This is a genomic window from Pantoea sp. CTOTU50773, from assembly GCF_032082325.1.
GTDB classification, from domain to species: domain Bacteria; phylum Pseudomonadota; class Gammaproteobacteria; order Enterobacterales; family Enterobacteriaceae; genus Pantoea; species Pantoea communis.
On the sequence record NZ_DAMDQC010000015.1, the window covers coordinates 1 to 50,091 of the forward strand.

49 protein-coding genes, 1 tRNA gene and 2 pseudogenes are annotated in these 50,091 nt (G+C 53.7%); 28 read left to right on the plus strand and 24 right to left on the minus strand.

Annotation, left to right across the window (positions count from 1 at the left end):
- Positions 1-18: 18 nt before the first annotated feature.
- Positions 19-348, plus strand: a pseudogene (locus RT340_RS04015) (PhnE/PtxC family ABC transporter permease); the annotation flags it as partial.
- Positions 345-1,229: a phosphonate ABC transporter, permease protein PhnE gene (gene phnE / locus RT340_RS04020; protein WP_097116720.1), complete on the plus strand. Its 885-nt coding sequence runs from the start codon at positions 345-347 to the stop codon at positions 1,227-1,229. The pseudogene RT340_RS04015 and the gene phnE, both read left to right, overlap by 4 nt.
- Here phnE and RT340_RS04025 read toward each other — a convergent pair.
- Complete coding sequence (locus tag RT340_RS04025; RefSeq protein WP_313374284.1) at positions 1,183-3,768, minus strand: ATP-binding protein; 2,586 nt, start codon at positions 3,766-3,768, stop codon at positions 1,183-1,185. The genes phnE and RT340_RS04025 overlap by 47 nt on opposite strands.
- A 145-nt stretch (positions 3,769-3,913) precedes the next feature.
- Here RT340_RS04025 and RT340_RS04030 point away from each other — a divergent pair, with 145 nt between their 5' ends.
- The 6 genes from RT340_RS04030 to RT340_RS04055 all read left to right on the plus strand — a co-directional run bounded on the left by RT340_RS04030 (position 3,914) and on the right by RT340_RS04055 (position 10,093).
- Positions 3,914-5,419 carry a sugar ABC transporter ATP-binding protein gene (locus RT340_RS04030; RefSeq protein WP_097116722.1) on the plus strand — a complete coding sequence of 502 codons (1,506 nt, stop codon included), beginning with the start codon at positions 3,914-3,916 and terminating at the stop codon, positions 5,417-5,419.
- Between the two features lie 10 nt (positions 5,420-5,429).
- Positions 5,430-6,413, plus strand: a complete 984-nt coding sequence (locus RT340_RS04035; protein WP_097116723.1) for an ABC transporter permease subunit — start codon at positions 5,430-5,432, stop codon at positions 6,411-6,413.
- Between the two features lie 81 nt (positions 6,414-6,494).
- Positions 6,495-7,433 carry an ABC transporter substrate-binding protein gene (locus RT340_RS04040; protein ID WP_058962098.1) on the plus strand — a complete coding sequence of 313 codons (939 nt, stop codon included), beginning with the start codon at positions 6,495-6,497 and terminating at the stop codon, positions 7,431-7,433.
- Positions 7,434-7,483: 50 nt separating this feature from the next.
- Positions 7,484-8,167 (plus strand): D-lyxose/D-mannose family sugar isomerase, encoded by a 684-nt coding sequence (locus RT340_RS04045; RefSeq protein WP_160832768.1) that lies wholly within the window; start codon positions 7,484-7,486, stop codon positions 8,165-8,167.
- 11 nt (positions 8,168-8,178) lie between these two features.
- Positions 8,179-9,039: a ketose 1,6-bisphosphate aldolase gene (locus RT340_RS04050; protein WP_160832769.1), complete on the plus strand. Its 861-nt coding sequence runs from the start codon at positions 8,179-8,181 to the stop codon at positions 9,037-9,039.
- Between the two features lies 1 nt (position 9,040).
- Positions 9,041-10,093, plus strand: a complete 1,053-nt coding sequence (locus RT340_RS04055) for a carbohydrate kinase family protein (RefSeq protein WP_160832770.1) — start codon at positions 9,041-9,043, stop codon at positions 10,091-10,093.
- On the opposite strand, the gene RT340_RS04060 is transcribed toward RT340_RS04055, so the two are convergent.
- Positions 10,030-10,776, minus strand: coding sequence for a response regulator (locus tag RT340_RS04060; protein WP_058959928.1), 747 nt, complete (start codon positions 10,774-10,776; stop codon positions 10,030-10,032). The two genes, RT340_RS04055 and RT340_RS04060, sit on opposite strands and share 64 nt — an antisense overlap.
- A gap of 416 nt (positions 10,777-11,192) precedes the next feature.
- Here RT340_RS04060 and RT340_RS04065 point away from each other — a divergent pair, with 416 nt between their 5' ends.
- Positions 11,193-12,491 carry an NCS2 family permease gene (locus RT340_RS04065; protein WP_211728366.1) on the plus strand — a complete coding sequence of 433 codons (1,299 nt, stop codon included), beginning with the start codon at positions 11,193-11,195 and terminating at the stop codon, positions 12,489-12,491.
- Between the two features lie 257 nt (positions 12,492-12,748).
- The gene (locus tag RT340_RS04070; protein ID WP_313374291.1) at positions 12,749-13,537 is read left to right on the plus strand and encodes a hypothetical protein; all 789 of its coding nucleotides are present in this window, start codon (positions 12,749-12,751) and stop codon (positions 13,535-13,537) included.
- Positions 13,538-13,585: 48 nt separating this feature from the next.
- Here RT340_RS04070 and RT340_RS04075 read toward each other — a convergent pair whose 3' ends face one another.
- Positions 13,586-15,034, minus strand: coding sequence for an AMP nucleosidase (locus RT340_RS04075; RefSeq protein ID WP_097116728.1), 1,449 nt, complete (start codon positions 15,032-15,034; stop codon positions 13,586-13,588).
- Between the two features lie 402 nt (positions 15,035-15,436).
- On the opposite strand from RT340_RS04075, the gene RT340_RS04080 reads away from it, so the two are divergent.
- The 9 genes and pseudogenes from RT340_RS04080 to ybiX all read left to right on the plus strand — a co-directional run bounded on the left by RT340_RS04080 (position 15,437) and on the right by ybiX (position 25,596).
- The gene (locus RT340_RS04080) at positions 15,437-16,495 is read left to right on the plus strand and encodes a branched-chain amino acid ABC transporter substrate-binding protein (RefSeq protein ID WP_160868152.1); all 1,059 of its coding nucleotides are present in this window, start codon (positions 15,437-15,439) and stop codon (positions 16,493-16,495) included.
- Between the two features lie 80 nt (positions 16,496-16,575).
- Positions 16,576-17,490, plus strand: a complete 915-nt coding sequence (locus RT340_RS04085; protein WP_097116730.1) for an ABC transporter permease subunit — start codon at positions 16,576-16,578, stop codon at positions 17,488-17,490.
- 10 nt (positions 17,491-17,500) lie between these two features.
- Complete coding sequence (gene livM, locus RT340_RS04090) at positions 17,501-18,784, plus strand: high-affinity branched-chain amino acid ABC transporter permease LivM (RefSeq protein ID WP_313374294.1); 1,284 nt, start codon at positions 17,501-17,503, stop codon at positions 18,782-18,784.
- Positions 18,777-19,652, plus strand: coding sequence for an ABC transporter ATP-binding protein (locus RT340_RS04095; RefSeq protein WP_097116732.1), 876 nt, complete (start codon positions 18,777-18,779; stop codon positions 19,650-19,652). Before livM ends, RT340_RS04095 begins: the two co-directional genes overlap by 8 nt.
- Positions 19,645-20,394, plus strand: a complete 750-nt coding sequence (locus RT340_RS04100; RefSeq protein ID WP_097116733.1) for an ABC transporter ATP-binding protein — start codon at positions 19,645-19,647, stop codon at positions 20,392-20,394. The genes RT340_RS04095 and RT340_RS04100 overlap by 8 nt, the downstream gene beginning before the upstream one ends.
- Positions 20,395-20,514: 120 nt before the next feature.
- Positions 20,515-21,927: pseudogene (locus RT340_RS04105) on the plus strand (EmmdR/YeeO family multidrug/toxin efflux MATE transporter).
- 135 nt (positions 21,928-22,062) lie between these two features.
- Positions 22,063-22,230, plus strand: coding sequence for a hypothetical protein (locus RT340_RS04110; RefSeq protein WP_166932180.1), 168 nt, complete (start codon positions 22,063-22,065; stop codon positions 22,228-22,230).
- Between the two features lie 361 nt (positions 22,231-22,591).
- The gene (locus RT340_RS04115; protein WP_313374303.1) at positions 22,592-24,871 is read left to right on the plus strand and encodes a catecholate siderophore receptor Fiu; all 2,280 of its coding nucleotides are present in this window, start codon (positions 22,592-22,594) and stop codon (positions 24,869-24,871) included.
- A 47-nt stretch (positions 24,872-24,918) separates the two neighbouring features.
- Complete coding sequence (gene ybiX, locus RT340_RS04120; RefSeq protein WP_097116735.1) at positions 24,919-25,596, plus strand: PKHD-type hydroxylase YbiX; 678 nt, start codon at positions 24,919-24,921, stop codon at positions 25,594-25,596.
- A gap of 253 nt (positions 25,597-25,849) precedes the next feature.
- On the opposite strand, the gene RT340_RS04125 is transcribed toward ybiX, so the two are convergent.
- From RT340_RS04125 to RT340_RS04135, 3 genes are all read right to left on the minus strand, one after another.
- A tRNA-Asn gene (locus RT340_RS04125) sits at positions 25,850-25,925 on the minus strand.
- 103 nt (positions 25,926-26,028) lie between these two features.
- A complete protein-coding gene (gene mtfA / locus RT340_RS04130; RefSeq protein WP_283215413.1) occupies positions 26,029-26,796 on the minus strand; it encodes a DgsA anti-repressor MtfA in 768 nt (255 codons plus the stop codon).
- A 170-nt stretch (positions 26,797-26,966) separates the two neighbouring features.
- Positions 26,967-27,647, minus strand: a complete 681-nt coding sequence (locus tag RT340_RS04135) for a hypothetical protein (RefSeq protein ID WP_034824525.1) — start codon at positions 27,645-27,647, stop codon at positions 26,967-26,969.
- Positions 27,648-28,236: 589 nt separating this feature from the next.
- Between RT340_RS04135 and RT340_RS04140 the strand changes: the two genes are divergently transcribed.
- Both RT340_RS04140 and RT340_RS04145 read left to right on the plus strand, forming a co-directional pair.
- Positions 28,237-28,935, plus strand: coding sequence for a phosphohydrolase (locus tag RT340_RS04140; RefSeq protein WP_211728372.1), 699 nt, complete (start codon positions 28,237-28,239; stop codon positions 28,933-28,935).
- 76 nt (positions 28,936-29,011) lie between these two features.
- Positions 29,012-29,260, plus strand: coding sequence for a hypothetical protein (locus tag RT340_RS04145; protein WP_211728373.1), 249 nt, complete (start codon positions 29,012-29,014; stop codon positions 29,258-29,260).
- 48 nt (positions 29,261-29,308) lie between these two features.
- Here the strand turns inward: RT340_RS04145 and RT340_RS04150 are convergent, their stop codons facing one another.
- Together RT340_RS04150 and dcm are read right to left on the minus strand one after the other, a co-directional pair.
- Positions 29,309-30,910 (minus strand): methyl-accepting chemotaxis protein, encoded by a 1,602-nt coding sequence (locus tag RT340_RS04150; RefSeq protein WP_313374310.1) that lies wholly within the window; start codon positions 30,908-30,910, stop codon positions 29,309-29,311.
- Positions 30,911-31,032: 122 nt separating this feature from the next.
- Complete coding sequence (gene dcm, locus RT340_RS04155; RefSeq protein ID WP_313374312.1) at positions 31,033-32,433, minus strand: DNA (cytosine-5-)-methyltransferase; 1,401 nt, start codon at positions 32,431-32,433, stop codon at positions 31,033-31,035.
- A 127-nt stretch (positions 32,434-32,560) separates the two neighbouring features.
- On the opposite strand from dcm, the gene RT340_RS04160 reads away from it, so the two are divergent.
- The gene (locus tag RT340_RS04160) at positions 32,561-33,037 is read left to right on the plus strand and encodes a very short patch repair endonuclease (RefSeq protein ID WP_097116783.1); all 477 of its coding nucleotides are present in this window, start codon (positions 32,561-32,563) and stop codon (positions 33,035-33,037) included.
- A gap of 153 nt (positions 33,038-33,190) precedes the next feature.
- Here the strand turns inward: RT340_RS04160 and RT340_RS22575 are convergent, their stop codons facing one another.
- On the minus strand, positions 33,191-33,319 hold the full coding sequence (locus RT340_RS22575) for a Vmc-like lipoprotein signal peptide domain-containing protein (protein ID WP_353604531.1): 129 nt from the start codon (positions 33,317-33,319) through the stop codon (positions 33,191-33,193).
- Between the two features lie 75 nt (positions 33,320-33,394).
- On the opposite strand from RT340_RS22575, the gene RT340_RS04170 reads away from it, so the two are divergent.
- From RT340_RS04170 to dgcQ, 4 genes are all read left to right on the plus strand, one after another.
- Positions 33,395-34,306, plus strand: a complete 912-nt coding sequence (locus RT340_RS04170; protein ID WP_034824501.1) for a DUF808 domain-containing protein — start codon at positions 33,395-33,397, stop codon at positions 34,304-34,306.
- A 36-nt stretch (positions 34,307-34,342) separates the two neighbouring features.
- Positions 34,343-34,477 carry a hypothetical protein gene (locus RT340_RS04175; RefSeq protein ID WP_255253243.1) on the plus strand — a complete coding sequence of 45 codons (135 nt, stop codon included), beginning with the start codon at positions 34,343-34,345 and terminating at the stop codon, positions 34,475-34,477.
- 180 nt (positions 34,478-34,657) lie between these two features.
- Entirely contained in the window at positions 34,658-34,837 is a 180-nt protein-coding gene (locus RT340_RS04180) for a YodC family protein (protein ID WP_034824498.1), read from the plus strand.
- A 131-nt stretch (positions 34,838-34,968) separates the two neighbouring features.
- The gene (dgcQ, locus tag RT340_RS04185; RefSeq protein ID WP_097116785.1) at positions 34,969-36,621 is read left to right on the plus strand and encodes a cellulose biosynthesis regulator diguanylate cyclase DgcQ; all 1,653 of its coding nucleotides are present in this window, start codon (positions 34,969-34,971) and stop codon (positions 36,619-36,621) included.
- Here the strand turns inward: dgcQ and RT340_RS04190 are convergent.
- From RT340_RS04190 to yodD, 3 genes are all read right to left on the minus strand, one after another.
- The gene (locus tag RT340_RS04190) at positions 36,618-37,838 is read right to left on the minus strand and encodes a glycosyl transferase (RefSeq protein WP_313374319.1); all 1,221 of its coding nucleotides are present in this window, start codon (positions 37,836-37,838) and stop codon (positions 36,618-36,620) included. The two genes, dgcQ and RT340_RS04190, sit on opposite strands and share 4 nt — an antisense overlap.
- A 23-nt stretch (positions 37,839-37,861) precedes the next feature.
- Positions 37,862-38,659: a mannosyl-3-phosphoglycerate phosphatase-related protein gene (locus RT340_RS04195; RefSeq protein ID WP_097116786.1), complete on the minus strand. Its 798-nt coding sequence runs from the start codon at positions 38,657-38,659 to the stop codon at positions 37,862-37,864.
- Between the two features lie 360 nt (positions 38,660-39,019).
- Entirely contained in the window at positions 39,020-39,253 is a 234-nt protein-coding gene (gene yodD / locus RT340_RS04200) for a YodD family peroxide/acid resistance protein (protein WP_038646324.1), read from the minus strand.
- Between the two features lie 319 nt (positions 39,254-39,572).
- Here yodD and RT340_RS04205 point away from each other — a divergent pair, with 319 nt between their 5' ends.
- Both RT340_RS04205 and dsrB read left to right on the plus strand, forming a co-directional pair.
- Positions 39,573-39,731 carry a YqaE/Pmp3 family membrane protein gene (locus RT340_RS04205; RefSeq protein WP_034824466.1) on the plus strand — a complete coding sequence of 53 codons (159 nt, stop codon included), beginning with the start codon at positions 39,573-39,575 and terminating at the stop codon, positions 39,729-39,731.
- A 67-nt stretch (positions 39,732-39,798) separates the two neighbouring features.
- Positions 39,799-39,993 (plus strand): protein DsrB, encoded by a 195-nt coding sequence (gene dsrB / locus RT340_RS04210; RefSeq protein ID WP_160832784.1) that lies wholly within the window; start codon positions 39,799-39,801, stop codon positions 39,991-39,993.
- A gap of 78 nt (positions 39,994-40,071) precedes the next feature.
- On the opposite strand, the gene RT340_RS04215 is transcribed toward dsrB, so the two are convergent.
- The 12 genes from RT340_RS04215 to RT340_RS04270 form a co-directional block, all read right to left on the minus strand.
- On the minus strand, positions 40,072-41,778 hold the full coding sequence (locus RT340_RS04215; protein ID WP_097116788.1) for a methyl-accepting chemotaxis protein: 1,707 nt from the start codon (positions 41,776-41,778) through the stop codon (positions 40,072-40,074).
- Between the two features lie 176 nt (positions 41,779-41,954).
- Positions 41,955-42,590, minus strand: a complete 636-nt coding sequence (gene rcsA / locus RT340_RS04220) for a transcriptional regulator RcsA (RefSeq protein ID WP_097116789.1) — start codon at positions 42,588-42,590, stop codon at positions 41,955-41,957.
- 629 nt (positions 42,591-43,219) lie between these two features.
- A complete protein-coding gene (fliR, locus tag RT340_RS04225) occupies positions 43,220-44,008 on the minus strand; it encodes a flagellar biosynthetic protein FliR (RefSeq protein ID WP_160832785.1) in 789 nt (262 codons plus the stop codon).
- Positions 44,008-44,277 carry a flagellar biosynthesis protein FliQ gene (fliQ, locus tag RT340_RS04230; RefSeq protein ID WP_034824451.1) on the minus strand — a complete coding sequence of 90 codons (270 nt, stop codon included), beginning with the start codon at positions 44,275-44,277 and terminating at the stop codon, positions 44,008-44,010. The genes fliR and fliQ overlap by 1 nt, the downstream gene beginning before the upstream one ends.
- 77 nt (positions 44,278-44,354) lie before the next feature.
- Entirely contained in the window at positions 44,355-45,086 is a 732-nt protein-coding gene (gene fliP / locus RT340_RS04235; RefSeq protein ID WP_034825234.1) for a flagellar type III secretion system pore protein FliP, read from the minus strand.
- Positions 45,086-45,481 (minus strand): flagellar biosynthetic protein FliO, encoded by a 396-nt coding sequence (gene fliO, locus RT340_RS04240; protein ID WP_034824448.1) that lies wholly within the window; start codon positions 45,479-45,481, stop codon positions 45,086-45,088. The genes fliP and fliO overlap by 1 nt, the downstream gene beginning before the upstream one ends.
- A gap of 2 nt (positions 45,482-45,483) precedes the next feature.
- Complete coding sequence (gene fliN, locus RT340_RS04245) at positions 45,484-45,891, minus strand: flagellar motor switch protein FliN (protein ID WP_034824445.1); 408 nt, start codon at positions 45,889-45,891, stop codon at positions 45,484-45,486.
- Positions 45,884-46,891, minus strand: coding sequence for a flagellar motor switch protein FliM (gene fliM / locus RT340_RS04250; protein ID WP_097116791.1), 1,008 nt, complete (start codon positions 46,889-46,891; stop codon positions 45,884-45,886). Before fliM ends, fliN begins: the two co-directional genes overlap by 8 nt.
- 4 nt (positions 46,892-46,895) lie before the next feature.
- The gene (gene fliL / locus RT340_RS04255; protein ID WP_097116792.1) at positions 46,896-47,381 is read right to left on the minus strand and encodes a flagellar basal body-associated protein FliL; all 486 of its coding nucleotides are present in this window, start codon (positions 47,379-47,381) and stop codon (positions 46,896-46,898) included.
- A 130-nt stretch (positions 47,382-47,511) separates the two neighbouring features.
- Entirely contained in the window at positions 47,512-48,795 is a 1,284-nt protein-coding gene (locus tag RT340_RS04260; protein WP_313374333.1) for a flagellar hook-length control protein FliK, read from the minus strand.
- Positions 48,792-49,235 (minus strand): flagellar export protein FliJ, encoded by a 444-nt coding sequence (fliJ, locus tag RT340_RS04265; RefSeq protein ID WP_038646338.1) that lies wholly within the window; start codon positions 49,233-49,235, stop codon positions 48,792-48,794. The genes RT340_RS04260 and fliJ overlap by 4 nt, the downstream gene beginning before the upstream one ends.
- 23 nt (positions 49,236-49,258) lie before the next feature.
- On the minus strand, positions 49,259-50,091 hold an 833-nt coding region (locus RT340_RS04270), incomplete at its 5' end, for a FliI/YscN family ATPase (protein ID WP_313374336.1).

Here is a 50,091-nt window from a genome sequence, read left to right on the forward strand (position 1 = left end):
ACCAAACTGTTTTAGTAATCGATAGAAAGCGCGTCAGAAAAACCGGTACGCGGCCTCGCGGCATGAGGAGCGACCAAATTACGGCGAATGCGCTTCACCTTCTGGCCGCAGGTGAAACCAACGTTTCTCTCTTATTGCTTTATGCGTCTGGAAGTGAACTTCCGTTCTTCTACCATCCTTGGATTGGTGGGGGCGGGCGGTATCGGTCAGGAGCTGATGACCAACATCAAACTGGATCGTTACGATCAGGTGAGCATCACACTGCTGCTGATCATTGTGGTGGTGTCGCTGCTGGATACGGTATCCGGCTGGTTGCGCCGTCGCGTGGTGGAAGGGGATATCAAATGATCGCATTAGTACCGGATGTGGCAAAACTGAAGCAGGAACATCCTGCACTGTTCGCCGCACAGAACCGTTATCTACGCCGCGTGGCTGGAGTTGCACTTGCCATCGCGCTCTATTACCTGTTCTTCTTTGAATTTTTCGGTATTGAGTGGAGCCGAGTTATTATCGGTTGCGAGCAACTAGGGCGTTACTTCCTGCGCATGTTCGTTTGGCAAGACTTTATGAACTGGCCATTTGGCTATTATTTCTCCCAGATTGGCATCACGTTGGCGATTGTCTTCGCCGGGACGCTGACCGCTTCCATTATTGCGCTGCCGGTTTCCTTCCTTGCCGCCCGCAACGTGATGCACGATCCGATTGCCCGTCCGATTTCCTTAGTGGTGCGCCGTTTGCTTGACATCCTGCGCGGTGTCGATATGGCGATTTGGGGCCTGATCTTTGTGCGTGCAGTTGGCATGGGACCACTGGCGGGTGTGCTGGCGATTGTGGTACAGGATGTGGGCTTACTGGGCAAACTGTATGCGGAAGGGCATGAAGCGGTTGAGCGTTCGCCGAGCCGGGGTTTAGGTGCGGTGGGGGCCAATAGTCTGCAGAAACATCGCTTTGGCATCTTTACCCAATCCTTCCCGACCTTCCTGGCATTGAGCCTGTACCAGATTGAATCCAATACCCGTTCGGCGGCGGTACTCGGCTTCGTTGGCGCAGGGGGTGTCGGTCTGGTTTATGCCGAGAACATGCGCCTGTGGAACTGGGATGTGGTGATGTTCCTGACCATCTTGTTGGTTGGCGTGGTGATGATCATGGATGTGATCTCCAGCAAACTGCGTAAGCGTTACATCACGGGGAAACCGTTGCCGCTGTGGCAGCCTGCCGTGCGCGATTAAGCCGTTCACTGCGTTGCCAGGCGCGCTCCAGCGCCTGCGCTAACTGTGCCTGTTGCCAGGGTTTTGCCAGCCGTTCACACAGTGGCAAAGTGACCTGGCTCTGGCGCAAATCCTGACCGCTGATCAGCAGGGTGGCCAGTTCTGGCCACTGCTGCTGCGCCTGGCGAATCACATCCGCCCCGTTTAACGCGCCGGGTAACATCAAATCACTGATCAACAACTCAATATCTGGCGTCTGCCGCAGCAGCGTGAGTGCGGATTCGCCATCGCCACACTCTAAAGTGAGGTAGCCGAGTTGATGCAGATGCTCACACAATGTCTGCCTGACGGCGGGTTCATCATCCAGCACCAACACCAGCCGGTCACTGCTGGCACCCGGCGTAAACTCGGGAAGAGTCGGCGCGGGCTGGACCGCTTCCGGTGCGCGCGGCAGTAACAGGCGCACGGTGGTGCCCTGGCCGGGGGCGGTTTCCACTTCGATCTGCCCGCCAGATTGACGCACAAATCCATACACCATCGACAACCCCAGTCCGCTGCCGCTGCCGGTCTCTTTGGTGGTGAAAAATGGCTCAAACACCTGTTCACGTACCTCGGCTGACATGCCGCAGCCGTGATCGATGACTTCAATGGTGACGCGATCGCGTTTACCATCCGCTTCCTGCATTCGCTGATTCCAGATGCGCAGGCGAATTTCACCACTCTGCTTCTCCATGGCATCGCGCGCGTTGACCACCAGATTCATTAGCGCATTCTCCAGCTGCCCGGCATCGATCCACGCGGGCCAACCGGGGCGTTGCGCATCAACCACTAATTGCTGACCGGGCAACAGTGCATGCTGTAACAGTGAGTGCAGATTATCGACCAGCTCAATGACTGATACCGCACGCGGATAAAGCGACTGTTTACGTGAGAAGGCCAGCAGCCGCTGGGTAAGCTGTGCCGCGCGGTCGGCCGCCAGCCGGGCTCGCTCAATGCGACTGGCCAGTGAACCGGAGGGGAGTTGGCCCACGGTGAGGGCCAGACTGCCAATAATCACGGCCAGCAGGTTGTTAAAGTCGTGAGCGATACCGCCGGTGAGTTGGCCCACCGCTTTCATTTTTTGGCTGTGCAGCAGCGCTTCTTCCAGCGCCTTACGTGTGGTGCGCTCAAGCACGGTATTGACCATGCCCCGGCGTGGCACCGGGCTAAAGCGCAGTTCCAGCGTGCGGCCGTCGGGCAGGCGAACTTCCTGCGCATCCTGCAGGCTGGTGAGCTGCACATCCATTCGCTCTAGCAGACGTTGATAATGCAGGCCGCGATGCAGGTCGCGTGCCGGAATGCCGAGTAACTCGGCGTACTGCGCGTTCCACACCACCAGTTGCCCACTGTTATCGAACAACGCAAAGCCATCGCGCATGGCGAGGAAAGTGGATTCCAGCTGATTGCTTTTCTCTTTTAACAGGCGGGAAGTGTGGGCCAGTGAAGCCGTATTGCGTGCAAAGACGTTAAAGGCGCGAGCCAGATCGCCGAGCTCATCACGGCGGGCCAATCCCGGAACATTGACGCTTTTCTCGCCCTGGGCCAGACGCGTCATGGCGTGGGCGATAGCGGTCAGGCTGGAACCGAGATTGCGATAAATGTAGTAACCCGCGTAACCGGTGATCAGCAGTGCCAGTAGCATAAACAGGCCAATAAAACCGATGATGGAGTCCAGTTCCTGATGCGTGGAGGTGCTGCGCGCATCGCTCTGCTGCGCCACCAGTTGCACATAATGCGTGATGTCGCCATTCAGCATCGCCACCAGCGCTTTGATGCGATAGGTCGCGTAGGCAATCGCGATATCGCTCTGCTCAAGCTGTTCAGCGACCGGCTGCAGGCTGCGCGCGGTGTCGACCAATCGGTCACGCTGCATTGCCAGCGCATCTTGTAACGGTAAGGCGGACCAGATGGGCAGTACCTGCTGCAATTGTTGTTCAGCGGCTTGTGGCGCAGTGGATTGGATTGCCACCTTTAACAGGGCATCCGTTTGCTGGCGCAGCGGCAAAAAAGCGCCGTCGCTGGCGAGCACATCAATGCGATTCAGCAAGAGTTGTGCCTGCCACAGGCCACTCAGCATCACATTACGTTGTAAGTGGCGTTGATGGCCAACCCTAAGCAGCTGATTGATGCTCTGTTCCAGCATCTGGCTGCGTTCTCGAATGCGCGCCAGCAGTTCAGGTTGCTGTGCGGCCAGAGGCGCGTTCGCCAGCAGGGATAGGGATTGTTGTAACGCTTGCTGCGTCTGCTGCAGACGAGCCGACTCGCTTTGATACTCCAGCGCACCCACCACCTGCGCCAATCGTACGGCGGCGGTGGCCACGTTGGCAGTATCCCGCGCCAGCGCCAGGCTGCCGTTCATATCCGCCAGGGTTTGCGCCTGTGCCTGCTCCTGAATGTGACCGGCGTGGCGAAATCCAAAAATAGCCACCAGGCTCACCGCCAGCGTGACACTCACCACTAACAGGTTAAACAGCAGCAGGCGACCCCGCGCGCCAGCGTGCCAGTGCAGACTCTGACTCATTGCGGTCACTCCTTACCTCTCAGCTCCCGGCGAGTATAGAAGCGTGACCGGGGCGCAATATGACAAATATGAATGGCCGCTGACATTTTCCATTTATCTGGCGTTGCAACACTCGGCGACAACTTCAGAAAGCAGGAGTCAGGCGATGGCGGCGACACCGATATTAGAAATGCGCGAAATCACCCGACGCTTCGGCAGTTTCTACGCGTTAAAGGGCGTGGATCTGACCGTGTGGCCGGGTGAAGTCCATGCGCTGATGGGCGAAAACGGTGCCGGGAAAAGTACGCTGATGAAGATTCTGGCCGGTGCTTATACCGCCAGCAGCGGGGAAATTCTTATCAACGGTAAACCCTACGCCATCAAAGGCCCAAAAGAAGCGCTGGCAGCAGGCATCACGCTGATTTATCAGGAAATCAATCTGGCACCTAATCTCACCGTGGCAGAGAACATCTTTCTCGGCAGCGAGATCACGCGCGGTGGGCTGGTGAAACGGCGGCAGATGGCGGAAGAGGCACAGCAGGTGATTAATCGTCTGGGTGCCCAATTCAGTGCCAACGATCTGGTGAGCAAACTCAGTATCGCTGAGCAGCAGCAGGTGGAGATTGCCCGCGCGCTGCACCGCAACAGCCGCATTCTGGTGATGGATGAACCCACGGCAGCACTCTCCAATCGCGAAACCGAACAGCTGTTTGCGCTGATTAAACGCCTGCGCAGCGAAGGCATGGCGATCATTTACATTAGCCATCGCATGGCCGAAGTGTATGAGCTTTCGGATCGCGTCAGCGTGCTGCGTGATGGGCAGTATGTTGGCAGCCTGACGCGCGATCAGCTTAATGCCAGTGAACTGGTGCGCATGATGGTTGGCCGTCCGCTGAGCGATCTGTTTAATAAAGACCGCAACATTCCCTTCGGCGAGGTCCGTCTCGCTGTCAATCACCTGACCGATAACCGCAAAGTCCATCCCAGTAGTCTCTCGGTGCGTGCCGGGGAGATTGTCGGATTGGCGGGATTGGTCGGTGCCGGACGCAGTGAGCTGGCGCAGCTGATTTTTGGCGTGCATCAACCCAGGGGAGGCGAAATCTGGATCGATGGCGAGAAAGTCAAAATTCATTCGCCGCGAGATGCCATCGCACGTGGTATTGGCTTCCTCACCGAGAACCGTAAAGAGCAGGGGCTGTTCCTGGAACTGGCCGCACAGGAAAACATCGTGATGGCGACGCTGGAACGCGATGCCAGCTACGGCCTGCTTAATCGGCGTAAAGGGCAAAAGATTGCCGGTGATGCCATCGAATCACTCAACATTCGTGTGCCGCACGCCCAGGTACGGGCCGGGGGGCTATCGGGCGGTAATCAACAGAAACTGCTGATCTCACGCTGGGTAGCGATTGCACCACGCATTCTGCTGCTGGATGAGCCCACGCGCGGCGTGGACGTCGGCGCCAAGAGTGAAATCTACCGCATGATGAACCAGATGGCGCAACAGGGCGTGGCGATTTTGATGATCTCCAGCGAACTGCCGGAGGTGGTTGGGATGAGTGACCGCGTGTATGTGATGCGTGAGGGCAGTATTGCCGGAGAGCTGAGCGGCGCAGAGATTAGCCAGGAAAACATTATGACACTGGCCACCGGCGCACAGCCGGTACAGGCCTGAGGAGACCGCAATGACCAGTGAAACTGCACGCGTAAAAAGTCCAACGCTTAAACGCGCCTTGATGAGCGACCTGCTGCAAACGGTAGGGATTCTGCCGATTTTGATCCTGATTGTGGCGGTATTTGGTTTTGTTGCGCCGAACTTCTTTACCGAAGCTAACCTGCTGAATATTACCCGTCAGGCTTCGATCAATATCGTGCTGGCGGCGGGGATGACCTTTGTGATCCTCACCGGCGGGATCGATCTGTCAGTGGGCTCGATGCTGGGCACCACGGCGGTCGTGGCGATGGTGGTGTCGCTGGATCCGGCCTTTGCGGGCCTGACCATCCCGGCGGCGCTCGGCGCAGGGCTGATTATGGGCCTGTTCAACGGACTGCTGGTGGCATGGGCTGGCTTACCGCCCTTTATCGTGACGCTCGGCACCTATACCGCTTTGCGCGGAGCGGCTTATTTGCTGGCGAATGGCACTACCGTCATCAACTCTGACATCAATTTCGAGTGGATAGGCAACGGTTATCTCGGGCCGATCCCCTGGCTGATCATTATTGCCTTTGCCGTCATCGCGCTGTGCTGGTTCATTCTGCGCCGTACCACTCTGGGTGTGCACATCTACGCCGTGGGCGGCAACGTGCAGGCGGCGCGCCTCACCGGGATCAAGGTCGGCATGGTGCTGGTGTTTGTCTATGCCATGAGCGGCATGTTGTCGGGATTAGGCGGATTGATGAGCGCCTCACGCCTCTACAGCGCCAACGGCAACCTGGGTGTGGGGTACGAGTTAGATGCAATCGCCGCGGTGATTCTGGGCGGCACCAGTTTTGTCGGCGGTATCGGCACCATTACCGGCACGCTAATTGGTGCGCTGATAATCGCCACGCTGAACAACGGCATGACGCTGATGGGCGTTTCTTACTTCTGGCAGTTGGTCATTAAGGGCGCTGTGATCATCATTGCCGTACTCATCGATAAGTACCGCACACGTCATCACGTGGGTTAAGGGTGTACTTGCAACAGGCTGTCACACAACGGCGATCTGCTGGATCGCCAACATAATCAAAAAAGCAGGAGAACATCGACTATGCGTTTTAATCCGATTCTGACCGGACTGCTGGCGGCGACGTTGTTGAGTGCGCCACTGGTGCAGGCAAAAGAACTCAAATCCATTGGTGTCACCGTCGGCGATCTCGCCAATCCGTTCTTCGTGCAGATCACTAAAGGTGCTGAGCTGAAGGCGCGTGAACTGGCCGGCGACAAGGTCAATGTGACGCTGGTTTCCAGCGGTTACGATCTTGGTCAGCAGGTGGCGCAGATAGATAACTTTATCGCCGCCAAAGTGGACATGATCATCCTTAACGCCGCCGATTCCAAAGGCATCGCTCCCGCGGTGAAACGTGCGCGTGATGCCGGCATCGTGGTGGTGGCGGTCGACGTGGCGGCTGACGGTGCCAATGCCACCATTACCTCCGATAACACCCAGGCAGGTGCGATGGCCTGTAAATACATCTCTGATCGCCTGAAAGATAAAGGCAACGTGGTGATCATCAACGGACCGCCGGTGTCAGCGGTGCAAAACCGGGTTGAAGGCTGTATGAACGAGCTGAAAACTCATCCCGATATCAAACTGCTCTCCTATAACCAGAACGCCAAGGGCAGTCGCGATGGTGGCCTGGAGGTGATGACCGGACTGCTGTCTGCCAATCCGAAGATCGATGCGGTGTTTGCGATTAACGACCCAACGGCGATTGGTGCCGATTTGGCTGCCAAGCAAGCCCAGCGCAGTGAGTTCTTTATTGTCGGCGTCGATGGTTCGCCAGACGGCGAAGAAGCCCTGAAACGTAAAGGCTCGCTGTTTGTCGCCACCCCAGCGCAAGACCCGCAGGTGATGGCAGCCAAAGCGGTGGAGATTGGCTACGACATCCTGCAGGGCAAACCCGCACCTGACAAACCGGTGCTGATTCCGGTCACGATGATCGATCGCAATACTGTCAGCAGCTACAAAGGCTGGACGGTGAAATAACGTTGATTTCTTGAGGCGGTCTCTGGGCCGCCCACATTGGGAGCGGAGTTATGCATCGATCCGAAGTGAACGCCATTCTGCAACTCACCCGCGAATTCTTTATGCGACAGGATGTGCACCTGCCGCCCTGGGCCGACTATGGCCTCAGCCAATGGCGTGCGCTGGATAAACGCCACGCAGAAGAGCTGCTGGCGCTGCATCTGGGCTGGGATGTCACCAGTTTCGGCGCTGATGATTTCTCGCAGACCGGTTTAACCCTGTTTACCTTGCGCAATGGCTCGCGCGGCGGTCAGCCGTGGGGAAAACCTTACGCTGAAAAAATCATGCACGTGCGGGAAGGGCAGGTGACGCCGATGCACTACCACCCACAAAAGATGGAAGACATCATCAATCGCGGTGGCGGCAATCTGATCGTCACGCTGCATAACCGCGCGGGCGACCGGCTTGATGACTCACCGGTAAACGTCACTTTAGATGGCATTCGCCAAACTCACGCGGCGGGATCGCAACTGCGTCTTTCCCCGGGCGAGAGTGTCACCTTGCTGCCCGGTATCTGGCACAGTTTCTGGGGCGAAGAGGGCTATGGCGATGTGCTGGTTGGCGAAGTCTCGATGCCCAACGATGACGAGCATGACAACGTCTTTCTCACACCGCTGGCGCGCTTTAATCCGATTGATGAGGATGAAGATCCGCGCTGGCTGTTGTGCAACGAATATCACCGCTGGCTGGCATAAAGGAGTTCACGATGGCACTGATTTCACTGGCGCAGGGCCTGGCCCACGCGCAGCAACATCAATACGCGCTCGGCGCATTTAACGTACTGGACACCCATTTTTTGCGTGCGCTGTTCCAGGCGGCTGAGCAACAACGGTCGCCTTTTATCATCAACATCGCGGAAGTGCATTTTAAGTATGTCAGCCTCGAGCATCTGATTGCGGCGATTCGCACAGAAGCGGCGCTGCATGATATCCCAGTGGTGCTTAATCTTGACCATGGTTTGCATTTTGAGGCGGTAATGCAGGCGATTCGCCTCGGATTTACTTCGGTGATGTTTGATGGCTCCACCCTCAGCTATGAGGAGAATATGCGCCAGACCCGTGAAGTGGTGAAGATGTGCCACGCCATTGGCGTATCGGTTGAAGCGGAATTGGGCGCGGTGGGCGGCGATGAAGGTGGGGCACTGTTTGGTGAGGCTGACAGCAACAAATTCACCGATCCTGCTCTGGCGGCGGAGTTTGTCCAGTCAACCGGGATCGATTGTCTGGCCGTAGCGATTGGCAACGCGCACGGCAAATACAAAGGTGAGCCGAAGCTCGACTTTGAGCGTCTGGCGGCAATTCGCTCGGCGGCAGGCATTCCTTTGGTGCTGCATGGCGGTTCAGGGATCAGTGATGCCGATTTCCGCCACGCCATCAGTTTGGGCATTCATAAAATCAATTTCTATACCGGCATGTCACAAGCCGCACTAGGCGCGATAGAAAAGCAAATTACTCAGCGTGATGCGCGCTACGACTCGTTTGCTGAACTGCTGATGGCGGTAGAACACGATATTGCCAATGTGGTGGCGCAGCAGATGCAGGTGTTTGGCAGCGCCGGGAGGGCCTGACATGGTGCAACGCAACGGTATTCTCGGTGCGGGCAGTATGCTGGTGGATCATGTACAACGTATCACGCATTGGCCAGAACAAGGCTGGTTAGCGGAGATCACCCACAGTGAGAAGTGCAGCGGAGGCGCTGCACTGAATGTGCTGTTCACCCTGGCGCGCATGCAGGTCAATTTGCCGCTGGCCGGTGTCGGCATGGTGGGCGGGGACAGTGACGGTGATTACATCGTGCAGTTGCTGGACGATCATCAGATTGATCGTCAGTTTGTACAACGCACGCGCAATGTTAGCACGGCGATGACACAAGTGATGACCACGCCCGATGGTCAACGCACGTTTTTCCATGCCCGCGGCGCCAATGCCGAACTGGATTTGCCCCATTTTGCTGAAGTTGTCACTTCACATCGTATATTTCATCTCGGCTATTTGTTGTTGCTGGATAGTCTCGACCAGTCTGATGAGATTTTTGGTACGCGCAGCGCGCATCTGCTGGCACAAATGCAGCAACGGGGTTACCTCACTTCGCTGGATTTGGTGTCGCGAACCGGGGAGTATCGCCCGTTGGTGGTGCCGGCGTTACGCTGGCTCGATTATCTGGTGATTAATGAACTGGAGGCGCAGTCACTCACTGGCGTGACGCTGCGCAGCGCTTCGGGGCTGGCAGCACCCAGCGCGTTTGCCGAGGCCGCCGCCTGGTTACTGGAACAGGGCGTGCGCCAACGCGTGGTGATCCATGCCCCTGAAGGTGCCTGGGGACAAGAGAGCAGGGGTGAAGCAGGGTGGCAGCCGGCGTGGTGCCTGAAACCAGAAGAGATTGTCGGCAGCGTTGGGGCGGGAGATGCGTTTTGTGCTGGGGTGTTATATGCCAGTCATGAAGGTTGGCCCCTGCTGGAGACATTGAAGCTGGCACATACCTGCGCTTGTTTCAATTTGCATGCAGCGAATGCGCTGGACGGCACGCGGCCATTGGCCGAGATGCAGCGCTGGATGAATCAGGCAATCTGTGTTTCACGCGCGGCTGAAGCCGGACGCAATACATCAGCGGAAAATACGTAACCGAGGCCACGGATGGTGCGGATAAGGCTGGGTTGGTGTGGATTGGCTTCGATTTTCCGCCGCAGTCGCATGATGAGCACGTCTATGGTGCGGTCGAACACCTCAAGACTCTCATTGTGAGTCAGTTCCAGCAGCTGATCGCGCGTCAGCACTTTGCGTGCGTGACCCACCAGGGCGCGCAACAGGGTATATTCGCCTTGAGTGAGGGCGACACTTTCGCGCTGAGGATTAAACAGCTGACAACGCGCATCATCCAGCCGCCAGCCATTGAATTGCCATCCTTCATCCTGCTGTGCATCAGCTTGTGTCAGACGTCCACAGCGGCGCAGTGCTGCACGTGCACGCGCGACAACCACCCGAGGATTAAAGGGTTTGGCGATGTAATCATCCGCACCCATCTCTAATCCCACCACCATATCTGCTTCCGACCCCATCCCGGTCAGCATGATGACCAACAGGTCCGGCCGCTGCCGCTGCATCTGTTGCAGCACCAGTAAGCCGTTGGTGTCCGGTAGCATCATGTCCAGCATCACCAGGGAGATCTCGGGATGCAGGCTGAGCAGCGCAAGGGCATCTTTGCCCTGATGGCAGCTGTAGACGGTAAACACATGTTCACTCAATACATCGTGCAGCAATTCACACACGGCACGATCATCATCAACGACCAAAATCGCGGGCTTCATTGCGCTGTCTCTTATGTTGCGAAAGGGTTAAAAGCAGTGTAACCCGATGTTTTTGAGCTGCTGTCCTGTGCTGCAGAAACGTGAGCGCCATCGCTGAGCAGTGTGCGAAAGCGTGCGTTGCCGCAATCTTTTTCCTCTGGAAGGCAGTAGAAGGGAAAACGATTGCGCAGCCATGGTGCAATGCACCATAATCGCGCCCTGTTCGGGTTCAGAATTATCCTAACCGCAACCGCATTTTGAAACGTAAACGATTGCGTACGGTGATGGCATAGCTATTGCTATGTGGACAGGGGAAAGCGGAAGGTGTGTCTGCCTTGGGTCCAGCGTGTGTCGCTTTCATCAATACAATAATTAGTTTGTTAACCACATTGGCAAGAGAGAACGTGCACCCGTGCCGTCTCCGCTCATGAGAGATGATGATGTTAGAAAAACTCTTCAAACTTAAAGCGCACAACACCACCGTGCGCACCGAAATCATTGCGGGTATCACTACCTTCCTGGCCATGGCCTACATTCTGTTTGTTAACCCGAGCATTCTCGGTGCGACCGGCATGGATAAAGGTGCGGTCTTTGTGGCGACCTGCTTAGCGGCGGCAATTGGCTGTGTGCTGATGGGGCTGATCGCCAACTATCCCATCGCGCTGGCACCGGGCATGGGGCTCAATGCTTTCTTCACTTATACCGTTGTGCTGCACATGGGCTACACCTGGCAGATCGCACTCGGCGCGGTGTTCCTGTCAGCGGTGATCTTCTTTGCGCTGTCAATTTTCAAAATTCGTGAGTGGATTATTGCCAGTATTCCGCTGCCTCTGCGCGCGGGTATCGCTGCCGGTATCGGCTTGTTCCTGGCACTGATTGCGCTGGAAGGCGCGGGCATCGTGGTGGATAACCCGGCAACACTGGTTGGCCTGGGCGATCTGACCAAACCGGGTCCGCTGCTGGCACTGTTAGGCTTCTTCATCATTGTGGCACTGGAAGCGCGTCGCGTGACCGGCGCAGTGTTGATCGGCATCCTGGTCGTGACCTTTATCTCGATGGGCATTGGTCTGACGCCATTTGGTGGCGTGTTCTCAGCACCCCCTTCTATTGCACCCACCTTTATGCAACTGGATATCGCCGGTGCGTTTAACGTGGGTCTGGTGAGCGTTATCTTTGCCTTCCTGTTTGTGGATGTGTTCGATAACACCGGTACGCTGCTGGGCGTGACCAAGCGTGCGGGACTGGCGGATGAGCAGGGCAATGTGCCGAAAATGGGCCGTGCGTTAATCGCTGACAGTGCGGCTGCGCTGTTTGGTTCACTGCTGGGTACCTCAACGACCACCAGCTATGTTGAATCGGCTGCGGGTGTCAGTGCTGGTGGTCGTACTGGTTTGACAGCGATTGTCGTCGCTGTGCTTTTCCTGCTGAGCCTGTTCTTCTCGCCGCTGGCGGGTAGCGTCCCGGTTTACGCTACCGCACCAGCATTACTGTTTGTGGCGGTGTTGATGGCCTCTGGTTTGGCCGAAATTGACTGGAAAGACATCACCACGGCTGCGCCAGTGACCGTCACCGCGCTGACCATGCCTTTGACTTACTCCATCGCCAACGGTATCGCCTTCGGTTTCATTACCTGGACCGTGGTAAAACTGCTGAGTGGCCGTACGAAAGAGATCAATGCTGCACTGGTGATTCTCTCGATTCTGTTCGTCATCAAACTGGGCTGGCTGAGCGCTTAAGTTTTGGTTTCCGGAAGCCCGATCGGGCTTCCGTGTTTTCTGTTTCATCCCCACCAATATTTTATGTGCCATCTCTCGCAATCCCTCACTGTGACTGCTTTTGTTATTTCTCTGCCAGTTTTAACCTGCGCGACGTATTGATGCCTGCCTGAACTTTTTTGCCGCGAATGGCGGGTTCGTGGAATGTTTAAGCGGCTCGAATCTGTTTCACTACGCTGCAAGGTGAAGAGATAGCCGGGACTCTCTGGAGGTTTGTAATGGAATACGCCATGCGTACTGCCCCGTTTCTTCCACCACTTATCTATGTCGTCAGGAATATCGGAGATTCAAAAATGGAAGAGTTAACTCAACGAGTCGGGTTACTGGAAAAAACTACGCATCAAATTCAACAGGATGTTGCCGTCCTGACCGCGCGATCCGAGAATTTCGCGACCAAGGCCGATATCGGCACGCTGCGTACCGAACTGCTGGGAGAAATGGGACAGTCGGAAAAGCGTATCGATGGCAAGTTCGAAAAAATGGCGCTGCACTTTGACGATAAGCTGGGGGGAATGGCGCGGCACTTTGACGATAAACTAGGGACAATGGCGCTGAATTTCGACGATAAGTTGGGAGGGATGGCGCGGCATTTCGACGATAAACTAGGGACAATGGCGCTGAGTTTCGACGATAAACTGGGAAAAATGGCGCTGCATTTCGATGATAAATTGGGAAAAATGGCGTTTCACTTTGACGATAAACTTGAAAAGTTGGAAGTGCGTATCGACGACAAGTTGGACAAAATGGAACTGCGCATCGACGACAAGCTAGACAAAATGGAACTGCGTATCGACGACAAGCTAGACAAAATGGAACAACGCATCGATGTGAAGTTTGAACGCATGGATGAAAAATTTGAGAAGAAGTTTGTCAGGATCGATGAGAGGTTTGAAAAGCTCAATGTGAAATTTGAAAAGCTGAATGACCGACTCACCTGGTCGATTATGGTGCCCGCTATTCTGGCTGTGCTGGCCTGGTTTGTGAAAGACCTGTTGGTTAAAGTTTGAACTGAAATCCCATGTAATTCCGGCCCCAATGGGACCGGAGTTAAACCTTTACCTGAAAGGGGGTTCATTAAAGGTGCGCAACTTCCTTGAATGCAACTTATCGCCCTCAGCACGCAGCAGTTCTACCGCGCAAATGCCAATCTGCAGGTGCTCAGAAATAGCCCCCTCATAGAAACGATTCGCCTGGCCCGGCAATTTAATCTCGCCGTGCAGTGGCTTATCCGAGACGCACAGTAAGGTGCCGTAAGGTACACGGAAGCGATAGCCTTGCGCGGCAATCGTGGCACTCTCCATATCAACTGCCACCGCGCGACTCAGGTTAAAGCGCAGTGCAGAAGCGGAGTAACGCAACTCCCAGTTACGGTCATCTGTGGTCACTACCGTACCGGTGCGCAGACGCTGTTTCACCTCTTCTCCCGGCATGCCGCTCACGGCTTTGGTGGCGTCATAGAGCGCGCGCTGCACTTCAGCAATGCTTGGAATAGGAATGTCCGGCGGCAGCACACTATCCAGCACATGATCGTCACGCAAATATGCATGCGCCAGCACGTAATCACCGATGGTCTGGCTTTCACGCAGGCCGCCGCAGTGACCAATCATCAGCCAGGCGTGGGGGCGAATCACTGCCAGATGGTCGCAGATGGTTTTGGCATTGGACGGACCCACACCAATGTTCACAAGGGTGATGCCACGGCGATTCGGTGATGTCAGGTGCCAGGCCGGCATCTGGTGCTTCTTCCAGGCCAGATCAGACATCATTGCCGTGGGATCCTGGGTGTCAGCGGTGATCACCACATCGCCAGCACAGGCAAGGCTGTCATAGGGTGTGGAAGGATCCTGAACCTGCTCAATCGCCCAACGCACAAACTCATCGACATAGCGCGTGTAGTTAGTGAAGAGCACAAACGGCTGGAAATGCTCGACGGCTGTACCGGTGTAGTGGCGTAAACGCGCCAGTGAGAAATCAGTGCGCAGTGCATCGAAGTGTGACAGCGGGAAAATGGCATTCGCATGGAACAGGCCATCTGCGGTTTCATCGCCAATCTGCGACAGTTCGGTGGTAGGGAAATGGCGCGCAATGCTGGCGCTCATCGAGCGATCCAGTGTCAGGCCATCAATGACGTACGGGTACGGAATCTCCTGCTGAGAAGGCACCACTTCAACCAGGACGTCGTACTCTTTCTCCAGCATCTGTAATTGCTCACTCAGGTAGTGACGCAACAGTGCCGGGCGGGTAATGGTGGTGCTGTAACTGCCGGTGTGGGTAAAACGTCCCCATGCACGAGTGCGGTTTTGCTGTGGGCCTTCACCCAGCCAGGTGATGCGCAGTTCCGGATAAACAAACAGACCTTTCTGTCGCGCATCTTCATCCGGCAGCGTGCCGGTTGTCGTGAAATCGCGAATCGCGTTGCGCAGTGCTTCCACTGCGCTTTCATACAGGCGCTCCAGTTCATCCAGTGCCTGCTGGCTACTCAATCCGTTCCGTTGCGTATTCATAGATTCTCCTTCAGGAAACGTGGACCGATTTGACCAGAGCATAGCGGATAAACACCCCAGCACGATGAATAATCTGTGATCGACCGCATTCTGCACCATCACGGTGCTGGTATGCGGCTTAACTCTGGCTATGTTTATGATTAGCAGGGATGTCACCTCGCGCCTCGTCTACCCTGGCGCGATGCCACTGCAAAAAGCTGCCACCGACCGTCTTCTTTGGCGAGTTTCTTGCTTGATCCTAAATCGTGGCCCTATCGGCTGCATACAGTGCTGCAAAAGTTTCAGAAATTGATTTCTCCCAGGCCGTGGTATGGCTCCGTTCCTGACCCGTTGAGGATTGAAAGCATGTCTTTGAAATTCATGAAACACCCAGTGAAGGTGGTACTTGCAGGTTGTCTGAGCATGGCATTTTACGCTCAGGCGGATATCAAGATTGGTGTGGCAGGCCCGTTCTCTGGTCCAAATGCGACCTACGGGGCGCAATACTGGAAGGGCGCTAGTCAGGCTGCCGATGATATCAATGCCGCTGGTGGTATTAACGGCGAAAAAATTGTGCTGGTGCAGGGCGATGATGCCTGCGAACCCAAACAAGCAGTATCAGTAGCAAACCGACTCGTCGATCAGGACAAAGTGATGGCGGTGGTGGGTCACTTCTGTTCCTCCTCCACCATGCCCGCGTCAGAGGTGTATGACGAAGCGGGCGTGTTGGCGATCACCCCCGGGTCCACCAACCCGCAAATCACCGAGCGCGGCATGAAAACCATGTTCCGCATGTGTGGCCGTGACGATCAGCAAGGCGCGATTGCGGCGGACTTCATTATCGACAAACTGAAAGCGAAAAAGGTGGCGGTAATCCATGACAAAGACACTTACGGTCAGGGGCTGGCCGATGCCACCAAAGCTGCGCTGGAAAAACGTGGCGTGAAAGAGGTGCTGTATGAAGGGCTTTCACGCGGTGAGAAAGACTTCAATGCGCTGGTCACCAAGATTGGCGCGGTGAAACCCGACGTGGTCTATTTCGGTGGTTGTCATCCAGAAGCCGGTCCGCTGGTGCGTCAAATGCGTGAGCAGGGTGTGAATGCCGCCTTCTTCTCCGGAGACTGCATCGTGACGGAAGAGATGGTGACAGCGGCTGGTGGCCCTCAATACACCAAAGGGGTTTATATGACCTTCGGTAATGACCCGCGCACCATTCCGGATGGCAAAGCGGTGATTGAGAAGTTCCGCGCCAGCGGCTTCGAACCGGAAGGTTACACCCTGTATGCTTACGCCTCTGTGCAGGCTATTGCGGCGGCTTACAAAGCGGCGGGTAAAGACAACGCCAAAGCCAGTGACTGGTTAAAAGCCAACAGCGTCGATACCGTGATGGGTAAAAAAGCCTGGGATGGCAAAGGCGATTTGAAAGTCTCGGATTATGTGGTTTATCAGTGGGATGATAAAGGCAAGTATCACCAACTGTAATTCGATACGCGGCCCCGTATCACGGGGCCTTTCGCCATTGGGCGCGAGGTATGCGCTCCCTTTACGCGCGGGATGGATTTATGGACGCCTTTTTCTTACAGCAGCTGATTAACGGCCTGACGCTGGGCGCAGTGTATGGGTTGATCGCCATCGGTTACACCATGGTTTACGGCATTATCGGCATGATCAACTTCGCCCACGGCGAGGTGTATATGGTCTCCGCCTATTTGTGCGCAATAGGCTTAGCACTCCTGAGCTTCTTCGGTATTCACTCCTTTCCATTACTGATTTTCGGCACCTTGCTGTTCACTATTATTGTCACGGCGGCTTATGGCTGGGTCATCGAGCGTATTGCTTATCGACCCCTGCGTAATTCCACGCGCCTTGCACCGTTGATTTCCGCCATCGGCATGTCGTTGATTCTGCAAAACTACGTGCAGCTTAGCCAGGGGCCCAACCAGCAGGGCATCCCGACGCTGCTGACGGGTGTGCTGCGCATGGAAGTGGATGGCGGCATTGTGCAAATCACCTGGACCAAAGTCTTTATTCTGATTGCCGCTTTCTGTGGCATGGCGCTGCTCACCTGGATCATTCAGTACACCAAACTTGGCCGCATCTGCCGTGCCGTTCAGCAGGATCGGCGCATGGCATCGATTCTCGGCATCAATACTGACCGCGTGATTTCGCTGGTGTTTGTCATCGGTGCAGCCATGGCCGGACTGGCGGGCGTGCTGGTGACCATGAATTACGGCACGTTTGATTTTTATGCCGGATTCATTATCGGTATCAAAGCCTTTACGGCGGCAGTACTGGGCGGTATCGGTTCTCTACCCGGAGCCATGCTCGGTGGACTACTGCTTGGGGTAGCGGAAGCGCAGTTTGCGGGGCTGGTTAACTCTGACTACAAAGATGTGTTCTCGTTTTCGCTGCTGGTGGTGATTTTAATCTTCCGTCCGCAGGGACTGCTGGGTCGTCCGCTGGTCGCAAAAGTGTGAGGAAGCCACGATGAATGCAATGACGCAAAAAGCGGGCGTGCGTGAAGCATTGCTCGACACACTGCTGGCGGGAGTGATTGCGCTGGTGGTGTTTGGCCCGATTGTGGGCGTGGTGCTGGAGGGTTACAGCTTCACACTGTCGCCGCAACGTGTGGCGCTGTTAGTGGGATTAGTGATGGTAGGGCGCTTAATGCTCAGCCTGTTCACCCGTACGTCCTATGGACAACGCTTTACACGCAAGTTTGAAGGCAATGACGATGGCGTATATGTCCGCGAACCGGGTTATCGCTCGCGGATGCGCTGGATATTGCCGCTGTTATTGATTGCCGCATTTGCCTTTCCATTTCTATCGAGTAAATACCTGTTAACCGTGACCATTCTGGGGCTGATTTATGTGCTGCTGGGGCTGGGGCTCAATATTGTGGTGGGGTTGGCGGGATTACTTGATTTGGGTTATGTCGCATGTTATGCCATCGGCGCTTATGGCCTGGCACTGGGCTACGAGTACCTCGGCCTGGGATTCTGGAGTATGTTGCCGATCGCGGCATTAATGGCGGCCTTTGCCGGAGCGCTGCTGGGGTTTCCGGTGTTGCGCATGCATGGTGACTATCTGGCGATTGTGACCCTCGGCTTTGGTGAAATCATCCGTCTGGTCTTAACCAACTGGTTGTCGTTTACCGGTGGACCCAATGGCGTATCGGTGCCTTCCCCGACATTTTTCGGCCTCGAATTTGCTCGCCGGGCGCGGGACGGGGGCGTGCCTTATCACGAGTTTCTGCATCTCGATTACAACCCCAATATGAAATTCATCTTCATCTATGTGGTGCTGGTACTCGTGGTGCTGCTGGTGCTGTTAATCAAGCATCGGTTAACGCGCATGCCCATTGGCCGCGCCTGGGAGGCATTGCGGGAAGATGAAATTGCCTGCCGCGCCATGGGGCTTAATCATGTACTGGTCAAACTCTCCGCCTTTATGTTAGGTGCCTCGACGGCCGGGATTGCCGGGGTGTTTTTCGCCAGCTATCAGGGGTTCGTGAATCCAACTTCCTTTACTTTCTTCGAATCAGCGTTAATCCTGGCGATTGTGGTTCTGGGGGGGATGGGCTCGACACTGGGCGTGGTGCTTGCCGCTTTTGTACTGACAGTCGCGCCTGAACTGCTGCGTAGTTTTGCCGAATATCGTGTGCTGCTGTTTGGCATGCTGATGGTGTTAATGATGATTTGGCGACCACGCGGATTGGTTCGTACTGCACGTGCGGGTGTTCCGCTGCGGAAAGGAGTACGCCATGAGTGATGCCATTCTACAAGTTGATCATTTAATGATGCGCTTCGGCGGCATCAAAGCCCTGAACGATGTCAGCCTTTCTGTGGCGCGCGGTTCGGTTACCTCATTAATCGGCCCTAACGGGGCGGGAAAAACCACGGTGTTCAACTGCCTGACCGGGTTTTATCGCGCCACCGGCGGGCGCATCATACTTAATGCCCAACAGCGCAGTACCGATGTGATCCAGGTGCTGGGGCAAAAAATTCATCCGCAGGACTGGCTTCATCCGGCGCGGCTGGGTTCGCGCGTGTGGTACAAAATGTTTGGCGGCGCACATCTGGTTAACCGGGCCGGCCTGGCGCGTACTTTCCAGAATATCCGCTTGTTCCGCGAGATGTCGGTGGTAGAGAACCTGCTGGTGGCGCAGCACATGCAGGTCAATCGTCAACTGCTGGCCGGCGTATTGAATACCCGTGGTTATCGCGAAGCGGAAAATCGCGCGTTAGACCGCGCTTTTTACTGGCTGGAAAATGTGGATTTGGTCTCCAGCGCCAATCGACTGGCTGGCACGCTCTCGTATGGTCAGCAGCGCCGACTGGAGATTGCGCGTGCCATGTGCACGCGACCGGAACTGATTTGTCTGGATGAGCCGGCCGCGGGATTAAACCCGGTCGAAACCGATGCGCTGAGTCAGATATTGCATCGCTTACGCGCTGATCACCGTATCAGCGTGTTGTTGATTGAGCACGACATGCCGATGGTCATGCGCATCTCCGATCACATTGTGGTACTGGATCATGGCGATGTCATTGCACAGGGGACGCCGCAGCAAATTCGCCACGATCCCAACGTTATCGCCGCCTATCTCGGCGCAGATGAGGAGAGCGACCATGACTGAACCGATGTTGAGTTTTGAACAGGTGGACGTGTTTTATGGTCCGGTTCAGGCGCTCAGGCAGGTTTCCCTGACGGTGAACCAGGGGGAAACGGTGGCGCTGATCGGTGCTAACGGCGCGGGAAAATCTACGCTGCTAATGTCGATTTTTGGCCAGCCGCGCATTGCCAGTGGTGACATTCGCTTACGTGGCGAGTCGATCAGCCATCGCAGCACCCATTTCATCGCCGCCAGCGGCATTGCACAAGCGCCTGAAGGCCGCCGCATCTTTCCCGATATGACGGTGGAAGAGAACCTGCTGATGGGCACGATCGCGGTGGGCGATCGCTTTGTGAAAGAGGATAAAGATCGCATGTACCAACTGTTTCCGCGCCTGCTGGAGCGGCGTAAACAGCGTGCCATGACGCTCTCGGGTGGAGAGCAGCAGATGCTGGCGATTGCGCGTGCGCTGATGAGTCGCCCAAAACTGCTGCTGCTGGACGAACCGAGTCTGGGTCTGGCGCCGATTGTGGTGAAGCAAATTTTCAGCATACTGCGTGAATTGACCCAGCAGGGCATGACGCTGTTCCTGGTAGAACAAAATGCCCGTCATGCGCTGCGACTGGCCGATCGCGGTTATGTGATGGTCAACGGCGAGATCAAACTGAGCGGCAGTGGGGAAGAACTCCTAAATAACGATGAGGTGCGCAGCGCTTATCTCGGTGGTGCAGCGGATCCTGCGGTGGTGGCGACAAAAAGTTTGTAATAATGATTAAATGGTGATGGGAAACACTTTGCATATTTCTCAGTGGCCTATCATCATTATTACTCTTCTTCCTCTCCAAAGTGATTTGGTACTCCCTTGCAAAATCCTGGCGTAGCAGTGATGCGGGCGGTCAGAAATACGGCGTGGTATCCGAAACGTCGCTCTTATCGCACGCTGTTGTGGCGTGAAATTACCCCATTAGCCGTGCCCATCTTTATTGAAAACCTCTGTGTGATGCTGATGGGCGTCCTGAGTACTTTCCTCGTGAGCTGGCTGGGGAAAGAGGCGATGGCGGGCGTCGGTCTGGCCGACAGCTTCAACATGGTGATTATCTCCTTCTTTGCGGCGATTGATCTCGGCACCACGGTGGTGGTGGCCTTTAGCCTCGCCAAGCGCAACGGCAAACGCGCGCGCGCAGCTACTCGGCAGTCGCTGGGCTTGATGACGGTGCTGGCATTCGTGCTGGTGATCGTGATTGAGATCTGGGGACATCTGATTATCGATGTTATCGCGGGCAGCGCGGAACCCAAGGTGAAGGAACTGGCGCTGAGCTACCTGCAAACGTCGGCGTGGAGCTATCCAGCCGCGGCGATCGCCCTGATCGGTAGCGGCTCGCTACGCGGAGCGTGAAACACTAAAATTCCGATGCTGATTAATGGCGGCATGAACATCCTTAACATCGTGATCAGTAGCGTACTGATTTATGGTGCGATGGGGTGGGAAGGGATGGGCTTCGTTGGGGCCGGGTTAGGATTAACCATCTCACGCTATATCGGCGCGGCGGCGGCCATTTATGTGCTGTATCGTGGCATTACGCCGGCGTTAAGAATCAGCATCGCCAGCTATTTCCGTCGCTGGGATCGCAACATCCTGATGGAAGTGCTGGGGATCGGGGTGCCGGCCAGTATTGAGTCAGTGCTGTTTAACGGCGGTAAATTGCTGACGCAGATCTTTGTGGCAGGCATGGGCACCAATGAAATCGCCGGTAACTTTATCGCCTTCTCCATTGCCACGTTAATTAACCTTCCGGGCAACGCCCTCGGTTCGGCTTCCACCATCATTACCGGTAAGCGGCTGGGTAAAAATCAGGTGATGCAGGCGGAAAGGCAGATTAAACATGTGTTCTGGCTGGCGATGATTGGGCTGTGCACACTGGCCTTGATCACCGTACCACTGGCGGGCACGCTGGCTAAATTCTACACCCGCGACCCTGAAGTTATTGAAGTCACCAAACACCTCATCTGGCTCAATGCGGCCTTTATGCCGATCTGGACCGCATCCTGGGTGCTGCCTGCTGGTTTGAAAGGCGCGCGCGATGCGCGATACACCATGTATGTGTCGATGTTCAGCATGTGGGGTGCGCGCGTGGTTGCCGGCTACGTGCTGGGGATCATGCTCGGTATGGGCGTGGTCGGGGTGTGGCTGGGCATGTTCCTCGACTGGACAGTACGCGGTGTGTTCTTCTGGTTCCGTTTGACCAGCGGCAAATGGCTCAATAATTACCGTCGTATGCTGGCGAAGAGCCGGGCATAACGGAGTTGGCCGTCGTAGCAGACGGCGGCCTTCAATATATGCATTAATTGGGATTCAATCGCATATCTTATCGTTTTGGTTATAAAGCAAGTTAGGTTTTACTGTCAGGGTCAACCCTTACTGGAGAACCTGACGATGAAAACGACGCTGTCACAGTGGTTCCATCGCCTGATCAACGCCACATCACAACCCGCTGAAGAGCGTGAGTTCGATCTCAGCAATCATATTGATTTGCTGATTCCGGTCAGCCAACTTTATGGCATTGAATTCCATCCGTCGGTGTATCGCTACTATGAGCGATGAACGCCTGCATCACGCTATGCGATACAGTTACTGGAATGAACTGTGCGCGCTGCTTAAAAACCCGCTGCCCTGTCCAGCGGGTTTTTTGTGCCTGAATATTAGCCCTTCCTGACGACTTCTTGAGCAAACCCTGACGCAACCCTCCTGCTGGCACTGATTGTATTAATTATGTAAGGCTACCGTAAAGAAATGTATTCCCAAGCCGTTGCGCTTCATGCAAGAATAAAAAAGTAAATGATAACCATTGGCGTTATCGTTTAGGTGTTGCATCTCAAGGCAGTGGAGATCATGGCACCTTGAGTGTTTTGGTTTGCTTGATGCAATAAGCCCGTCAATAACGATAAGAAATTTACTTTTTAAAATGGATAACAATCGCAATTTGCCGTTTGGCAGTTTCAATTCGCTGACCCTGTTCACCGGGCTATGTATTGGTATTTCTCCTGCTGCTGCTCTGGCCGCTGATAATGCCAACAAAAAATCTGACGACACTTTAGTGGTGACGGCGCAAACGCCTTCTCTGTATGCGTCTAATACTTCTGCCGACCCCAAATTTACCCGTCCGCTGGTGGATACCACCCGCACCATGACGGTCATTCCTGATCAGGTGATCAAAGATCAAGGTGTCAATAACCTGACCGATGCGCTGAAAAATGTGCCGGGGGTGGGGGCGTTCTACGCCGGGGAAAATGGCAGTTCTTCGACCGGTGATGCCGTGTATATGCGTGGCATGGATACTTCAAACAGCATTTACGTGGACGGCATTCGTGATATTGGTAGCGTGACACGCGATACCTTTAATACTCAGCAGATTGAAGTGATTAAAGGGCCGTCTGGCACTGATTACGGTCGTAGCGCGCCGTCGGGTTCAATTAACATGATCAGTAAGCAGCCGCGTCTGGATACGGGCCTGGATGCGTCGGTCAGTGTCGGTAGTGCGTGGATGCGCCGCGGTACGCTGGACTATAACCAGGCCTTCAACGACAACAGCGCGTTTCGCCTCAATCTTATGGGCGAGAAAACCCACGATGCCGCACGCGATAATGTGCAAAATGAGCGTTATGGTGTCGCGCCTTCACTGGCATTCGGTCTGGATACGTCAACGCGTTTGTATCTGAACTATCTGCATGTGCATCAGAACAACACACCAGATGGCGGCATTCCGACCATCGGCCTGCCGGGATACTCGTCACCGACTGCCGCTACCTCTGCACTTAATCATTCGGGTAAAGTGGCGACCAGTAATTATTACGGCACCGATTCCGATTTCGACAAATCCACCACCGATAGCGGCACTATTCGCTTCGAGCACGATCTTAGCGACAGCACCACGATTCGCAACACCACGCGCTGGTCGCGAGTGAAGCAGGAGTATCTGCTGACCGCGGTAATGGGCAGCACCATTACCACGCCAAATCCTAATGATGTTGGCACCTGGACCTGGACGCGCAACGCAAACCTGAAAGATGTCAGTAACCGCATCCTTACTAACCAGACCAATATTACCTCGAAATTCTATACCGGTTCAGTGGGGCACGATGTCAGTGCTGGCGTGGAGTTCACGCGTGAAAACCAGACCAACTACGGCGTCAACGCCATTACTGCGCCTGCGGTTAATATCTACCATCCGATCAGCAGCATTTCCGTGGGTGGGCTGGATCGCAACGGCGCCAATGCCAACGGGCAGACCGATACCACCGGAATTTATGCCTTCGATACGCTGGCTATGACCAAAAACTTCGAGCTGAACGGCGGCATTCGTCTTGATAGCTATCACACTGATTATGACAGTGCTACGGCGTGTGGCGGCAGCGGGCGCGGTGCGCTGGCGTGTCCAACGGGCATCGCACGTGGCACGCCTATCACCACCGTTGATACCGCCAAGTCTGGTAATCTGGTGAACTGGAAAGCGGGTGCGCTCTATCGTTTGACCGAGCAGGGCAATGTTTATGTCAACTATGCGATTTCTCAGCAGCCTCCGGGTGGAAGCAGTTTTGCGCTGGCGGCAGGTGGCACCGGTAACAGTGCAAACCGTACTGATTTCCAGCCTCAGAAAGCTAAATCAAGCGAAGTGGGAACCAAATGGCAGATTCTGGATAAACGTCTGCTACTGAATGCTGCGCTGTTCCGCACCGATATCGAAAACGAAGTCACCGCGAATGACGACGGCACTTACTCACAGACCGGTAAAAAACGCGTTGAGGGCTATGAGCTTTCAGCTACTGGCAACATCACCCCAGACTGGGAAGTGATTGCCGGTTACACCCAGCAGCACGCTTCGGTGAAAGAGGGCGCAGCCGTCGCTCAGGATGGTTCATCTGCTATCGCTTATACACCGAAACACGCCTTCACCTTGTGGACGCAATATCAGGCCACTGATGCGATTTCTGTTGGTGCGGGGGCGCGTTACGTGGGCAGTCTGCGTCGCGGCAGCGATGGCGCGGTAGGCACGCCAGACCATACTGAAGGTTATTGGGTGGCAGATGCGAAGCTGGGCTACAAGGTTAATAACAACTTCGATCTGCAGCTCAACGCGTACAATATTTTCGATACCCACTATGTGGCTTCCATCAATAAGAGTGGATACCGCTACCATCCGGGTGAGCCACGTACCTTCTTGTTAACGGCAAACGTACATTTCTAAGAGTCAACGTGGGGCGTTCGCGCCCCTATTTATGAGAGAACACCGCGATGATGTATCACATTCCTGCAGTGCTGACGCCTGAAGAGGTGGCAAATTTCAGTTCGCTGCTGCAACAGGCCGAATGGATTGACGGACGCGCCACGGTGGGCAGCCAGGGCGCAACGGTAAAAAATAATCAGCAGATTGATACGCGTACGCCGCTTTATGATCGGTTGCAAACAGCAGTGATGCAGGCTTTGAACAACAACCCGCTGTTCTTTTCTGCTGCACTGCCGCGCTCTATTTCTACACCGCTGTTTAACCGCTATGAACAGGGTGAGACCTACGGTTTTCACGTTGATGGCGCGGTGAGACATAATGGTGCTGCCGGGTGGATGCGAACCGATCTCTCGGCCACGCTGTTTCTCAGTGAACCTGACAGTTATGACGGCGGCGAACTGGTGATTGAAGACACCTATGGTCAGCACAAAGTGAAATTACCTGCCGGCCATCTGGTGCTTTACCCTTCGAGTAGTCTGCACTGTGTTACACCGGTGACGCGCGGTGCGCGCGTGGCTTCGTTTCTGTGGATTCAATCGATGGTGCGTGATGATAAACAACGCGCCATGCTGTTTGAACTGGATCGTAATATCCAAAGCCTCAAAGCGCGTCATGGCGATAGCGAGGAGCTGCTGTCTCTGCTGAACATGTATCACAACCTGCTGCGCGGTTGGACGGAAGTGTAGCGAATGAGGGCAGTTGCCGAGTGCTCGTACACAACCTGATGGCTCAAAGGTTCATTTTTGAACCTTTGGCGTGTTTTCATTGGGAACGTGGGCGTCAAAAATACATAAAAGGGTATGAAAGATTCAAAAATGACCCTTTTGCGATCAGAATCTGGCACAGGATGTCGATGCCAGTTTTTTAGAGACGAGGGAACGCAACGTGATGAAAAGCAAAAAACCCGCTCAGGTTTCCCTGAGCGGGTTTCTCTAAATATGGCTCCTCTGACTGGACTCGAACCAGTGACATACGGATTAACAGTCCGCCGTTCTACCGACTGAACTACAGAGGAATCGTTTGAACGAGGCGCATATTAATGGCACCTCATTAATGTGTCAACAGCTAAAAATACATTTGTATTCAACTGGCTAGCAATAGTACAAAGCGTTCGAGATTTAAGCAGAACCTGCTGCAAGACGCGCCATCGGGTCCTGGCGATAAAACTGCTGTAAGTGGCGATACATCGCAGGGAAGCGATCCGCCAGTAAATCTGGTGCGCTGAAAAAGTACTCCGACAGCACGGCAAAGCATTCGGCGGGATCGCTGGCGGCGTAGGGATCGATGGTTGCCGCCTGTTCGCCGACCAATTCAACCTCTGCTTCGATCTCTTCCATCGCCTGTAGCAGGTCTTTCTCCCATTGGGCGACATCTCGTAAGGGAATGACGGGAATACCGCTGGTGTAGCCACTGCCGCGTGCATCGAGTTTATGCGCAATTTCATGGATGACGAGGTTGTAGCCGGAAAGATCGAAAGAATCCTGTATATCCAACGCGTTTAAGACTACCGGGCCTTGTGTCCAGCTTTGACCGGCATGCACCGCTGGCGCCTGGTGGACTAAGCCGCTGCTGTCTTCCCAACGGTCATCGACATTGAACGGTTCGGGATAAATTAACACTTCATGAAAGCCATCCAGCCACTCCAGACCCAGTTTCAGCACGGGCAGGCAAAACAGCAAGGCAAGACGAGCCAATTGTCGTTCGTCGAGTGGCAATCCATTCAGCAGCGAGATTTTCTTTTGGTGTAGGAAGCGTTGGGCAAGCGCGGTCAGGGCACTTTGCTCATCAGGTGTGAGCAGCGAAAAGATCGGTTGCGCCATTGCCTGTTGCCAGGGAAGCGCTGTGACGGTGGCATCTACCTGCGCATTCCATGGCCATTTGAACATCGCGCGACTCACTCTGCAGGGCTGAAAGGGTTATCCTGACGCGGCAAGATGAAAAATACCAGCGCGGAATCAAAGCCGTGTATTCAATCAGTTACTACAGGGTTTTTCTGTGATTAAGATGGCAAAGCAGGAAAATCACCCTCGCCCGAGCGGGAGAGGGCGGAAGACAGTTAACTCTCGCGTTCAACGCGCTGGAATTCGATCACCCAAACCCACGGGTTCACTTCCCAGCTGGTGGCGCCATACTGCTTTTGCCACGCTTTACGATAGGCTTCTTTCGGGGATTCAGCGTTCATGTTCATCGTGAAGAAGTTATTCAGGAAGTGCGTATCGGTCTGCACGCCCTCAGCCATAATGTCATCTTCGCTAATGTCCTGAATTTTTTCAGCGCGTACCGAGGTAATGGCCAAATCAATACGGCTGGCCCAACGCGGCATATGAATAGCTGTTTGCCAGCCAAACTGCTCGGCATGCTCTACATCCTCATCCAGTTGACCCAGTTCATTGCTGTCAGAACGATATTGACAGAACGCAGGGCTACGGAACGGCAGAGGATCGCGTTCATATTCGGCGAGTTGCTCTTCCGGTACGATGGGGCCGCGCCAGGTTTCACGCACCCACAATCGATCGCCCGCCTGTCCAAAGGGACAGTGAGAGCTGACATCTGCCATCGACATCAATTTATAGCCATGCAGATGGTTGGCGCTAACGTCAAACGCATGGACGCCTTCGTGATGATCCTGACCCGGACCAAAGGCCTGAGTTTTCATGATGCGCCGGGTTTGCGTTTGCTGGCCAACCAACAGGGCGCGGACCCGCTGTTCGGAAAAAAGAATCGGCCGTTCTTTCATTACGTACCTCATGTAGTTTTACTCACCCGGAGAACTCCGACAATCACCTGCAACCGCAGATGAGAGAATTAGCATAATGGGTTTGAATCAATTTGCTTAATAATTTGTCGCCTTACTATCAGGCAATTACTGCGTATTCCGGTTTTAAAAATGGCTCTTAAGCAAAATCCATGCTGTAAGTACCTTTGCAGGTGAGAGAGAGCCAGAAATATTCCCTATACAGTACGTTATAACGGCCTGGATGGGAAACTTTTCAGATTTATCCATGGGCGTTTATCGCTTTTACCCTGAGTTATTAAGCATGTTTAACTGGAATAATTCAAAAGCGTGAATATTGTTGATGGATGAAATAGATTACGCCTGTTTAACAGAGTTATTTAACTTAAATGACGCTAAGGAAATGCCTAAAACGTGATCTCCGCTGGGAAATCGGCATTAACAGCGTTATAACAAGATCGGGATCGCATTTTTACGCTTTGCACATCCAGGAGGGATGTAAAAAAAGTGTCACGATCAGGCCGCTATGATGTCCCCAGGAGCAGCACCCTGAATTGGCGGTGCTTTTATAACAGCAATAAGGAGAAGCACGATGTCACTCACCCGCTGGCAACAACGCTACGAGAACTGGCTGCAGCAGAACTGGCTGCACGACGATAAAGCCCATGATATCGCGCACCTGCGCCGTGTCTGGATAAGCGCCACGCGCATCATGCAGCACAGTGCAGCCGACCCGATGGTGGTCCTCACCGCCTGTTACTTCCATGACGTGGTTAACCTGCCAAAAAACCACCCAGAGCGCCATCTGGCCTCCACCTATGCCGCTGAAGAGACACGTCGAATTCTGCAGCAGGATTTTCCCGACTTCCCACCGGAACTGCTGGATGGCGTCGCCCATGCCGTTCAGGCGCACAGCTTTAGCGCACGTATCACGCCACTGACGCTGGAAGCAAAAATTGTTCAGGATGCCGATCGCCTCGAGTCTTTAGGTGCTATCGGCCTCGCACGTGTTTTCTATACGGCCGGAGCGCTGGGCCGTCCGCTGTTTGATAGCGAAGATCCATTAGGAAAAGAACGTGAATTAGACGATGTGAAATGGACGCTGGACCACTTCCAGAAAAAACTTTTACGCTTGCCAGAAACCATGCAAACCGAAGCGGGGCGCATGTTGGCAGAGCATAATGCCGATTTCCTGGTGCACTATATGGGCAAGCTGTGCGCGGAATTACAGGGCAACCTGACCAGTATTGATGAATCCGTATTAAGGGATTTCAGCCCCATACACTCGTAATATTAAATTTTTATGACAGTCTGTTAACTTTCATCTTCTTCCGCTACGTTGTTGTAAATCAAGAGGGAGTGTGAAGATGACCGAGACCGTTAACTTAACCATTAAAATTGACCCGGCCCTGAAAGAGCACATCAAACAGTTAGCCGCCGATAACCAAATCTCCATGAGTCAGGAGATCGTTAACCGCCTGCAGGCCAGTTTACATGCTGTTGAGCAACCGGCGGTTGATAGTCTGAATACGGAAGAAGCGGTGACCGAGCAGCTCACTGCGTCTGAACTGAAGCAGGTGCGTATGCTGCTGAAGAAAAGCAAAAAGAAGAAATAAGCGACATTTAAAAACCCGTCAACTTGACGGGTTTTTTTATCTTTGTACTCAAGCGGCATCAACGCGGAATTGCTGTGCCCGCTGGGCGAGGCGATCAGAGAGTTCACGCAGTTGCGTAGCCGAATTGACCTGATGGGCGTTGAGCGCTTCGTTTTGCTGTAGCTGATTACTCATCTCCACCACTTCGTGCGCAATTTTACTGACGCGGTGACTTTGCGCAGTGCTATTTTGCTGCAACTCATCGAGCTGCGTTACGACCCCCGAAACCGCACCGCTGATTTGTGTAAACAACACTTCCAGCGCTTTCACTTTGTCAAAACCATCATTCACATGCTGCTGAGTGTGCTGAATTAAACCATCAATCTGACGCGTTGATTCACCACTCTTTTGCGAGAGCAGCCCCATCTCTTTGGCGACAACGGAGAAACTGCGACCGTACGATCCGGCGTGGGCGGATTCAATCGCGGCATTCAACGACAGCAAACGGGTTTGCATCGACAGGCTATCCAGCATGCCCACAATTCCGGCGATATCACCCGAAGCTGTAACGATCTGCTGCATTTTGAGTTCCATATTGTCGACTTCCGTGGCGCAGTTGCGCATCAGAGCATCGGCTGATTGCGCCTCCTGCGTGGCCTGCTGCGAGAACTGCGCACCAATTTCGACTTCTTCAGACACGCGATGTAAACGCTGTGACAGATGGTGGAAGCTGGCATTCTGCGCCTGGTGTTGCTGCATCACCTTTTCATTATGCTGCTGCATATCTTCTGCACCCGCCGCCACGCTCACAGCAACGGTATTAATGTCGCTGACAATCTGCTGCAGACCGAAACGCATTGATTCGATCGACTGAAACAGCTGGCGCGTCTCTAAGCACTGGCGGCGTGGCGTATCATGACTCGGGACTAAATCACCGGTGGCAATCTGCTCCAGCTGCCGGTTGGCACGACGCAGCGGCAACAGCACGCCGCGCATCAACAGACTGGAGGCCAGCACCAGCAGCGCCATCAAAATGGCACTGACGATCAGCGACATGTTGCGACTCTGCTTTAGCGTACTGAGGGTATTTTGATTGACGCTGCTCAACTGATGGTTGGCTTGTTCAATCTCGCTGAACCAGGCATCGTTAAACTGCTGCTGGAATGCCTGCATCGGCACCATAAAGAAGGCATTGATGTCATTGGCCGCTAACCCTTTCAACTGCTCTTGCAAACCCTCCGCTAACATCGCAAAGCCCTGAGCCAGCGGACTGTGTGCTTTAGCATGGTAGGCGGCGAACAGTGCCTGCGCTTTTTTTAACGAATCATCAGAAGCGGCCGCCAGACTTTTCCAGCTATCGACTGAGCCACTTTGCTGATCCTGCATTAAATAGATACCAGCACGGTGGCTGTTATCACTGGCGGTGAGCAATTCGATACGTGCTTTATCCAGCAGGGCCAATCTTTCCCGCAGTTGGTTGGCTTGCTGGAGTGACGTTTGCGTCTGATTAACGTGATTGCTGAGCAGCAGTACGCCCGCGAACTGCAGGAGACAGAACAGCACGATAAACAGCAAAAACTGGTTACGAAGACTGGTGAGCCAAAGCGGCAAGCGCCAGGTAAGACGTGTACGTAAACGCAGCGGTAACGAGATTACAGAAAGGAGTGACATCTAACGCCCCCAAAAATAAAAAGGAGTATTGAGAGTGGGCGTGACAGTTTGGTGACAATAGACGCGTTTCAGCGCAAAACAGCATAATACGCGTCCCTAAAGGAAATTGTGGACCTGTGGCGCTAAGTGTTTTGGCTAAGATGTTGTTCGATAAGCGGCGAAAGTAACTGTGCCACAGCAGCAAAAACCGGGACCACCACGGAGTTGCCAAACTGCTTATATGCCTGGGTATCCGAGACCGGAATACGGAACTGGCTTTGTCCCGGTGCCTCAAATCCCATCAGTCGGGCGCATTCGCGCGGTGTTAACCGACGCGGACGCAGAGCCATATTGCTGGCGTGCTGGAAATCCGCTTCACCTTGCGCTTGATCCCAGCCGCGATCAATCAGGATTTCAGAACCGTCTTTATAGTAGCGCGCGGACAGGGTGCGAACACACACGTTGGGATTACGGGGATCGTTAAGGCCAAAGCCGAAGCCATTACCTTTAGCCTTGTGCTTTTTGGCGTATTGATAGAGATAGTTCCACAGTGTCGGCGACAGGATGTATTTCGCATCTGGCGTCGGCTCCAGCAAGCTTTGCAGCGTGGGCACCTGCTGCGGATAGAGTTGAGAAAGCGCGCGCAGTGAAAAACCGTCGCTCAATCCGGTGTCGCGGCGAATGCCGACCAGCACAATGCGTTCGCGATGCTGCGGCAGGAAATGGCGCGCATCCACCACTTTCGCATCGGGTGTTGCGCTGTCGGCCGCATCGGCAACGTCGTAGCCAAGTTCATCCAGCGTCGCCATAATGATGGCGAAGGTGCGTCCTTTGTCATGACTCTTAAGGTTTTTCACGTTTTCCAGCACGAAGAACGGCGGTTTTTTGGCAGCCAGAATGCGGGCAACATCGAAAAACAACGTGCCCTGCGCTTCACACTCAAAACCGTGCGCACGACCTAACGCATTTTTTTTACTGACACCGGCCAGTGAAAACGGCTGGCAGGGAAAACCCGCCAGCAGCACCTGATGATCGGGGATGGTTTGGTCGATGTGCTGATAAATCGCCTGTTCGTCAGTGAGTCCTGCGGGCTGCGTCACCAAACGAATATCGCTATTGAACTGATGCCGTTGCGGATCGCTATAGTGATTGGCTTTATAAGTACGGACCGCTTCTTTATTCCATTCACTGGTGAACACGCACTGGCCGCCAATTTGCTCGAAACCACGACGAATCCCGCCGATGCCAGCAAACAGATCGACAAATTGAAATTTAGGCGCAGCGTAATGCGCAGGGCGCGAAGGCAACAACGCTTGCAGGCTGCTGACTTCATCGCTGGAAAGGGCAGGAACGGCGCTTTTACCCTGACGAATGCGATTTAGACGCGGCACGCTCCAGTCGCATCCGCCCGCCTCGGTTAAGGTTTGCACCACATCGCGTGCGGCATAGATATCGAGGACCTGCATTAACAGCGATGTGGCGTCATCCGAAGGGGAAGAAAATGAGGAGGGTGAAACCGTCGCGGCGGGATCGATAGCAAGCATGCGTTTTTCCTTAACAGTGAAGCCGCTATGCTATCACTCCTCGCGTCTTCACACACTTGTTGCGCGTGCCTTTCGCTTTCACGCCAAACCGCTAAAGTTGTAGAAGCCCCAATAAAAAGGAGACGCCATGGTCGACGTCCATTCGCAAGCTATTCGCAGCAAAAATATGCGTGCCATTCGCAATCATGACACAGCGATTGAGCAGCGTATCGCGTTGATTTTGAAAGATCGTGGCTTTAACTATCGTGTACAAGATAAAGCGTTGCCGGGTCGGCCAGACTTTGTTTTGCCACACGAGCGGGCGATTATCTTTGTCCATGGCTGCTTCTGGCATCGTCATCACTGCTATTTATTCAAGATGCCCGCCACGCGCACTGAGTTCTGGAACGGCAAAATTAACAGCAACGTTGAACGCGACCGCCGTTATATCGGGCAGTTACAACAAAGCGGCTGGAAAGTACTGATTGTCTGGGAGTGCGCGCTGCGCGGAAAATTGCGCCTGGAAGATGAGGCGTTGATTGAACGACTGGAAGAGTGGCTGCTGGCCGCCATGCACAGTGGCGAAATCGATCATCAAGGCTTGCATCATTATCGTGTTGAATAGCGTGCGATTGTTGCTTTTAGCCGCCATAACGGTTTAGATCTTCTCTTTCTCTGGGACGCGGAATCGAGCCATGAGCAGCATCAAACTGACGGTCAAGCGCCTGTATCAACTCCGTGATGAGCGGATGGTGAACACTCATGCAACGGCACGCATTTATTTAGGCGAGCAACTGGTGGCCACCGAGGAGATCAGCGGAATGACGGAAAGTCCGGTCAGCAAATATGTGCACGCTGGCGATCTTGCCGGGCAAACACTTCGCGTCGAATGGGACTGTGCGGGCATCGCTGATATGTCAGTGACGGCGGTTGAGCGATGCCCCTGTTGTCAGGATCACGAACCGGAATAAGGATAACTATTTTGGCAGGAACCAGTTTACTCACGCTTCTGGATGACATTGCGACGCTGCTTGATGATATTTCAGTGATGGGCAAAGTCGCGGCAAAGAAGACCGCTGGCGTATTAGGTGATGATCTCTCACTCAATGCGCAGCAGGTCACCGGCGTAAAAGCCAACCGTGAATTACCCGTGGTCTGGAGCGTCGCAAAAGGCTCATTTCTTAATAAGTTAATTCTGGTGCCGCTGGCGCTGATTATCTCGGCGTTTGCGCCCTGGCTAATCACACCGCTGTTGATGCTGGGCGGCGCTTACCTTTGCTATGAAGGCGTGGAAAAGGTGCTGCATAGCCTGAATCACGATAAGGCTGAAAGCAGTCCGGAGGCACGTCAACAGCGTCTGGATAAGCTGGCGCAGCAGGATCCGCGCCAGTTCGAAAAAGATAAAGTGAAAGGTGCTGTACGCACAGATTTCATTCTTTCTGCGGAAATTGTGGCAATCACTTTAGGGATTGTCTCTGAAGCGCCGCTGTTGAATCAGGTGCTGATTCTGGCGGGGATTGCGATTCTGGTGACGATTGGTGTTTACGGCATCGTGGCGATGATCGTGAAAATCGACGACCTCGGATACTGGCTGCGGGAAAAGTCCTCCACGCTGGCTCAGGCGACTGGCGGTGCGCTATTGGCGCTGGCCCCCTGGTTGATGAAGGTGTTAACGGTGGTGGGCACGGTGGCAATGTTCCTGGTCGGTGGCGGCATTATTGTGCACGGTATCGCGCCGTTGCATCACGCGATTGAGGAGTACAGCAGCGGCTTCCATGGCGTTATCTCCGCCTTACTGAGCAACGGTGCCAATCTGGTACTCGGCTTTATCATTGGGTCGATCGTGCTGTTGGCGGTAAATCTGGTTGCGAAAGTACGCGGTAAATCGGTATAAAGCGCAGGAATTTATCAATCACGGGTCAGGAGAACGATGATGAACGACGATATGTTTGAATTTGATATCGATGCGCAGCTGGAACAGGCTGAAGCGAAAGCGGCTGAAAAAGCCAATGAAGTCCCGGCTGATATCAGCGACGAAGCGGACTGCGAAGGTTGCAAAATCTGATTTCCCACCCGGGAAAGTGTTTCAAAGCCGATAATAATTTTTATCGGCTTTTTTTATAAACAACATTTTACACTGCTTATTCCGATTTCGTCACAGTAATAACATTATCCTATAGGCGTAAATGGGGTGCAGCTGCTATAACTTTATCCGTTCATTCAACGGAAAAAGGGAGGGCGCGGTATGACCTTTGCGATCAGTGATGAAGTTCAGCACAAAGAGGGCGGACCCACGATGGTGGTGACCGGCTATGCCAGCGGAATGGTAGAGTGTCGTTGGTATGATGGCTACAGCGTGCGACGCGAGGCGTTCCGTAGTGACGAACTGAGTCACTTATCCGGAGCGCGACAGCTGGCCAGCTAAGCGTGTGCGGGACGGTCAATCCGTCCCGTTGCGTTTTTACCTATCTGATTTTCCTTTGATCCCTGCCTGTACGACTTTTCTCCTGCTGACTACACTTTTCGCATCCGCCCTTTATTGAATAACTGTTGCCCATGCCCACTTCGCCTTTGACGCCACGCACAGGTAATCCTTTTTTGCCGGTGCATCTCTGCTTTCTGGCGGTCTTTTTGTTCTCTGCATTTCTTACTGTGCATGAAGCGATTGAGCTAAAAAATAACTATGAGGAGCGTCAGCGCGCACAACTGGCTGAAATCCAGAAAAACCTCGATAGCCGGTTTCAGGAAAGCATCGATGAATTGACGTATTACGAGAGAATGCTCAACTATGCGTTGATGCATCCGCTGGATTCGAGTCAAACGCGCGAAGCCATTACCCGCTTTCAACAATTGCGCCAGCAAACGACCTGGCAGTTAAAGTTGGCCAGCCTGCGCAGTATGCCGTTGAATGGCGTGAGTGACAGTTGGTTAATGCGCGATCCCCTGCTGCTGCGCAACAGCGATCACATCAATGCGGAATTGCGCGCCGCCATGGAATTCAGCTTTATCATGCAGTTCAGCGACCCAGGACAGGATTTTCACTCACGCTTTTGGTATATCTCGCGCGCCGGTTTTTTTATCAGTTCAAGGCCTCCGCAAAGTCCGCAAGAGCTGATAGAAAGCTATACCACCATGACGGAGCGCCCCTATTTTCGCGATCAGGCACCGGATAATCCGCAGCGCGGTCGATTGCGCTGGAGTGAAGCCTATCAGGGTGAATTTAACGAAGGGTTAATGATGACAGTGAGCACGCCGATCGTCAGTCATGGTTACTGGTACGGTGTACTGTCGATGGATTTCACCCAGGCGCGGATACATGGGCTGATGGCCGAAGCACGACACAGCTTGCTACAAGGCAAGTTGCTCATGGTGGACCGCTCGTTAAATGAAATCACTCGCTTGCATGCACCCAACGATGAGCCCTTGACGCCAGAACAGCAGGAGCGTCTGGAGAGCCAAATCCGGCAACTGCCTGGAGGTGTGATGCGCCTTGGCACCCAGTTTGCCAGCTGGAGCAAATTAAAGAATGTGGACGCGTATATCGTAAATATTCAGAGCCTGAGGCAGGGGATGTCACAGGAACTTGGCCGCGTATCGCTGTTCTTGCTCGGCATGTGGTTGCTGTTTGTACTGCTACTGCTGGTCGTGCATCAGGTCATTATTCGTCTGGTGCGCCGTATGGACGATCTCTCCGCCAAACTCACCTGGCGTGCCAATTACGACGGTATGACGCGGTTGCTCAATCGCAATGCGTTCTTTGAACAGTTTGTGGCGATCTCTGCCCGCAGCCAGCAGCAGCAAACGCCCCTCGCGGTGATTCAGTTGGATGTCGATCACTTTAAGAAAGTGAACGATACCTGGGGACATGCGGCAGGCGATCAGGCATTGATTCGGGTGGCGGGCGTGATTAGCCATACGCTGCGTAAGTATGATGTGGCGGGCCGTATCGGCGGAGAGGAGTTTTGTATTGTACTGCCGGAAACTACGTTGGCGGATGCCAGTGCAATTGCGGAACGCATCCGTGCGCGTTTAGCGGCAAAAACGATTCTGGTGAATGCCAGTACCACGTTCAGCGTCACGCTGTCGGCAGGCGTGACCGGCAGCGAAGAGCAGGGCGATTATCATGCCGAAAGCCTGCAAGCCACCGCCGATCGCCGCCTGTATCTGGCGAAAACCGGCGGCCGCAACCGCGTGGTGGCAGAAGATTAAACCTTGCCTTCGTTATCCTCCTCCACCGCCTGATATATGCGCTGCAGGATATCCGGAAACGCCGATTGCACGCGGCTCCAGCTGGGAATGAAAGGTTTCTCATTGGGCCGCTCAATAAAGGATTGCCCGGCATCAAGTATCGCCTGCGTGAACATCTCGACCGCCGCTTCCTCAATATGCTGATCAAACTTCAGGCCATTCATTGTCGCTTCGTGATTGTAGATCTCCATCATATCCAGCGCATTGCGATAATAAGTGGCTTTCAGCACGCGGAATGAGTCACTGGTGAGTGGCACGCCCATGGTCGCCAGCTTGCGCAGCAGCGACTGGACAATATCATTGCTCATGCGTTTCAGGCCGCCGGTGCCATCTTCTTCTGCCAATGGTTGATGTTTATGATCGTAGTTATCGGCAATTTCCACCTGACAGGTTTGTCGCGTGGTGTAGTTGCGATAAATCTCCGACAGCACGCCGATTTCCAGCCCCCAGTCGCCGGGAATTTTGATGCCGTTCAGCACATGGGTGCGCATGGCGAATTCGCCAGACAGCGGATAGCGGAAGCTGGTGAGGTAATCCAGATATTCAGAATGGCCATACACTTTTTGTAGCGAACGCAGCAGCGGGCCGACCAGCAAGCGGCCTACGCGACCATTAAGCTTGCCGTCCGCAACGCGCGCGTAGAACCCTTTGCAGAACTCATACTGGAAAGCTGGATTGGCAAGCGGATAGAGCAAGCGCGCCAGCATGCTGCGCTCATAGGTGAGGATATCGCAGTCATGCAGCGCCACGCACTGGGTGCGATCCGAGGCCAGCGTATACCCGGTGCAGAACCACACGTTGCGTCCTTTACCCGGCTGGCTAGGCGACAACCCTTCTTTATCCAGTTCAGCATCCAGCGCTTTCAATCGCGGTCCATCATTCCACAGGATGCGATGGCGTTGTGGCAAACGAGAAAAGAACTCACGAGCAAACAGAAACTGGTCGCGGTCAGCACGATCGAGACCGATGACGATCTCATCCAGATAAGGCACTTTGGCCAGCTCATTGACGATGTTATCCAGCGCCGGACCTTCCAGTTCTGAGAACAGGGAAGGCAGGATTAGCCCCATTTTGCGTTTACGCGCGAAACGTACCATCTCTTTTTCCAGCGATTCAACGCTGCGTTGGGTGAGATTATGAAAGTTAGTAATGACACCATTTTGGTAAAAATCACTCATTTTCTCATCCTTAGGTCAGAGAGTTATTCGGGTTGCGCGAGAAAATAGTCCAGCCCTTCACGCCAGCCCAGCGGGCCAGCATGCGCGGTGTGATAGACATTTTGTTGATCGCGGCGCGTGAGGATCACCGGGGTTTTACTGAATCCTTTAATCACTACGGCATAATCGACCTGCTCCAGCATCGGCACATCATTGGGGCCATCACCGAGGCCGAGGGTGGTCCGCTTCTCTCCACTGCGCTGTTCGAGATGCTGCTGCAGCTGCTGCAGTGCGATGCCTTTACCGCAGCCCGCGGGCATCACATGCCAGAATCGTCCCCCCTGGGTGAGCGCCAGGTTGTGTTCCGCCAGCGCCATACGAAAATCCTCCAGCTTTTCACTATCATCGCGCCAGAGTATGACTTCTGAAGCATTGCGCAGTCGGCTCTGGCTGGCTTCGGCCAGGGTTAATCCGGTGAAGCGGGCCACTTCCGCATCGCTAAAATCGTGAAAACCGCTGAAGCGGAAAGTGGATTGCAGGGTTTTCAACCAGCGGCACAGCGCAAGATAGTGTTCACCCGGTTCCTCCGCTGCAATCTGCTCGCCATCAAAAGCGATAAACGCCCCGTTTTCAGCGATGAAAGGGGTACCGGAAAGACCCAGGCGTTTCTGTAAGGGGATCATTTCAGCGGCCGTTTTACTGGAACAGAACACCACGGGAATCGCCTGCTGTTTGAGGCGCTGCAACCATTCACTGGCGGCATCCCAGTTGTAGTCATGATGATCCAATAGCGAGCCATCGAGATCGGTCACAATCATCAGCGACGAGTTAAGTCTGAGCATCTACACACTCCTTACGCCAGGCGCGTCCGTAAAGCAGAGAGTAATCAGTATAATAGCGTTATGAAGATCACACTTTTTTGCGAGTCTGCTGCGTCAATTTCCAGGATAAATCTTAAATCCACAGGGTAACGATTAGGGACGTGCACACATTGCGCATAAAAGAAACACAGTAGGCACACGGTGTTTTCGGTAACAAATGGGGAAGGTCATGCTTTTTTGTTCGTTTTACATGCAAGATTGGGACTTGTCTTGTGTTGACTAAAGCGTAGTCTGACTCAGGTGTTAAGAATTTCCTGGTGTAACGAATTCACTGATTTATTTTACCCGGCCATCCCGCCGGGTATTTTTTTGAAATCGATTTCAACGGTTAACTTCAGTGATCGAGAAGTCACGGATATCGAGTTCAAATGCTTCAGCCAGCTCGATATAAGAGTCATAGGCTTCACCATTCACTTTCACCCGGTGAGCGTGTTCCGCTTCCATGAACTCTTTAACCTCGCCTGAGGTTTTCTTCTGAATCGCTTCCAGCAATGCTTCAACGTCAATGTTCACTTCGCGCTGCACGTTGTCACTGTACTCTTTTGCGGTTGTCATGGTCGGCCTCCCAGAGGCGATGAGATTCTATATCAGTATAGACAACGGGAAGAATGGGCAGGAAAGGGCAGATTTCAGGCAAAAAAAAAGCCCGCGCTGCGCGGGCAAAAATCCTTGTTACTTTTAGGTTGACTGCGCCTTTGGGGTTGGTGCAGTACGAAGAAGTGTACGGGCTACCCGCGTCAGAAGTCTCTCTGCGTACTGTTAAGAAAGTGAAAAGCCGCGGTTTGACAGAACTTTACCCGTCTGTCATCTCATCAATCGAATCAGCGGCTATGCTTAAAGCTTGACGATAAAGAAGTGATATCAGGGAGTTAGTATGGATTTTATTCGAATTGTGATTGCGATTTTACTGCCACCGCTGGGTGTATTTCTGCAGGTGGGCTTTGGCGGTGCCTTCTGGCTGAATATCCTGCTCACGTTGTGCGGTTATATCCCGGGCATTGTGCATGCAGTGTGGGTCATCGCCCGACGCTGATCCGGATCAGGCAGCCGCCATTTTCTTCCGTTACACTGTATTCAGGACAATATCTGGAGAGTAATCAATGCAGGTGAATGACCGCGTAACGGTAAAAACCGATGGCGGCCCACGTCGCGTGGGTACGGTACTGGCAGTTGAAGGTTTTAATGAAGGGACCATGTACCTGGTGGCGCTGGAGGATTATCCGCTGGGGATTTGGTTCTTTAATGAAAGCGACCATGCGGAAGGGGTGTTTGTTGAGCCCTACGAGCAAGCTTAAGACTGCATAAAAAAATCAGGTGCACATAAGGTGCACCTGATGCATATCAACCCCTGCCATCAATGACGGCGAGAAGGTTTAGAACGTTTCCCAGTTGTCATTACTGTTTGCCGCTGCCAATGCTGGACGCGGTGTCAGCGTCGGGGCCTTCAGGGTGCCTGATGAAGGTGCCATCACTCGCGATGCGGGTGAATCGTTAAGTTTAAATGCCGCCACGGCCTGTGTCAGACGACCCGCCTGATCTTCCAGCGAGGCGGCCGCTGAAGAGGCCTCTTCCACCAGCGAGGCGTTCTGCTGCGTCACGTTGTCCATCTCGGTAACCGCCAGACTCACCTGCTGAATGCCACGGCTCTGCTCATCGGAGGCGGCGGCAATTTCCGACATTATATCGGTGACGCGACGCACCGCCTCGACGATCTCACCCATGGTTGAGCCGGCTTCACCCACCTGATGTGAACCGTTATTAATCAGATCAACCGACTCGGCAATCAGCGTTTCAATCTCTTTCGCGGCCTGGGCACTGCGCTGGGCCAGATTGCGTACTTCGCTCGCTACGACGGCGAAACCACGTCCTTGCTCACCAGCACGCGCTGCTTCTACCGCCGCGTTCAGCGCCAGGATGTTGGTCTGGAAGGCGATACTGTTAATGACGTTGGTGATCTCAGCAATTTTCTTCGAGCTGCCAGAGATATTGTTCATGGTTTTCACCACGCCATGCACCAACTCACCACCGCTACGGGCTTTGCCGGAAGCATCCGCAGCCAGTTGACTGGCATGATGGGCGTTCTCCGCATTTTGCTTCACGGTCGCGGTAAGCTGTTCCATGCTGGCAGCGGTTTGCTCCAGCGCGGAGGCCTGCTCCTCAGTGCGTGAAGACAAATCGGTGTTACCGGCTGAGATCTCGCTGGAACCCTGATAGATGGCAACGGCGCCTTCGCGGACGGTGCCTACGGTACGCACCAGTGCGGCCTGCATCAGTTGCAGATTATGCAACAGGCTACCGATCTCGCTACGGCCATACGCTTGTTCCGGTGCGGTCAGATCGCCCTGCGCAATACGCTCAATACGCTCAACCGACTGACGCAGCGGGCTGATCACCACACGGCGGAGGAAGACGAAGGTGAGGAGCACCAATACCAGTGCAGCAGCAAAGGCCACAGCCATGGCAATAAAGCCAACGCGGGACTGGTGCGCAGCTTCCGCGTTGATCGCTTCGGCACGGTCAGTACGAATTTTTATCGCTTTCAGTAATACCGCGTTATACGCATCATCCAACTTGCGTGTCACGTCGGTTTCCTGCGCCACGATCCCTTCGAAGCTGCCTTGCTTAGCCGACTCAATCATCGGCTTCAATCCCTTGTCGATATAGTCATTGAATGCCGCGGTGAGTGGCGCATCCAGCGCGATATCCTCCGGCGTTTTCGCCTTGCGGTCCATGTAAGTTTTAAAACCGTCACGCGCTTGCTTGATGCGGGTCTCCGTGCGCGCCAGATCGGCACGATAGCCGTCCATTTCACCGATGCGGGCAGCGGCGCCGGATTGCAGCACGTTCAGACGAGCGGTACGCAAATGGTTTGAGCTATTAGAGATGCCCATACGGATTTGAATTTCATCCGTCGCATCGTTGAGGGAATTATTACTCTGGATTAAAAAATAGCTGGCGAGGCCGATACACAGGGCAAAAAGCAGCAGAATGCCACCAAAGATCATGCTGAAAAGAGGCATCAGGCGCAGGTTCTGCCAGATGCTGAGCTTATATTGCTCATCAATCGATGCTGTTTTCATATCCTTGCTCTCATTTTGGGTAGGTGTTCTGAGAACAAGCATCGGCAGTTTAGGCTAAAGGATTAGGGGGCGAAGTGAGACCTGGCTCGCAGATCCAGGCAAAACGACAAAGGGCCAATCTGCGGATTGGCCCTTTGTCGGCTACGGCTATTTACTCAAACTGTTTACATGCAGAACTATCGCACGTTGACATAAATACCGGAGGTCACATTATCGGTCAGTCGCACCACATGATAAATAACCTGTTTATTATGTGTCTTAATTTTGCGTTTTATATTACCTTTGTGTGACGATACCGTTTTGGCTTTAATTTGCATCTTGTCTGAAATTTGAATGGTGTCATGTCCTGACATCCACATTTTCAGCATATTTGATTCAGTCTGACTTAATGTCAGTGGGTGAACATCCAGGCCTGCTGAAATACGCGGGGTAGCGCTGAGTTTCTTTTGCAGGTAAGTGCCGAGCAGTGAATCCAGAGTCGAGGTTTTTACCGATTTTGACGTAATAATCAGGTTCTTACGAACGTAGAGGTATTCCTCAAAATGGATATTCGAGATCGCCATAAAGATAAAAAATAGCGTATCTGGATGCTGCATAATAATAGCACGAATACGATCGCTGGAATCGGATTCATGAATGAAGCATTCTTCATTAATAAAAACGACACCAGGCTTTAACTGTTCACATCTTTGTTGCAGTTGTTCAATATCAGAGACCGGAGTAATATTTTTCTTTTTAACTCCTTTGGCCGACATATAGTCTGATAATCCCAGGCGTGTGTAGTTACATGAATCCATAATAATCGTTGGCATTATAGCGACCCTCACCAATTTGTTATCCGTTTAAATCAACGATGAATACGCGTTTGCGGTACGAGAGAGATTTCCAAAGACACTTTTTTATTCTGCTCGGCAGACTGGCGAATGATATCCGTGCGCCATCATGACTCTATCCCTGAACCCTTCTGCGAAGTTTTTTGTGTTACTTCCACGTCACTCTTGTCCCCGCGATAGTGGGAATCGCCGGGAGTTTGCATTAAGTGTGTAATTCGCTCTGTTTTTGAGAGCCCTGTCACTATCGCGCAAGTCACAGACAAATCTGATAGGACAATTCTTAAAAACATTTGAATCGCGAAAGTGTGACGTTTCAGCGAGTGTTGACAATGCCGGAAAAAAGGGATTTAGACAAGAAAAATCGCTGCAATATTTTTTTTGTTTAAAAACAGCCCTTTGAGCATTTATTCAACCAATTCTCAAGGTTTATCACCTTAGGAATCGTCTGACTAAAATACGCGAAGCGCCGTTTAATAAGAATAATTTTCCCAAGAAATGCGCATTTATCAGAATAACCTCAGTTGATTTCTGAGAAATATGGTTCGAAAAATGCACAGATTGATTTTGAATACTTAACTATCGCATAAGAACTTCTACAGAAACGTTAATTAGCGTGCGCGGGAGAGTTCTGAGACAAACTGGGCGAGTAAATCAAAGACTTCGCCGAAGAGATGTTCGCAGAAGGGGGCGAGTAGCGGCATCATCATACCCAGACTGAGGATCCCTACCGTTAAGGTAATCGGAAAGCCGATCGCGAAAACCGAGAGTTGTGGTGAAACACGGTTTAACAAACCTAGTGCCATGTTTAGCGTGAGCAATAAAACAATTAAGGGTAGCGCTAACATCATGCCATTAAGGAAAATTAACCCGGCGGACTTCACCAGCGCCATAAAAGCATTGGCGTTGAGGGGTTGATCGTTAATCGGCAGAGTATGAAAACTGTCCACCAGCAGCGAAATCAGCCACAAGTGTCCGTTGAAGGTCAGAAACAGCAGCATGGCCAGCATATCGAGAAAACGCGCCAGCACGGGCATGTTAAGGCGGCTGCCAGGATCAAAGAAGGTGGCAAAGGATAAGCCCATCTGTAATCCCACGACTTCACCGGCCATACGCACCGCGGCAAACGCCAGTTGCATCGTCAGGCCAATCCCCACACCAATCAGTAATTGCTGTAACAGGATCCAGAAACCCGCAGGGGTAAATAACGTGACTTCCACCGGAGGCAACACGGGAATGACGATCCAGGTCGTCAATACCGCGAGGCCCACTTTCACGCGCTTGGGAATGGATTTCTCACTCAGCACCGGCGCACTGGCAAAGAGTGCCAGCAAACGTACCATCGGCCAGAAAAATTGCGCGACCCAATGGACCAGCTGGCTGCTATCGAGGTTAATCATCAGCCGATGATATAAGGTAAGTTGGTCAACAGATTACGCATGTAATCCAGTATCAGGTTCAGCATCCACGGGCCGGCAATCACCGCGGTGGCGGCAACGGCAAGGATCTTAGGAATAAAGGAGAGTGTCTGTTCGTTGACCTGCGTGGCCGCCTGTAACAGGCTGATGATCAGACCGCTGACCAGTGCCGCCAGCAACAGCGGGGCGGCGAGCATCAGGGCAATTCGCATTGCTTCCTGGCCGATGACCATAACCGATTCGGGTGTCATGCTGCGCTCCTGGCGTTATATGTTTCGGCCTTCAGGCCGACCGGATTGAGAGTTGCCATCGACTTCCAGGTGTGCCGCTAGGAGTAGAAACTTTGTGCCAGTGAACCCACCAGCAGCTGCCAGCCATCCACCAACACAAACAACATCAGCTTGAATGGCAGAGAAATGGTCGCCGGCGGCACCATCATCATCCCCAGCGCCATCAGCACGCTGGCGACCACCAGGTCGATGATCAGGAACGGGATGAACACAGTAAAACCAATCTGGAAAGCGGTTTTCAGTTCACTGGTGACGTAAGCCGGCAGCAAAATGCGCATCGGTACGGCTTCCGGACCTTGAATCGGCGCGGTGTTGGCAAGACGAGCAAACAGCGCTAAATCGGCTTCACGCGTCTGACGCAGCATAAACTCACGCAGCGGTTGAGCGCCTTTGTCAATCGCTACGTCCATGCTGATTTTGTCCTGACTGAACGGCAAATAGGCGTCGCTATAAATCTTGTCGAAGGTCGGCGCCATAATAAAGAAGGTTAAAAACAGCGCAAGGCCAAGCAAAACCTGATTGGGGGGGGCAGAAGGCGTGCCTAAGGCGTTACGCAGCAAGCCAAAAACAATAATGATGCGGGTGAAGCTGGTCATCATCAGCAAGATGGCCGGAATAAAGGTCAGCGAGGTGATAAACACCAGCGTCTGCACCGGCAGCGACCAACTCTGGCCGCCATTCGCCAATGGCTGACTGACCAGACCAGGCAATTGCGCATGGGCAACCGGTGCCAGCAACAGCAGCGGCAAGAGGGGAAGCAATCGACGCATCATTGGGGTTTTCCGGGACGTTTAACCAGATTCTGGAACAGCTGACGAAAATCCTGCGGCGCCACGGTTTTGTTCACCAGCTCTTCAGGTGGCAGCGGTGGCAGCGAATGCAGATGGGTAATTTGCTGGGCGGTGACGCCCAGCACTAAACGCGCATCGGCGGTGTCAACAATCACCACCCGCTCCTGACGACCCACCTGCACGCTGGCGCTAATTTTCAGCGCCTGGGTGTTGACGGTTTTGGGCGCAAAGCCAAGGCGTTTTGCCAGCCAGCCACAGGCCAGAATCAGCAGAACAATCACTGCCAGCACGCTGCTGACTTGCCCAATCACCGAACCGGTAGAGACCACCGGCTGGCTATGAACAGGCTGGCCAATTTGCGCGTTTTTTAACATGCTTAACGGCTCAGACGACGCATACGTTCAGATGGCGTAATAATGTCGGTGATACGCACGCCATATTTGTCGTTCACGACGACGACTTCGCCCTGCGCAATCAGGTAACCATTGATCAAGATATCCAGTGGTTCACCGGCCAGGCCATCCAGAGCCACCACGGAACCCTGCGTCAGGCGCAGCAGCTCTTTGATGGTCATCTTGGTGCGACCCAGTTCCACGGTGAGTTTGACCGGGATATCCATAATCAGATCGATGTCTTGCAGCGAGCCACTGGCACCGTTGCTTTCAAACGATTTGAAAACGTTCTCGGTTGGATCAGGCGTGCTGGTGGTTGCCTGCTCGTTCATTGCCTCAGCCCACAGGTCGTCCGCAGAAATATCATCGGACGGTTTTTTGCTGTCACTCATCGGGCTGTTCCTCGTTCAGCGAATTCAAAATCGGGTTAATCAGGTGTTCAACACGCAGCGCGTACTGGCCATTCATGGTGCCATATTGGCTGGTCAGCACGGGTACGCCATCGACGTGAGCAATGATGCGGTCCGGCTTCTCAATGGGCAGGACGTCACCAGGTTTCAGTTGCAAAATACGTGACAGGCGCATGGATGTTTCCGCGAAGTGGGCAATCAGCTCCAGCTCCGAGTGCTGCACCTGTTTCACCAGATTGTCGCGCCAGTGCGTATCTTCCTGACGGGAGTTTTCCAGTGGTGGATTGACCAGCAGCTCGCGCAGCGGCTCAATCATTGAAAACGGAATACAGATATTAAATTCACCCACCAGGTTACCAATCTCGACCTGGAACGGGGTGTTGACGACGATATCGTTCGGCGAAGTGGTGATGTTGGTAAATTTCACCTGCATTTCGGAACGAACGTACTCAACATCCAGCGGGTAAATCGCTTTCCAGGCATCGCTGTAACCATCCAGTGCCAGCTTCAGCATGCGACGGATGACGCGTTGCTCGGTATGGGTAAATTCACGGCCTTCCACTTTGGTCGGGAAACGGCCATCACCACCAAACAGGTTATCTACGGCGATAAACACCAGACTCGGTGAAAATACCACCAGCGCAGTACCGCGCAGTGGTTTCAGGTGGATCAGGTTCAGGTTGGTTGGCACCGGTAAATTGCGGGCAAACTCATGGTAAGGCTGAATCTTGATCGTACCGACACTGATATCCGGGCTACGGCGCAGCAGGTTAAACAGCGCCATACGAAAATGACGGGCAAAACGCTCGTTAATGATCTCCAGCGCCTGCAGACGCTCGCGCACCACGCGACGCTGGGTATTGGGATCATAGGGACGGATATCGCCATCGGTCCCTTTGGAACTGTTCTCTACTTCCGTGGTATCACTGTCGCCATTCAGTAGCGCGTCAATTTCAGCCTGGGAGAGAATGCTATCGCCCATTAAATCACCTCAAAATGAAGGCGGTAAACAGCACGTCACTGACAACCTGAGGTGGTTGATTTTTTACCAGCGGTGGTGCCAGCGCTTGTTTAATCTGATCAATCAAAGCCTGTTTGCCTTGTTCAGTTGCAAGCTGTGTAGCACTTTGGCGTGAGAGTAGCAGCAGCAAACGGCTGCGCACCTCAGGCAGGTAATCATTCAACCGACGACGGGTCTCCTCATCCGGCAGACGCAGGGTAAAGCCTACGTACAACACACGGTCGGGATCGTTGTCAGTATTGACCAGGTTAACCGTAAACGTATCCATTGCAAAAAATACAGGGGCGGCCGGTGGCTCTACTTTCGCCGCTTCCGGTTTGTCATCCCCGTGTTTATTCATCATTCGCCAGACTGCATAGCCTGCCACGCTGCAAGCGGCCAGCGTTACAATCAGTAACACCGGTATTAGTAGTGAACGTTTGCGGCCTTTGGCTTTCGCGTTATCAGACATGTTTGCAGTTACTTCCTGTGAATTATGGGCAAGCCTCTCGGCTCGCCTGGACAGATTATCCCGCGTCTTAAGTCAAACAATGGGAAGAAAAGACGCGGGTTTTACGCTTACCTTCAGCGTTTAGCCGCTGTCAGGCAAAGATATCGACAGCGCCGTTACCTGTCGCGCGCGCCTGAAGGGCTGCCGGGACGGCAATAGGCGTTATCTCGTTTTCACTGTCCTGGGAGAGGGTAAAGCTGCCGTGCTGGCCATCACGACGTCCTTCCTGCTGGCCCTGATAATTCTGGCTTTGTGCGAAGGCGTCGCTGCTGACATTACTCTGTCCCAGGTTAATACCGCTCTCCGCCAGCGCACTACGAAGCTGAGGGAGAGCTGCTTCCAGCGCGGCCCTCACTTGGCTGTGGCTGGAAACCATACTTAACTGCGCCTGATCCTTGTCGAGGGTCAGGTTGATCTGGATAGCACCCAAATCTTCGGGATGTAAGCGCAGTTCGGCATTTTGCTGGCCGTTGCGACTGAACATCACGATTTGCTGGCTTAACGCCTGCTGCCACTCATTGCTGCCGAGTTGGGCATTCAGCATCGGCGTCGACGGAGTGGTGCTGGTCGTCGCCGTACTGTTGGTCAGTGTGCTACTGCTGCTGACCGGTGCGCTGGTTAATGCTGTTACCGTGTCGCTCTGAGTATTACGATGTTCTTCCGGTTTGCTGAGCGTGCTCAGCACCTGCTTAAAGCTTTCATCCAGTGACAGTGCGCTGTTGCTGTTACTGCTGCTGGCCGTTGTGCTGGCGGCAGCGGCACTGCTACTGGCTGTCGTTGTACTGACATCACGGCTGACAGCGCTCAGCACATCGCTGGATTTCTTATGAGGCGTACTGTCGGACTGTGCCTCTTGTTCATCTTTCACGGCGTTCTGCAGCGTTCGGCTTAACAATGATCCGTTTAGCGTAGTCTCTGCATCGGCAGAGGTTTTATCCGTGCTGGCGCTGACGGCGCTCTGACTGTTTCGCGCTTCAACCGCAACCGGTAACATCGCGAACAGTGCCTGCACATTCTGTAAGTCGCTGGCACTTAACGAACTTGCTTCAGACTTGTCTTTATCATCGGCTGATTTCAGCGTGGCTTTAGTGTTTTCCGGTTGTAAAAGTGCGTTTAACGCCTCTGGTTTGTCCAGTGCCTGCAATAACGCGCTTAATGACGCTTTTGTGACGCCTTTTTCATCGACTTCTGCTGTCAGATCAGTCGATTGCGTGTTAACACCTTGTTGCTGAGCCAGCGTCAGTAAGCGGTTACCCAGTTCAGTGATAAATCCCTGTGGCAGCGCATCTGTACCCAGTAAATTGTCCGATGCAACAGCACTGTCTGCATCGCTGACTTTAGAGGTTTGCGTAACCATAGTTGGCAGCGTAATCATTCGCCTCTCCTCATAGCGGCCCGTTGGGCAAATTCATCCATCCGTTTCTGATCGAGACGGTTTTCTTGTCGTAATGCGTTTTCGGCAGCGCGAGTGATCAGTGTTTGATACGCATTCAATCGCTTATGCTTTTCTTGCCAGCTGCTCAGCGCCTGATCCAGACGTTGATTCCACTGATTCAGCTGTTGCCGATGCTGTTCAATGGCTTTCTCCAGCGTCTGAATAAACTGGTGGTAATTGGTCCAGCGCAGGCTGGAAATACCGCCTGACATATCGGTGTTGAGCTTATTGCGGTACTCATCCTGATAGTCGAGCAGCATGGTGAGCTGCTCATCCGCCTGCTTTACGCCACGGCGCATGTCACCTAAATGAATCACGGCCTGTTCCAAATCCTGCTCCGCCATATCGCGCAGCTTATCGATAGCACTGGCAGTTTTCATGGCTTACCTCGCTTGGGCTCGCGCTAGCCGAACATGGCCTGCAGGTGCAGACTGGCGTCGTCATAGTCGCTGCGTTCGAAAATACCCTGTTGCAGGAAGGCTTCCATCTCCGGGTAAAGCTTGATGGCTTTATCGAGCATCGGATCGCTTCCAGCGGCATACGCGCCTACACTCACCAGATCGCGGTTGCGCTGGAAACTGGAGAGCAGTTGTTTAAATTGACGCACCCGCGCGTAGTGGGTGTCATCAATTAACGCGGTCATCGCACGACTGATTGAGGCTTCAATATCAATCGCCGGATAGTGACCGGCTTCGGCCAGACGGCGCGACAATACAATGTGACCATCAAGAATGGCGCGCGCCGAGTCGGCAATCGGGTCTTGCTGATCGTCACCTTCGGTAAGCACGGTATAGAAAGCCGTAATCGAACCGCCGCCGTGGGTGCCGTTACCGGCGCGTTCCACCAGGGCGGGGAGCTTCGCGAACACGGAAGGCGGATAACCTTTGGTGGCCGGTGGCTCGCCAATCGCCAGGGCGATTTCACGCTGCGCCATGGCGTAGCGGGTGAGGGAGTCCATGATCAGCAGCACGTGCTGGCCGCGATCGCGAAAATCTTCCGCGATGCGTGTCGCATACGCGGCACCCTGCATACGCAGCAGCGGCGAAACGTCAGCCGGTGCGGCGATCACCACCGAGCGTGCACGGCCTTCTGCGCCGAGGATGTTCTCAATGAATTCTTTGACTTCACGGCCACGTTCACCGATCAGGCCAACCACAATCACATCGGCTTTGGTATAACGCGCCATCATGCCAAGTAACACCGACTTACCGACGCCGGAACCCGCAAACAGGCCCA

Bases quoted from the DNA above. Each gene is read 5' to 3' on its own strand.
- RT340_RS04045 (WP_160832768.1), top strand. From the start codon at position 7,484: ATGCATCGATCCGAAGTGAACGCCATTCTGCAACTCACCCGCGAATTC.
- mtfA (WP_283215413.1), bottom strand. From the start codon at position 26,796: ATGTTCAAATGGCCATGGAATGCGCAGGTAGATGCCACCGTCACAGCG.
- RT340_RS04040 (WP_058962098.1), top strand. From the start codon at position 6,495: ATGCGTTTTAATCCGATTCTGACCGGACTGCTGGCGGCGACGTTGTTG.
- RT340_RS04030 (WP_097116722.1), top strand. From the start codon at position 3,914: ATGGCGGCGACACCGATATTAGAAATGCGCGAAATCACCCGACGCTTC.
- yodD (WP_038646324.1), bottom strand. From the start codon at position 39,253: ATGACAACCGCAAAAGAGTACAGTGACAACGTGCAGCGCGAAGTGAAC.
- RT340_RS04145 (WP_211728373.1), top strand. From the start codon at position 29,012: ATGACCGAGACCGTTAACTTAACCATTAAAATTGACCCGGCCCTGAAA.
- RT340_RS04150 (WP_313374310.1), bottom strand. From the start codon at position 30,910: ATGTCACTCCTTTCTGTAATCTCGTTACCGCTGCGTTTACGTACACGT.
- fliJ (WP_038646338.1), bottom strand. From the start codon at position 49,235: ATGAAAACTGCCAGTGCTATCGATAAGCTGCGCGATATGGCGGAGCAG.
- RT340_RS04140 (WP_211728372.1), top strand. From the start codon at position 28,237: ATGTCACTCACCCGCTGGCAACAACGCTACGAGAACTGGCTGCAGCAG.
- RT340_RS04075 (WP_097116728.1), bottom strand. From the start codon at position 15,034: ATGAATACGCAACGGAACGGATTGAGTAGCCAGCAGGCACTGGATGAA.
- RT340_RS04095 (WP_097116732.1), top strand. From the start codon at position 18,777: ATGAGTGATGCCATTCTACAAGTTGATCATTTAATGATGCGCTTCGGC.
- fliO (WP_034824448.1), bottom strand. From the start codon at position 45,481: ATGTTAAAAAACGCGCAAATTGGCCAGCCTGTTCATAGCCAGCCGGTG.
- RT340_RS04050 (WP_160832769.1), top strand. From the start codon at position 8,179: ATGGCACTGATTTCACTGGCGCAGGGCCTGGCCCACGCGCAGCAACAT.
- RT340_RS04175 (WP_255253243.1), top strand. From the start codon at position 34,343: ATGATGAACGACGATATGTTTGAATTTGATATCGATGCGCAGCTGGAA.
- fliR (WP_160832785.1), bottom strand. From the start codon at position 44,008: ATGATTAACCTCGATAGCAGCCAGCTGGTCCATTGGGTCGCGCAATTT.
- RT340_RS04190 (WP_313374319.1), bottom strand. From the start codon at position 37,838: ATGAGTGATTTTTACCAAAATGGTGTCATTACTAACTTTCATAATCTC.
- dgcQ (WP_097116785.1), top strand. From the start codon at position 34,969: ATGCCCACTTCGCCTTTGACGCCACGCACAGGTAATCCTTTTTTGCCG.
- RT340_RS04215 (WP_097116788.1), bottom strand. From the start codon at position 41,778: ATGAAAACAGCATCGATTGATGAGCAATATAAGCTCAGCATCTGGCAG.
- RT340_RS04070 (WP_313374291.1), top strand. From the start codon at position 12,749: ATGGAATACGCCATGCGTACTGCCCCGTTTCTTCCACCACTTATCTAT.
- RT340_RS04195 (WP_097116786.1), bottom strand. From the start codon at position 38,659: ATGCTCAGACTTAACTCGTCGCTGATGATTGTGACCGATCTCGATGGC.
- RT340_RS04110 (WP_166932180.1), top strand. From the start codon at position 22,063: ATGAAAACGACGCTGTCACAGTGGTTCCATCGCCTGATCAACGCCACA.
- RT340_RS04115 (WP_313374303.1), top strand. From the start codon at position 22,592: ATGGATAACAATCGCAATTTGCCGTTTGGCAGTTTCAATTCGCTGACC.
- RT340_RS04135 (WP_034824525.1), bottom strand. From the start codon at position 27,647: ATGAAAGAACGGCCGATTCTTTTTTCCGAACAGCGGGTCCGCGCCCTG.
- dcm (WP_313374312.1), bottom strand. From the start codon at position 32,433: ATGCTTGCTATCGATCCCGCCGCGACGGTTTCACCCTCCTCATTTTCT.
- RT340_RS04260 (WP_313374333.1), bottom strand. From the start codon at position 48,795: ATGATTACGCTGCCAACTATGGTTACGCAAACCTCTAAAGTCAGCGAT.
- RT340_RS04060 (WP_058959928.1), bottom strand. From the start codon at position 10,776: ATGAAGCCCGCGATTTTGGTCGTTGATGATGATCGTGCCGTGTGTGAA.
- rcsA (WP_097116789.1), bottom strand. From the start codon at position 42,590: ATGCCAACGATTATTATGGATTCATGTAACTACACACGCCTGGGATTA.
- RT340_RS04180 (WP_034824498.1), top strand. From the start codon at position 34,658: ATGACCTTTGCGATCAGTGATGAAGTTCAGCACAAAGAGGGCGGACCC.
- dsrB (WP_160832784.1), top strand. From the start codon at position 39,799: ATGCAGGTGAATGACCGCGTAACGGTAAAAACCGATGGCGGCCCACGT.
- RT340_RS22575 (WP_353604531.1), bottom strand. From the start codon at position 33,319: ATGCCCGCACAGTCCCATTCGACGCGAAGTGTTTGCCCGGCAAGATCG.
- RT340_RS04080 (WP_160868152.1), top strand. From the start codon at position 15,437: ATGGCATTTTACGCTCAGGCGGATATCAAGATTGGTGTGGCAGGCCCG.
- fliM (WP_097116791.1), bottom strand. From the start codon at position 46,891: ATGGGCGATAGCATTCTCTCCCAGGCTGAAATTGACGCGCTACTGAAT.
- fliN (WP_034824445.1), bottom strand. From the start codon at position 45,891: ATGAGTGACAGCAAAAAACCGTCCGATGATATTTCTGCGGACGACCTG.
- RT340_RS04205 (WP_034824466.1), top strand. From the start codon at position 39,573: ATGGATTTTATTCGAATTGTGATTGCGATTTTACTGCCACCGCTGGGT.
- RT340_RS04160 (WP_097116783.1), top strand. From the start codon at position 32,561: ATGGTCGACGTCCATTCGCAAGCTATTCGCAGCAAAAATATGCGTGCC.
- phnE (WP_097116720.1), top strand. From the start codon at position 345: ATGATCGCATTAGTACCGGATGTGGCAAAACTGAAGCAGGAACATCCT.
- RT340_RS04055 (WP_160832770.1), top strand. From the start codon at position 9,041: ATGGTGCAACGCAACGGTATTCTCGGTGCGGGCAGTATGCTGGTGGAT.
- RT340_RS04085 (WP_097116730.1), top strand. From the start codon at position 16,576: ATGGACGCCTTTTTCTTACAGCAGCTGATTAACGGCCTGACGCTGGGC.
- fliL (WP_097116792.1), bottom strand. From the start codon at position 47,381: ATGTCTGATAACGCGAAAGCCAAAGGCCGCAAACGTTCACTACTAATA.
- RT340_RS04025 (WP_313374284.1), bottom strand. From the start codon at position 3,768: ATGAGTCAGAGTCTGCACTGGCACGCTGGCGCGCGGGGTCGCCTGCTG.
- ybiX (WP_097116735.1), top strand. From the start codon at position 24,919: ATGATGTATCACATTCCTGCAGTGCTGACGCCTGAAGAGGTGGCAAAT.
- livM (WP_313374294.1), top strand. From the start codon at position 17,501: ATGAATGCAATGACGCAAAAAGCGGGCGTGCGTGAAGCATTGCTCGAC.
- fliQ (WP_034824451.1), bottom strand. From the start codon at position 44,277: ATGACACCCGAATCGGTTATGGTCATCGGCCAGGAAGCAATGCGAATT.
- RT340_RS04035 (WP_097116723.1), top strand. From the start codon at position 5,430: ATGACCAGTGAAACTGCACGCGTAAAAAGTCCAACGCTTAAACGCGCC.
- RT340_RS04100 (WP_097116733.1), top strand. From the start codon at position 19,645: ATGACTGAACCGATGTTGAGTTTTGAACAGGTGGACGTGTTTTATGGT.
- RT340_RS04065 (WP_211728366.1), top strand. From the start codon at position 11,193: ATGATGTTAGAAAAACTCTTCAAACTTAAAGCGCACAACACCACCGTG.
- fliP (WP_034825234.1), bottom strand. From the start codon at position 45,086: ATGCGTCGATTGCTTCCCCTCTTGCCGCTGCTGTTGCTGGCACCGGTT.